The following is a 57671-nucleotide window of genomic DNA, read 5'->3' as shown; positions in this document are numbered from 1 at the left end:
ATACGTTACGTAATATTCAATTGTCTATGTCGCAATCGAACTATCTATTGAACTGTCGGTGCGTTGATTGCAGTGCGAAGGTCAACCACATGTGCGTCCTCCATTACAGGAGCGCCTTTTTCGTCCACAGGTTTCACGCGATTATTACCGTCTTTCATAGCTTCTTTCAAGCTAAAGATAACCATTTCATTCATGTAGAAACGTAATTCATCATCATGTATATTGGCCGTATTGCGATCCAAGATATCGATGATTTGTTGTGCATAATCCAATTTTTCATCGTCAGAAACAGTCACACGATCCATAAAGAACTTTTTGTAATCATTGTACAAACGATCTAATGCCATGCGTGCATAGCTGTCTTTCTTATAACGATGGCTCACAATGTACCAGCTACGACGAACGTTCATGTAGTACAACACATTGTTACGGTAACGCTCTTGACCGGTCATAACGCGGGAATCGTCCATGATACGCTTGCCCTTTTGGTCCAATTGGAATTGTGTGAAAGCATCCACTACGTCGTGAACTTCTTCGCTAGGTACAGGAATAGCCACTTCTGCTTCAATCACGTTTAATGGTTCAGCTGGTTTCTCTGGCATCATCAATCGATCTTGAGCCGCATCCGCTTGACCTACCGCGCATACACAAGCAAGTGCCAATACAGGCATAAATGTTTTGAATTTCATACTTCCTCCTTATGATGAGCCGCCCCGGAAAGGGCGGCTTTCACAATCCTTACATGAGTGGTTAAGAACTCGAATATTCAGATTCGATTATTTTGTAAGACCTGCTTGTTGCATCAACAATGCGATTTGAGCCTTCATTTCTTCATTATCACGTTGTACTTGATCGTATTTAGCAGTTAACTCTAGGTCATGTTGTTTCATACGTTCATTTTCAGCTTTTAAAGCAGTCACTTCATCCTGTAATACATATGCAGAGCTGATAGGGCCGGCTTTGTAACGTGCAGGAACCGCTTTCTTAGCATCGGATGTACCAAATTTGTAGGATACGCCCGCATTAATCATGTTGTCATGACCGCCAAGAGATACGCCCATATGGAACATTGTAGATTCATTAGTATAGTGCGCCACGCCTACAGCTGCAGCTGTACTGCCTTTGTAGTGACCTACAGCAGCCAATACTTGAGTTGGTTCCAATGGATCATATTGTAATGGTTTGAGGCCAGAAATAGCTGCACTAGTAGCACCTACATCAGCGATTTTACCATCCACGCTACGCATAGCACTGCTCAATTGATTTACGTTAACCGCATCAGTGCCATCTACACCAGGGCCTACATTAGTAATTCTATTACCACCGTTATTGAGGCCGTCTTTAGTAAGACTTACAGCATTACCTTGAGCAGGTGTAATTGTCATACCGCCACCGTTCATAACAGTTGTATTACCAGCAGCATCCGTAGTAGTTACGGACTCAAGACCTTTCAAATCTTTAGCCAACTTAATGTTATAACCATCACCAGTGGAATTTTTCACAACACCGATATTATTATCCGCCAAACGGTTCACATCAGCACCACCAGTAAGGTTCATAGTATCTCCCAATCCACGAACCACTTTACCGCTATCGCCAGGTTGGTCACCTTGGAATACACGGCCTGTTCTTGCTTTATTATTGAAGTCGTCATTAACAGCTTTTAATTGATCTTCTGTTGCGGCACGACCTGGAACTGCTACAGGGTTTTCAGGATCCCAAGTTTTGTTATCCAAACCTGTTACGAAGTTGCCTTCTTTACCGTCAGAAGTTTGTTTACCTACAACTACGTCGCCGGCTTTCACGGTATTTGCCGTTACGGAACCATCATTGCCGTCAATCTTAACTTGATTACCACCATTACCAGCTGTAATCGTACCTGCAGAACCGTCGATGTTAACTTGTTTTGCTGGATCTTGACCAAGAGTGATCTTATCATTTAATGCCATTTTGATGGCGCCGTTATCCACGGAAGTTTTGATATTGCCGTCACCTTTCAAGTCGATTGTCTCGCCAAGAGGTTTCTTCACGGAGTTACCGTCTTCCGCTTTAAGACCGAAGCCTGTGGATTTGATGTCTTCAATAGCTGTATGCAATTGACCGCCGTTTACAGCGTCCTTGCTACCAGCGCCAATAGTACCATCAGCCACATTAGTGATCTTCTTATTAGCCGCATCGATACCGTCTTTTGTTACCTTAGGACCGTTTTCGATTGTTAAGCCATCTTTATTGATAGTAACAGCTTTGTTGCCACCATCATTGATTTGCAAGCCATCTTTAGTCAACTTAGTCGCTTCATTAGCGCCGTCCTTGATAGTAACGCCGTTTGTATCCATCTTAGTATTGCCTGTAGTCACAGTGTTAGCTGTTACAGTATCTACAGTGATGTCTTTTTTCAATTCCACCTTAACAGCACCGCCGTCTACGGATGTTTTGATATTCGTGTCATCACCTTTAACTTTAACAGTTTCACCAAGAGCTTTTTTCACGGATTGACCGTCTTCTGCTTCAAGACCAAAGCCTTTAGTTTTGATGTCTTCGATAGCTGTATGCAATTGGCCACCGTTTACAGCGTCTTTGCTATCTTTTGCAACATTACCGTCTTGAACGTTTGTAATTTTATTACCAGCTGCATCGATGCCGTCTTTCGTCATGGAAGGACCATCAGTAATCTTCACGCCGTCTTTTGTAACAGCTGTCAACGGATTACCTGCTGCATCTTTAATAGTCATGCCTTCGCCGTTTACAACGGTTTTACCGTTTGCACCGTTGTTGAAAGTAACGGAATTTAGACCTTTAAGGTCTTTCGCCAAACGAAGCATCAATGTATCTGTACCGTCAGATACAACGCCGATGTTGTCATCGTTGGAAAGTTTAGTTTTATCAGTTACGCCACCCTTAACATTTACTTGAGTGTTAAGTTTTCTCTTAATAACGTCGCCAGAGTCACCACCATATGCCATGCCGTCATCTTTGGTTGCCACTTGATGTGTCTTACCGTTTTCATCAGTGTATTTGATACGAGTGATTTCGTTACCGTTGAGATCCGGATCACCTTTTTCAACAGAAATGTCAGCGCTACGGCCGTCTTTACCGTTAAGACCGATGTGACCTACGCCGTCTTTACCGGAGATGGATACAGCTTCTTTGCCGTCTTTACCAACCTTCACGGATTCAGCTTTAAGGTTTTTATTCATCTTCACGTCAATAGTAGTGTCGCCAGTTTGTGCATCTTGCTTGATGAAAGTCTTGATGTTTTCGCCGCTGTAATCTTCGTCAGCTGCAGTGCCTTCACCTTTAATAGTCACTTTGGAGCCAAGCTTGTTAGTTTTTTCGCCGCCTTGGTTAGCATCGAATTTCAAACCTTTATTAGTTAATGCGTCCGCACTATCTTTAATTTTGTCATTCAAGTAGTCCACATTAACCGCTTCGCTGCCATCGTTGCCTGTAGCATATGCTACATTCGTTACGTGAGTGCCGCCTTGTTTGTTGTTATATGCAGGACCTTCGTAAGTTACCTTGGATTTATCAGGATTACCAGTAGGGTCCAAATCATACTTAACAGCACGGTCATTCAATTTATCAAGTTTGGATTTAGAAGCAACGTCTTTGATGGTAACGGTTTCTGTTTGATCTGGATGATTCTTATCTTGTACAGTCAACGCTACATCGCCGTTTGCATCTACAGTGTAGTCTCCATTAGAGCCTGCCGCTTGATTTTTGATCAAACGATAATCAGTGGAGTTAGCACTTTGAGCATCCAACGCTTTTTTCAATTGATCTTCTGTTGCGGCACGACCGGATACAATCTTATTTGCATCCCAATCTTTATTATCAAGGCCTGTTACATAATTGCCTGTTTCGCTATCACCAGCTGCATTGTTAACAGTTTGACCACCCATAGTAGCACTGCCTGCTTTCACAGTCTTAGCGGCTGTTACGGAATCAAGATTTTTAAGGTCTTTCGCCAATTGAAGTTCCAATTTGTCAGTGCCATCAGCTTTTACGTTGATATTGCCAGATGCGCTCTTGAATGTAGTAGACTCAGCTTCAGTTACGCCTTCACCTTGTACTTTCACCAAGGAGTTCAATTTTTGTTTATTCACGGTACCAGTGTTGTTACCAGTGAATTGTAAACCGTCTTCCATAGTCGCAACTTGGTGCTCGCCGTTGCCGTCAGTGTATACGATACGAGTAAGACCATTTGTACCGTCTACACCTTTTTCGCTTTTAACGCCTGTAGCAGCATCGTTGTAACCAGGTTTCACGGACAAGTCGATACCGTTAGTACCGTTCACGCCGTTCGTTCCTGCAGGGCCTGTCAAGCCGATGTGGCCTACGCCGTCCTTACCGGAAATAGAAACTGCTTCATTACCGTTTTTATCAGTAACAGCTACCTTGCCATCTGTACCGTTCGCTGTGTCAGGACCTGTAATGGATACGCCGTCCTTACCATTTTTGCCAACCTTCACAGATTCAACCTTAAGGTTTTTATTCATCTTCACGTCGATAGTCGTATTGCCTGTCGCCGCATCTTGTTTGATGAAAGTTTTGAGGTTTTCACCGCTATAATCAGCGTCAGCAGCAGTACCTTCACCTTGAATTGTAACAGTGGAGCCTAATTTGTTAGTTTTTACGCCACCTACATTAGCATCGAATTTGAGACCTGTGTTAATCAAGTCATTCTTGGTATTCGTAATTTGATCGCCAAGGTCTTGTTTTACTTGATGTAATTGACCGCCGTTTACAGCATCTTTAGAACCAGCTGCTACGTTACCATCTTTCAAGTTAGTAATTTTTGTACCGTTAGGACCTTCCAAAGTTACTGTGTCATGGCCTGTGTTACCGTCATATTTTACGGAGCGGTCTTTTACTTTATCGAGTTCAGTTTTGGACGCAATATCCTTAATCGTTACAGTTTTAACATCACTGGATTTTTCGTCTTTCACTTGCAAATCAACTTTATTGTTATCAACTTTATAAGAGCCGTCTGCCGCATTGTTCGGATTAGCGATCAAGCGATAGTCAGAAGCACTTGCATTAGCTGCTTTTACAGCATCGCTGACAATTTTAAGTTGATCTTCTGTTGCCGCACGACCGGATACAAAAGTAGGATCAGTTAAAGTCCAAGATTTATTGTCCAAACCGGATACAAAGTTACCGTTCTGAGCAGCACTTTTATTATCTGTTACAGATTGGGTACCCATAGTGGCAGTACCAGCTTTTACAGTTTTTGTAGCAGTTACCGTATTAACATTGATGTCTTGACCCAATGCAACCTTAATTGTTGTATCGTCGCCAGTTTGTGTAATTGTAGTATTGATGTTAGTACCATCACCAGCTACTGTTACCTTGGAGCCTAATTTATTTGTTTTTTCGCCGCCATTATCAGCATCGAATTTCAAACCTTTATTAATAAGCTCTGTTTTTGTAGTATCAAGTTCTGTTTTAGACGCGATATCCTTGATAGTTACAGTTTTCTTATTCGCAGGATTTTTAGCATCTTGTACAGTTAAGTCAACTTTATTGCCAGATACAGTGTAAGCTTTATCTGCAGCACTGCTGTTTTCAACTAATTGATAGTCAGGAGCATCTACGTCAACTTTATATGTTTTATATGTACCGTCCGTACCTTCTGTAACGGTCGTATTTTTACCAGCAACAACTTTAACTGCTTTTTGAGCTTCATCACGGATAACGGATTTACCGCCGTCCGTAATGTTGGACAAGTCTTTATTTGCTGCATTGTCGATTTTATTCTTAGTAGCATCAGTCAACGTCACATCGATTGTTTGGTTGTTAACAGATGTCGTAACATAAGAACCGTCGCCTTTTACAGTCAATGTTTGGTTATCTAATAAAACGTCATTTTTGCCAGTGTTGCCAGCTACTTTCAAATTAACATTGCGCAATTGTGCCACGTTAACAGCGTCAGTATCCGCTGTACCTGCAGCCACATTTGTGATTTGACGAGTTTTTGTACCACCGTCACCTACGGACACCGCCCCCATAGTGGAAGTCAACGCAGCGCCTGTCAATCCGCTATATCCGTTTGTACGGCTGTCTGCAGTTTTAACATTATAGCCTGCTGTGCCTGCTGCAACGGAAGCAACGGAATTCGCACCCAATGCAACGCCGTCATCTACGCTGGATTTAGCTTTATAACCGATAGCAGTGCTGTTCGCATTAGCTGCAGTCGCATCAGCACCGACAGCTGTCGCGAAGTTACCTGCTGCAGAAGCGCGTACACCGGCCGCTGTCGCATTGTTGCCTGTAGCACCTGTGTTATCGTAGTTCGCATCGGCAGATGTACCTTTAGCACTGAAGAAATTCGTTTGCGCCGCTTCAACAGCTTCTTTTACCGTATGGTAAGTACTGTTCTTGATATTGAAATCAGGCGCTTTATATGTAGAACCATTCGCTTCATAGCCCGTATAAGTAGGACCTGCGATGGATTTTGCTAAGTTACTGTTTACAAATTTTAATTGTTTTACATTTGTTGCGTCAGTATCGTTTTCGCCACCCGCTACGTTGATGATACGACGTTCAGAACCTACGTTACCTACCGCAACTACACCGTTTGCAACATTGTTATTTTGTTGGTTAGTAAAAGCAGAGAAACCATTAACCAAGGCACCTCTTACTTCCGTACCAGTGCCCAATGCCAAGGAGTTATTGGATTCTGCAACGGCATTTGTACCAATAGCCATGGAGTTAGTACCTGTAACAGTGGCACCAAGACCGATAGCTGTCGTATTAGTATTGTTTGCTTTTGCTTCTTTACCGATTGCAATGGCACCATCTTTAGAGGCATTCGCCGCACCACCAAGTGCAAGCGCATCAGCACCCAAGGATTTAGCATTACCACCTAATGCGATGGAGTTGGATAATTTTGCTTGGGAAGAACTACCCATAGCAATAGCATCGGCACCAGCAGCATTAGAACTACTACCCATAGCAAAGCTGCTTACACCACTTGCATTTGCACTTTTACCCATTGCCACAGCATTTTGTGCGGATGATTGCGCCGTATTACCGATGGCAAAGGCATTCTCTGCACTAGCATTAGCACTATAACCCATAGCTACCGCATTGGCGCCACCGGTACTGGATGAAGAACCGAATGCCATAGAATCATCTGCACCAACTGCAGTACGAGCTTTTGTACCGAAAGCAAGAGAACGAGCCCCTTCTGTTACGGTATTACCATCGCCATTATATTTAGCACTTGGAGTACCATGTTGTTGACCAGGTAATTTTATAGTTTCTGCCGCACCGATTGCAATGGATTGATCCGCTTTTGCTGTAGCGGAGTAACCCATGGCAAAACTACCATTACCCTTTGCCCAAGATGCAGTACCCAATGCTGTAGAGAACTCACCTTCTGCAGCAGATTGACGCATCATAGCCAAGGAGTTAAATCCGCTCGCCTTTGTAGCTGTACCAAGAGCCATAGCAGATGGTGATAAGGCCTGAGCATAATGACCTAAAGCAAAGGAAATACCACCTGTGGCCTGAGCATAGTTACCGATAGCCAAGCCGGAATAATAAGTAGGATGCGCTGTTTCCTGAATATTTGTATGAGTACCGATAGCAATGCCGGCAAAGCTATTTTCTGTATAGTTACCTCTATCTGTACCATTGTACAAATGACTGTTATCAAATGGTGTCAGGTTCCCAGGGTTTTGATAGTTATATAAATAGCTACCTTCACCATAAACTACATTACCAGTAGCATAACCAGAGCCATTTACTGCATCAATTGTCATAGCAGCATATGTAGCTGCATTAGCTGTAGTAATATTACCGCCCATCAATAACGCCGCTACCGCCATAACTGCACTCATACGTGCCCAAGTTGTACCAGTTTGTACGGATTTTACCTTACCGCCACCTGTTTTTACGATTTCAGATACTACTACATAGCATTTTTTTGTTTTACTCCAAATAACATTATAAATTCGATTCATGATTATCCTTTCTTACCGAAACCTCAGTAAAACACACCACTTGTGTTGCATAATATTGCAAAGATAATAAAAAGAAGAAGTATAAAGATTGATTATCATCTACACTTCTTACATCAAATACTAGTATTCTCAATTACGATACGAATACTATAATTATTCATGATTCTTCATCATATACTCACCCACGGCAATACAATATCAAAAAATTTCTATCTTGTAAACGACTTTTTTCATCTTTTCTTCATTTTTGTGGTTTATTTATTTCATATTTAATACTTTTTAATTTTAAGAAATAGAATCTTCATCTTTCCTATCAAATTTTACGATAAATCCACATATCGAAATATAACGATTATTGTAATTACGTAATCAATTTCATATTTTTAGACTTTTCAGTTTAATGCTTTCATAGATAAGATAATTTTATATACAGAAAATTTATCACCTACAGGTACACGAAAAAGCCGAGGCCCTAGAGCCTCGGCTTTCACAATATAAATCATATATATATTCTATTTTTTATTAACCCTTACACGTTCAATAGTTGGTTGTCCTTCATGATTCTTAGCAATAGTATCCACACGGAATAACGCCATTTCAGGACCAAATTCAGATACGAGTCGATCATCGACGACAACACCGTTTTGAATAGCTCGGTATACAATTTGAGCAAATTCATAACGGGTCAACATACGGTCTCCTCCGAATGTACCATCAGGATAGCCTTCCACAAGACCCCGGCGAGATAGATCGCTAACCGCCGCATATGCCCAGTGATTATTCGGCACATCAGGGAATAATGTGCTGCGGTCTGCTTTCATATTCGTTCCAGCCAATCCATTCAAAAGAGCAGTCAACTTTTGAATCTGCGCATTTTGTACCGCTACAGTTTTCTTAAGTTCCAAAACTTCCTTACCAATGGCTACACGAGAACGGGATACATTACTGTGAGCACCTACTTTCACAGACATACCGGCATTCACAACGGTTTCGCCATTACCGACAGTAGATCCTACACTAAATTGCAAGTCCTCATTTGGTCTGTAAAAAGCCCCCAATGCAGCGGCATTGCCATCATGATAGTGGCCATAACCAGCAGCAAAGTCCCATTTTGCATCAGGGTCAAAATCCAATGGATGCAAGGCGGCAAGTGCGGCCACTCCGGCCACGGATTTGTTAACCTTTTTATCCAGACGAGCTACATTCCGCCCCATATTGGTTACATCCTGCTTGATATTAGTAATGTCACCTTGAATATTGGTTACATTCTGTTTAATGTTGGTCACATCACCTTGTATATTGTTAATATTTGTTGTGTTATTTGTAATCTGATTCGTTATATCGTCAGATAGGCTTACCTTATAATCTTTAGTCGTTCCGTTCGTCGTAGTTGTCACATTAATATGTTTACCTGCACTGACAGTAGTGGAGCCGTTCGCATTCACTTGATTTTGCAACTTTTTGAGCTGTGCCACATTCACCGCATCCGTATCCTTTGTGCCGGCTGCTACAGATGTAATCTGACGCGTAATATTGTTATTTGCATCACCGACAGATACGGCCGATTTAGTCGCCTTCCACGTAGAATCCGTATTCGTGGACTGTGCCTTTGTACTCGGATCATACCCAACGGATCCAGCCGCCACAGTAGCCTTCGATTCACTGCCCAATGCAACACCGCCCTCTACGGTTACATTCGTATTATGTCCAACAGCGACCGCATTATTAACAGATGTCGTAGTCTTGCTGTCTGTAGAACCGATGAGAACCGCATGATTGGCATCTTTTACCTCACGATTATCCCCCATTACAAGACTGTTCTTAGAATTAGTCACCGTATTTTCAGACCCTATTACAGTCGTATTGGACACCTTATCCGCCGTATTGTGAAAGCCCGTCAACATGGTATTCGTACTTTTATTTCTTTGGTCGCCAGTCAATGTATTATTGACACCCATAAGTGCGGAGCGAAGTGTATAATCCGCCTTATTACCGCTACCAAATGCCATAGTAGAACCGCCACCGTTAGAATTTTTGACAGCGGAACGTAATTTCTCAGATAATTCCTTAGCGGAATTACCTCCCGAACTTGGTGCTGAAATATCGGCTACAGAATTCGTTATTTCATTGCCAGCACCAAATACGAGAGACCCATTGGAGTTAAAGGTCCGATTAGCAGTACCTACGATACTATTCGCAACACCCGAATAATAGCTACCCGTTTTTGATTCAATACTATTCAATGTACCATTAATGGTGGCACCGAAATTCTTTGTAGAATTTGCAGCTCGTCCACCATTATAATCACTGGAGATAATATTATATACGCCTGTGCTTGTAGTGAAAGCCCCATTGCTAAAGCTATTAGCACCAATTGTTGTTGTATAAACATTTAATGCATCTTTTCTTGTGGATGCACTATCTACCGTAGTATCTCCAAGGTCCCCTTTATAATTATGAGATCCAATCATGGTACTGCCGGTACGAGCAAATGTATTATCACCGATAGCGACACTGCCTACCACCTTTGTAGGATCCGCAGGGATTCTAGCAGAAGAAAAAAAACCTCCACTGTAGGTCGTTTGCCCTAACGCAAAGCTAGCCTCTCCACCACCGGCCATATTTTCAACCTTTGCATTTTTACCGATAGCTATACTACCGCCTTGGCTAGCATAGTTATTAATACCTGCTCCATTGCCGATAGCTACATCACCTGTAGCCTCACTAGCACCGTTCGAGTAAGAAATGCCGGCACCTTTGCCAACGGCTACGTTTTCCGCCTTCGGTGCACTACTGCCCGTGCCAATAGCTACACCGTTCCCGTTGCCCGGTGTCACATCCACCGCTCCGGCCACATATAGGCTCGATAACAACACACCATTAATCAACACAGATAATATAAGTTTACGCTTGCTCATTTTATCCTCTCCATTCCCTAATGAATTCCACGTGTAACTTATTCTTCATTATAGCTTCATGAATATTGTGCCACTCTTTTTCTATTTTGTAAACAAAATAAATTTTTATGAATTAATGTATAAAAAAGGAACTGTCTTTTCATACCAAATGACAATCATCTGATACTATAAAACAGCTCCTTATGTTGCTTTTATCTAAAAAATAAATATAGATTCTTATGCTACTTTTATCAAAATAATAAATAGATATATATATCTATCAATCAACGTGCACCATATGTTGACGACGCACATTTTCCAACATATTAGCACGAACCGATGTTTTTGTATCCAATCGATGGTTACCACCAAACCAAGCCGTATCGACACCGGCTAGACGGAACATGATTTTACCGTACGGACTGCCGTGCTCATGCTCCGGTTTGTTGTAGCCCATGTCCACGGAAATTCTCGGCGTGAGCTGCAACTCCGTGCCGATGCGCAAGCCATGCTTATCCGCACTGCGCCGCAACTGCCAACGATAGGCTTCCATGTACACGCGCGCCCAACGGGCATTCTTGAAGCTAGTCCCGTACTCCGCAGTATATCCGTTAGACACATTTTCCATACGCGTCGCACCATCAAGGGAACGCTCACCAGACACACCGCGATACCAGTTCATGCGAAACGCACCGATCCCCGACACGTACTCCAGCCCGACACTCATGCGACCGTGATTGCCTCTGAACCGATGGTCATAAAACAGATTGCCACCGTAATAATGGTCATCGTTCTCAGCAATTCGGCGATAGCCGATGCCTACATTCGCCGTCGTTCCTGTATCCGCAGCATTCGCCAACCGCTCCTGTGTAAACCACACATGACGAGATGTCTCATCATAATGACCTAACGGCTGCAATGTTTCCACACCGTACAAGGGTTTCCAGTTTTTCTGAAAGCGCAATGACAAGACGGTTCGCTGCATCCACGGTTTCGCCTTCGATCCGTGCATTGCGGAATGAACACCAGTCATGACCACCGCCTGCAACGCAGAGTTGACCGCATCTGTATCGGAATAACGAGTCGTCTTTTTATCTGTGGAGTCTGGCATCTCCAATCCGCCCTGACCGATAACATGATCTGGAGTATGAGACGAATTAACATGAAAGGTATCTGAGTCGTCAGATAATATGGTCTTACTTTCACTATGAACTTGTTTTACCGTAGTCCCCTGCATAGGCTGCTCTGCTTTATTTACCTGCTCCCCCGATACGGGCATAACGAACATGCAAAGGGCACTCATCAACACGATTATATATTTCATTACACACTCTTACGTACAAACACACTTCTCATTACTTAATACCGTACATACTTAATCATATACATAATACTTAATTACACACGATTACATATACCGATGACTCATGATTTCATCATGAACAACACATGAAATTATTTCTATTTTATATAGATATATAAAGAATTGTCAATGCAAATACAATACAATATGCTACATTCATACAAAATATCCATACAATATAATCGTTACAATCCATAATATTATTTTATATACATAAGTAAATTTCATTTTATCTATATATAAGCTCTTCTTAAATATTTATAATAAGTGTATAATCAAAATATATAAACAACGTTTAATGAATTCTTAAAAGGAGTATTACAATGAAGAACAAATTATTACCGATGGGTATTATAGCTTTAATCATCGCCGTAGTCATCTTGCTGATCATTCCAGATCCATCAGCGAACAACGTAGAAATCGCAAGACATGCGACCAGTGCACAACAAGCGGCACAGGCCATTTCCAAGAATAACCAGACATCCATTCTTATCCACACCATCGGTATGTTCTGTCTCGGCCTCGGCATTGCATCGACCGTAGGCGGTATTATCGTGAAATTTATCAAGAAAGATAACTAAAACCTCTTACAGAACCTAAAAGTAGCTGTAATTGAAATGCAGTTATATCGCATTCAATTACAGCCTTTTCTGTCTATTCTTCCAATGACTATTTTCACACAAACACACTAAAACCAAAACACAAAAAGCTGTACACACAGTCGACTTTTGAACTACCTTTGATGTCACATTGGCTTTGACATCAAAGCCGTTCAATCTAATCTATGTATGTACAGCTTTTATGATTATTTATATGTAGTTATTATAATAATGTATTTCATCTCAATTTGACGATATATATTTTTATCCCTATAATATAGATAGATAGCCAAGCGAGTGGTTCCGTTAGGCTCATCTCAGAACTATAAATAATTGATGAAATGGCCTTTCAGTTATCCAGTTACTGGTAACGAAGGGCTATTTGTCTTTTCCAAGACAAATAAGAGCCACAAGTGCTCCAAAGGCAATAACTACAGTTATTACCTCTAGAATTAGCATGATTAACTCATAATCACTCATAGACACCCCTCCCTTCATTAACAAAGAGAGGCCCAACCTCGTTGACTATCCTAATCCTATTATAAGTCGAACTAATGCTCGATACAATAAGAAACGTTTTAAAGAAATATATGAATGAATCAATAGGCGACTTTACCTGTCATGCAATTATCGATGTACTAAAATCGCTCCTATCTATTAATAATTCGCTTAAAATTTATGTGTAAATCCTGCATTTACAGACCAACCGGCCTTATGATCACCAGATAGACCTGTACTAATATCAGCAAAGATGCTGTTATTTGCATTAAAACCATAGCGACCACCAAAGGCTAAATCTGTCCAAGTGCCTTTAATGTCCTCGGAAGTGTATTTAGTAGTAGCACCACTTGTATACGTAGTTTTTACTGTACCGGAGAATGCATGGTTAACACCAAGACGAGTATATAGATTACCTGCGCCGAAATGTTTACCGATTTCAAGGCCAAGACCGCCTACTGTACTGCTCACACCAGACTGATCTACTTGCATACTGCCAGCATTGAAGCTATCACCACCAAAGTGAGTATAGCTCAATTGTGCTTGTGGCTCGATATATGTACCATTTGAAAGTTTCACGGTTTTACCATAGCGTGCACCAATTGTATACGCATTAGTTTTAGTCTCACCAGAAAGTTTTTCACCAATCTCATTACGAACAGTGAAATCGTTAGATGCACGACCTACTTGGGACTCAATATGGATATATTGGTTGTTACCAAGATCTTTCAAACCATACGTACCGACAGCGAAAGCTTTTTCCTTACCAGAGCCGTTGAAAATGTAATCATCGTTACCACGAAGATAGGAAACTTGACCACCTATAGTCCAACCGCTACCAGTTTTAGCATCGTAACCACCTTGGATACGAGTGTATGTGGTATCTGTATCGATTCCGTTTCCATTAAAGCTATATTTGCCTCCACCAACGCGAGCCCAAATACCTGTTGGTTCGCCTTGTTGTAATACACGTGAACGATACATATTATCTGTCAACGTTCTCCAACCATTAATATTACTCATAATGGCGGAACGAGCGCCGCGCATATGTGGTGTATCAAAGGCACCCATATTCACATGCATCTGAGGATTATGCTCGAGAGCCGGTGCTTGTTTTTCCTCAGCTTTTGGAGTTGCTTGCGGTGCTGGTTTCACCTCCGGTTTAGGCGCTGGCGCTGGTTTTACCTCAGGCTTTGGAGTCGGTTACGGTGTTGGTTTCACTTCCAGCTTAGGTGTTGGAACCGGAGCCGGTTTTACCTCAGGCTTTGGAGTCGGTTGCGGTGCTGGTTTCACTTCCGGCTTGGGTGTTGGAACCGGAGCCGGTTTTACCTCAGGCTTCGGAGTCGGTTGCGGTGCTGGTTTCACTTCCGGTTTAGGCGTTGGAACCGGAGCCGGTTTTACCTCAGGCTTCGGAGTCGGTTGCGGTGCTGGTTTCACTTCCGGTTTAGGCATTGGAGCCGGAGCCGGTTGTACCTCAGGCTTCGGAGTCGGTTGCACCTTACCATACTCATATTTACCTTGACCATTTTTATCAGCCTGCCACGTGATAGCACCTTCCTTAGCATGACCTTCGGTTAATACTTTAAAACGCGCGGATTCAGCACCTTCAGAAGCAATAGCAACCGTGCCTTGAAGATTTCTTTCACCATTTACATAATTGTGATAGTACACCTTATGTGCCAAGTTATCTAAAACTTTATTTACATTATCTTCACTAGACAAGTCTAATCCCTTACGACTCGTATACATATGAGCACCGGAATTAGGTGCCGCACTTGTAATATGGATATCACCACCCCAGAAGGATTCTGGAGTCAACCCATTTACAAGATTTTTACGCTCTTTGTAATCTGGATCTTCTTTGTCATCATACTCACCATTTGGATCATAAATAAAGTTTACATGACCTTCTAACTTATCAATGTGAATTTCATTATGCTCACTTTGAGTTACTATGGATTCAAAATTACGATTTTTTGAACCTACCAAACGATGTACATGGCTTGGAGTTGTCATTGTGCTATATCTAGTGCCATTTAAACCACCTTGATACATATGGTCCCAATAACCACGATCACCAAGAAATACATTGATATGGTTTGGCTGTTTTGCATTCTTATCTGCTAAGTTGAGAGCAAAGCCAGTCCATAGTACTTCATCACTATCTACACCGATATTAATTTCAGATGGATGTGTATCGCTACCATCGATACGCACATCGCCTTCAATGGACATATCATGGCCAGTAAAATTACCCTTATTACCATCTACGCCGAGATTTACAGTACCGCCTTTAGCAATAACAAGTGGATTACTGCCACGACCAACTTGAAGATCGCCATTTTTAATATTCACAGTACTTCCATTTTGACTAGTAATGATAGTCTTTCGTCCATCCATTAGTCTACCAGATACATAATCTGCATTAATAGTGCTCTTATTATCTGCATCAATACCATACAGTGTCCCTTGTACCTTTCCCAAGTTTAAGGTCTCACCCTTAACGGCACTAATAACAGTATCTTCTGCCATTACATTAGGCATTACAGAGCTAGCAATCGTCAGGGCAATCGCTAATGATAAGTTTGCTTTACACACACGTTTCATAAGAACCCTCTCTCATTCATACTATAAATTACCATTAAATCTTTTTAATTATAATTTATAGGGGCTATTATTGTAAACATAAGAAAACTGTTTCATCATCAAAAAAATAATAAATAACAAAAGAAAAAGGCGGCACCTAAGTGCTGCCCATAATTATAAAAAATCTATTGAAAGCTATATTATCGTTCATTCGAATTTGACGATATATATTTTTATCCCTATAATATAAGTAGATAGCCAAGCGAGTAGAACCGTCGGGCTCATCTCAAAAGAATAAAGAATATGATGAAATGGCCTTTCAGTTATCCAGTCACTGGTAACGAAGGGCTATTTGCTTTTTCCAAAGCAAAAGAAAAGGCAGAGATTATATAACATGTCCTCCATTACTATATATTCAGTAATGGAGGACATATCAATAATTTCTGCCTTTTTATCTACGCGCCACGCGCATAGCTGCCATCATGCCTGGAGATTTCCAGACGGATTGGCCATTATCCGATACGAGTTTATTATTATCGTAAAACACGTCTGCATTGTAATAGTTGTCATCACTAGATGTCACTTTATAGCTAAGACCTGCTGTTGTGTACACCGTAAAGTTGAGTATATCCCCCACTCGCTTTACAGAGTCTTGATCTACATACCAGTTATTACCGAGATATGTCGTAGCATACACATCTTGACGAGCTTCTACATCGTTTGTGCTAATGCCAATTAATACAAGCAATACCGCTAACATATACAAGAATTTACGCATTATAATTACCTCCCGTTTTATGGTAAGAATACTTATATATTATACCAAAAAACACCGATAATCGCATTATAATGGCAGTACTTTCTCAACCCTTGACTGAATCCGGTCGAGGCTTGGCGTAATTGCTTTCATCACAGGTTTTTCTATGAAAGCCAACCGCACATAGTCTACAATCATACCGACGACAAAAATGAGCGCCACTACAAGAATTGCATACAGAGGTAATAGTATTGAATCATAGTACTGATATGTTGCCAATACATTATCCCACATGTAATGAAGGAATAGCTTATTATCATGCAATAGATATATACCAAAGGTAGTAGATGCTACCACATTAATCCAAGGGCGATAAGTGATCTTTGCTTTCAAAAAAATAATAAATAAGCCAATACCTAATAGCAATTGAAAGAAGCCATAATCATTTTGCGTAAAGTAGAAAATCTGTTTCATATACGCTGAATTCGTCATGGCTAGTACATCGACAATGATGTCCCCTAGAAAGGCCCCTACAAGGCCTATGGTGCTAAATATAATACCTATTTTCTTTGTTATATGTGAGCCATACAGCTTGATATATGCCCCCATCGAATAGAATATAACAAAGGAAAAGATATGTTTGAATCCAAAGGTAGTATGTGGTACATTAGGCCACAAATTCAATGCCGTCGGTATTAAGAACCAAATTACCGTGGAAATCACTAGAAGCATAACGTAGTATTTATGCTGTAGCCAACGAAGTACTCGATTAATAATAGGCGCTAGTAAATAGAGTACCAAAAAGTTCTGACCAAACCAACTCATGGCGCCAATAGGCAATAAAGCGAGCATCATATTCCTTGACGTCACCGTATCGAGTCCTAAACCCATAGCCACGCCCAACATGGCAATGCTGTAAAACCATATTTGCCCTACTAACTTGGCAAACTTGTGCAGCTTAAAACTACTAGAAACCATAAAATAGCCCGTTATCATAACAAAGGCAACTACACCAGCCTTGCCTCCAAGTCCAAATACTTGGAGAAACACCTTATTAAACGTTAAATCTGGCGTAATGGGGAAACAACCGTGCACGCTAAAATGGTGCATAATAATTAGTATCATCGAAATGATACGCAACAATTCAATATTGCTCGCTCTCATTCTCTATATCTCATATTCTTCCTCTCAAACTATATGAATACTACGCCAACTGATAACTACCAGGATGACTTGTATACATCATAAAATACATGAAATATATGAGAATGTTGTGACGAATTTTACACATAAAAAAAGACAGCTGATATAATCAACTGTCTTTACAAATTATATATTACCAAGTTACTCTAACATACTTGTTTTTAACATATACGATTCGGTACGACTATTCTTTACCCTTATGAGATATTCTTCTCATATTTTATATAATCAATTAAATTTCTATATCCTGTTACCATGTTGATCTTAGGTTTCCACCCTAACGACTGGATTTTTTCACTATTTAAAATAAACTTTACATCATGTGCATATCCATATTGATTGGCATTATCCGGTATATCAAATACCACGTCTATTTTACTCTTAGCGACTTCTTTTGCTACTAAATTCGCAATATCTTTGATACTTCTTGTTTCATTACTATTACATATATTGTATGCTTCTCCACATTCTCCCTTAAACAGTAATAGTACCAAGGCCGAAAGTACATCAGTTATATAACAAAAGTTTGATACAGATTGTCCTTTGGTATGTAAAACAATATTTTCATTATGCATAACACTTTTAGCAAACTGCATAGATACACGATTATCTAAAAGTGAAAGACCTGGACCAAAACATTGTGCAACGCGAGCAATACAAATAGGTACATTATATTCATGAAAGTAAGCACTACAGTAACATTCACAAATACGTTTACCTTCAGAATACGAACTTCTAACATCTAAATGATCAATATAACCTAAATCATCTTCAGTCATATTTTGATAATCTACTTGCTGAATACCATATTGTTCCATAGAGGATAAATATACGATTTTTTTAACTCTATTCTTTGTTGCATATTGCAAGACGTCTAATGTTGTACTAATGCTATCATTTAACGTTTCAACTGGCTGTGTAACAAAAAACTTAGATGTAGTAGGTGCTGCAGTGTGAAATATATAATCAACAGAATCATTACATGCAACAAGGCCATTAGTAATATAGACTAACTGTTCTGAATTCTTAAGGTTAGAGAACAAAGCCTCTGCCTTTTCTATATTTCTCACGGAACAAATAATATTAATATCTGTCCCATATTTCATATTACTAACTAAAAACAATCGGGTGAGCATAGATCCTATGAATCCGGTTGCCCCCGTTATCAAAATAGTTTTCCCTGAAAGTTTAGATAAGAAAATATGAATATCTTCAACAGTGCGTTCCAACTCATAAGATAAAACATCATTCATAAATACTAGCCCTCTACTGTTTTAAAATACTCATATGTTTTTATTAACCCATCGTGTAAATTATATTTTGCTGTAAATAAAAGCTCTTTTTCTGATTTATCAGTTGCCAAAACAGAATCTCTAATATCGCCTAATCTAGGCTTATCATAAACTACGTCTATATCTTTACCGCTAATATTTCTAAACTCATCAACTAACAAATTGACAGAACTTGAGATGCCAGTACTTACATTATAAATACCTGTAACCTGGTGTTGCATACCTAAAATATTAGCTTCAACTACATCATCCACATATATAAAGTCCCTTGTTTGTTTTCCATCACCGTAAATAATAATAGGAGAGCCTTGTACAATCGCTTTAGCAAAAATACTAATAACGCCCCCCTCTCCACCATTACCTTGTCGTGGACCAAACACATTAGAATAGCGATAACATATATATGGTAATCCAAAAGCTTCATGATAAATACGAAGATAATGTTCTGTAGTTAACTTTGTTAATCCATAAAATGAAGATGGATTTCCAATCATTTCCTCATTTAATGGTAATGTATCCAAATTACCATAAACCGCTGCAGAAGATGGCATCAAAAACTTTTTAACATCTAGTTTTACTGCTGTATTAAGTAAATTGATTAACCCCATCAAATTAATATCACAATCTAACATTGGGTCACGCATAGACGTGGAAACTTCAGTTTGTGCAGCCTCATGAAATATATAGTCTGGACGAAATTCTTCTAAGACAGAGTATAACTTTGGGTCTCTAATATCCAATTCTACGAATTGTGCTTTCGAATGAACAAATTCTTTGTTTCCTGTATATAAGTTATCAATAACCTGTACAGTATGACCATCCTCTATTAAACGATCAACTAAATGAGAGCCAATAAATCCAGCCCCACCAGTTACAGTTATTCTCATTATTATCCCCTTCTTATAGCCTACTTTTTATTAAATCAAGATAAAACCTTAATTCTTTGCTTCTAAAAAATAATATTCCCCATGCCGCTATTATAAAGATGCTATTACATACAACCCCCAGTAAAAGCCCAAACCAACCACTATCCAAAGCAATAAACTGTGATAAGAATTTACTGAAATAAACTAATACAAATGTAACTAGAGTATAACGGAAATAAAGTTTAAAATAACTAACCAAAGACCAACGTAATCCATATTTAAACAAAACATATGGTTCAACTATAAAAGGCATACAAATCGTGCTGATAAACATAGCCAATAACACGCCCCAAACATCAAAATATTGAACCAAAATAATGGAAGATCCTAAATTTATTAAGGCCTCTATTAAGGACATATATCGATTTTGCCAAAAGAGCCCCATGGCATCTTTAAATACTAAGACGCCTTTACGCATAAACATTAGATAGAAGTTGATAACCATCCAAAGTACTATACTTTCATCAAAACGATAGCTATTTCCTAGCCAGATGGTAATAAATGGATTTAACAAAAGGTACAAGTTACTACAGATAAAACAAGCCAAATAAGCTGTCATAAATTCTAATCTCTTGAAAATAACTAATTTATGAGCATCATCATGAGACTCATTCAAATTTCCTACAGATGCCTTTAGTGCATTAAATACTTGATCAGACAACTTATCGATACCATTAATAATCAAATAATAATTCGTATATAACGCAACAGCACTTAAACCTACAAATTTTGATAAAATAATATTTGATGTTCCAAAAACAGTAACACCACCAATTTTATGAAGTATTAAAGCCTTTATATTTCTAATAATACTTTGGTATATATCTTTATTTAAGGGCTGAATATTCTTTTCATTTAAGAACGAATATAAATGATCGGCTTTTCTAGCTATTAAAAAATTCTCAGAAAAGGTCATACATATACGTAGAATAATATATACCCAAAAACTATGAGTTAAAATGACTAAGGCAATTTGGAATAAACTCCCTATCAGTTGAGTAATCCCTCTGTAATAGTTAGCTATATATTGTTTTTGGTCAGCTATAAGCAAGCATTTTTTATAAGAGTAAAAATAACTAATACCCGTATCAACAACAAAGAGTAAAAAGAAAATATTTAAATATGCAATATTAGGAGGTACCTTTATAAGATGTTGAACAAAAGGCGATATACATAATCCTAAGAATAGAATAAGTGTACCAATATAAATATATGCTTTTTTAAATATTCTCATGATTGATTTTGCTGTTTCTAAATCATGATTAGCTAAAGGAGCATATAAACTAAATATAATAGCCGGACCAATGCCCAATTCAGTAAGAGATAATACAGTTAAAATATTATCAAATAAGCCATTTAAGCCTAAATATTCAATAGATAAATAATATAGTAATACAAAACGGATAATAAACTGTAATACCATATTAAATCCATATACAATTAACGTGGAATTTATGTTCTTAATTGCACTAACTGTCCGCATAATATCAGCCTATAATCCCATGATATTGAGGCTATTTTTTACTTCTAAATAAGCCTTAAATGTATAAAAATCAATAGGTGTTGTAATCTTAATATTCTCAGCTGGTCCTATTACTGTAAACAGTTCAGCCCCATAAAACTGCATCATAGATGCCGAATCTATGAACTCCAAGTTTTCAGATCTTGCTTTTTCATGTGCCTTATAAATATCTTTTAAATAGAAGCATTGTGGCGCTTTAGCAAGTAAACATTCATCTCGAGAAAGTATTTTCCCTACATGAGAAAGCTCATTATCTTTTAAAACAATAGTTTCTATAGCTTGTGAAACAGTAATGGCATTACCATATGTTTTTGTGGACGATATACACGTATTAATTAGCTCATTAGAGATAATAGGTCTAACCCCATCATGTAATAAAACTATACTATCTTCATCATATAGTCTTGAAGACTCTTGAATTCCAAGATAAATCGACTCCTGTCCTGTTTTTCCACCTGGAATAATCGATTTGACTTTGTCCAAACTATACTTTTGTACTAATTTACTAACCTCTTCAATAATAGACTCTAATACTACTAAAACAATTCCATCAATATTATTATTATTTTGAAAGTGTTCTAGCGTATACACTAATATTGGTTTCCCATTAACTTCTAGCAATTGTTTCGGTGTGCCAGTAGAACTCATGCGTTGTCCAGTTCCTCCAGCAAAAATAATACCTATATTCATGCTATACCCCTATACATTAAATCTCATATGCTCTAATACTTGATATTTTACGTTTACCTTCTGGTGGTATTTCCATATAGTTACGACCATATAAATTACTTAAATATGTATCGTAACATGAAAAAACCTCTAATTTTAAATCTCTAAACTCTATAGGGACACGTTTTTCAAAAGCATCCTTTACCATACATTCAGCTTCACCATAAACGCCACCAGTAATAGCGCCTACATGATCAGAAGTATTATAATCATACTGTTTTGCTAATTGATCTAATTTATGAGCCCAATATTTATATCCCACACATTTAGCAAAAATAATTAATATAGACTTGATAAATGCTCTAGTAAATGATTTACCATGTCCTAATTTAGCATCACACAGTTCAAGCATCTTACTATAAATTTTACGTTTTTTATAGATACTAATAACTTCATTTTTATCATTTGGCAATCCATCAACAGGCATAATATCCATAAATAAAAACTGATTAGCATTACTGTACTCATCTTCAATCCTGATATCAAGCTTTTCTAATCGTGCAAAAGGATATTTTGAGTTATTACGCTCAATGGATCTAAGCAGGTAATCGCTATTTAAAACCATTGGAAATATAGTAATTAATTTTTCATAATCTGGCCGACTTAAACAAATGTCTATATCATCATCCCAAGGAATAAAACCTTTATGCCTAATGGCCCCTAATAATGATCCTCCTGATAACGAATATTTAATATCATTCTCTTTACAAAAGGAATCAAACTCTTTAAGCATTATATATAAATGATCTTGAATTTCAGATATAGTCAACATTATAAAAATCCCCTAATTTTCAAACCATACTAACTTCATTTGTCGTATAAATTCATCTTCTGACCAGTCTTCAATGCCGAATCTAGGTATAGAAAATGGATTAGTATTAGAATGAAGCTGTGCTCTTTTAGTACTAACTGAATATGTGAATCCTAGATCTTGAACAATTTGTTCTGTCACTTGATCAAAACTTTCTTTATGACCAAAAGGATACGCAAAAATATCTATATCCGTGTGTAACAAATTTTCTAAAAAAAGCTTAGAAGATTGTATTTCATGTATTTGTTCTTCTCTACTAATTTGTTTCAACGCTGGATGGTGTATAGTATGCGCTCCTAATGTAATTAACTGACTTTGATATAATTCTATTAACTCCGATGAAGTCATAGTCCTATTATTAGGGTTAACCTTCAATCCATAAGATTCATACCATCTGTCTAATATCATATCTCTTTCATTAGGATGTAGAGAAAAAAGCATATGGTGTAACGTATAAAAACTATGTAATCTCTTTTTATCATCAGATACATCAAATACATGTCTTTGATTTAATATATCTAACTCAATTAATTCTCTTAAATTTTTATTTTCGAATAAAACAGTTTCTAATTGATCCCACCAAAACTCTTTACCAGTATCTACACCGCCAGATGTTATAAAAATCGTCGCTGGAACTTGATATTTTTTTAAAATTGGAAAGGCATATTTGTAATTATCATAATATCCATCGTCAAAGGTAATAATAACAGATGGTTCCTTTATATCATTGCGTTTTAAATCATTAAAAGTTATTACATTGTAGTGATTTTTTAAGACGTGAATATGTCTTTCAAAATTATCAGGAGTTACATTAATATTAAATAAATCACGATTCAAATAATTAACTCTATGATAAAGTAAAACAACTACTGGCTTATTAAAAATATTATGGATTAAATTGATTGGAGCCAACCTTTTTCTATAGATAGATCGAATCCACGGTAGATTTTCTTTTATATAATCTTTAAAACTCATTGTTTTCCCTTGTATATATTTTCAATCTTCTTTATAGCAACACAGGAATCATAACCTAGTTCTTTAATTCTAGATCTATAATCAATATATTTATTCTTACCAAATTTAGACATAATCTCATAAGCCCATTGTTCAGGATTATCAATTGGTAAAGCCATACATAAATCAGTTAACACAACCTCTTGTGTAATCGTATCAGATACTAATATTGGTATGCCTAATGCTTGTGACTCAATAGCAATTAGCGGTAGCCCTTCAAATAATGATGGTAATATCATAATATCTATAGCTTGCATAACCTCAACAGTATTATTTACATACCCCATAAAAATAACCTTGTCAGATATAGCTGCTGATTTTACAAGACTTTCAATCTTATGACGTTCTACACCATCCCCCAATAGAAATAAATAACTATTAGGATTTTGTTTTAATACCTCTTTAAATATATCAATAATAAAAGGGTGATTTTTAACAGGTGTAAAACGACCAATATGTCCTACTACCAATGCATCCTTAGGAATGTTGAATTTTTGTCTAACCTCCAAACCTAGATTTATATTTCTATCATATAAATCCAAATCAATAGCATTATGTAATAAATAATATGAATCACTATCTATACAAGTTCTAGGAAACATCCATTCTGATGCCTTAGTTGAGCAACCTATATACTTATCAACCAAATAAGGTAATAAAAATCTTCCAACCTTATGTAATCCTGTCTTTAGAAAGCGTACGATTTTTCGATTATCATCTATACTAGAGCTATGCGCATGTAGAATAATAGTTTTAAATCCAGCTAATTTAGCAATCAAAATAGGAATAATATTGACATAAGATTGATGAAAATGAATGATATCTTTTCCTTCAGAAAGTAGGCACTTCATTTTTTTATAAAACTGAATAATATAATACGGTCTACTAACCGTCTCTACCTTATAATTTACATCAAAATTTTGAGGATCATCATAACTCAGTAATGTTAATTCAAATTCTTTTTTATCAATCATTCTATATAATTGAAGAACATAAGATGTTAAACCTCCCATATCTTTATCTATAGGAAGTTCTATTACCTTTATCATAGTCAGTATATTATCTCCCAAATAATTTACGTTTTAAAAATAATCCACCTTTTTTAATCCAATTTTGAGGTTCCATAAAAGATACATTTTGTTCTTTATAGCTAATATTATTAGCTTCAATCCATACATCAAGCAAGATTTCGCTAACAAAACCATAGATACGTGCTTCATACGTATCATAATCAGAAATATCAACACGTTTTTCGATTTCTTCTAAGATGGAAAACATCCATTCACAGTATTGATCAAATAAATCTCTACGCATAACGAACATGTTGAACATATGAGCCCAAGTGCGATTGCATACCTTTGTGAAAGCAGTACTATATTCGGGATATTTTTCAGCGATGATTTGCTCTGCCGCATCTAGTCCTGAGCTATGGTGGGCATTATTATAGTGAGAACGATTGGACTCAATATAATATTTACGCTTATCTGCTACTACTACAGGATATTGTGAAAGCAGTTTCTCCCATTCTGCTCCCGTTAAAATTTGATTCTTTTTGCCCTCCACAGAGCGTACCTCTTTACGTGTAAAGTAACGTCTGTAGTGAACGAGACCAATATAATCTGCATCAAGATTTTTCCACGCCCAATAGAGGCCCGTCAATTCACAGTAATTAGCATTCTTTGAAGATATATTATCTCCTGTATGATCCCCTGTATAACCAATATCAACCTTACCTTCTCGCCCTACATGAATCGGCATATAAACAGAATCTTCAGGCATCCAATATTGTTTATGTGTTGCTACTAAAATCTTAATATTCACTAATTTCATCCACCTTATTGCGATATGAATTTCTCGTATATACTAATGCATAACCAAACCCTAATAATATCCAAAAATAATATAGCTCATTTAAAGTCGTTCCTATCCCTGTCAACAAAGACTCTATATAAGCAATTGTAAAAAATATAATATATATATCTTTTGGATTTTTAAATACATAAATAAGCAATCTAACTAGTAAGAATACAATAGGTCCCATAAACAATAAAAAACTTATGATCCCTGTTTCCGATAAACGAGAGGTATATTCTCCCAACATTGGAATAGAAATATTAATAAGGCCTTTATTTTTAATATTTTCAATCCACATTTTTACTTCCGCACCATTTAACGTATCTTCATCTAAATGATTCAAAACATATGGGGTACGTAATCCTTGCCCAATTCCTAATAATGGATTTTCCTTGAAAATATCTAAGTCAGCTTTCATAACACCATATCTTTGATTATTACTTCTCCTGTCTTTTTTAGATAGTGAAGAAATATTATTTTCCCCATAAGATTTAATTTCATTTGCAACCTGCTGAGTTGATATATTTTTAACTATTGTACTAGTTGTACTTTTATTAGAAGTATCTTGTACATAAAGAACATTAGATGTATATACTATATTTCCTATAAAAGCTAAAAGACCTATTAAAGTTACAAGAACTGTATGTACTACAAATTTTTTGTTTCTAAACTGAATACAAAGTGCCACTACAAGCAATATATGATCTATTATCAATAAAACAGTTGCCGTTCTACTATTTGCCAATAAAGTAATCATTTCTAAAAGTAATAAAAGAATGGAGGAAAAGATTAGCAATTTCTTATTCTTAGATGAAAAAATAACATTCCATATAAAAGGAATTGTAATAACAGTATAAATACCTAGAAAGGACGGCTCTGGAAAAAGAGAGCGAATTTGAAATTCAGACCAAAATAATGGTGGCCACCATGTATTATTAATCTCAATAGCATGAACAATAGGTCTTATGTATGTTAATAATGAAAGTGCCCATTGTTGTTTACCAAAATAAAATAGTTCAATAACACCAAAAATAACAACTAGACTAGCAGAAATTAATGAACCCTTACTTACTATTTTTGTAATTGTTTCAGAGCGATTTTTATACCAATAGAAAATCAAATAAGAAAATCCAAATGTAAAAATAAGTTGAGTCAAGGAATTCTTTAGAACTCTAAAGCTAAAATGAATGACTGATAAAGTATATTCACTCGCAGTTTCATTAAATATCAATTGAATTATGGCTTCCAATTTATGATTTATATAATTAGTGCCAGGAACTAAATCATAGTAAGGGAAATTAATCAAACCATAAATTAAAGATCCAGTAATACTTAAACCTAAAAGAGCTATATATAATATTTCTTTCCGATATAAATGATAGTGACGTAGACTATGTCTTTTTAGCCATACACTATACACTAAACAAATAAATAATGTATAAAATGATGCTTTTGCTGAAAACTCGCCACCTAAAAAACCTATTCGTAAAGACATGGGGATTACAGGGAATATTACAAATATAAAACTTAATCCTATTAAACTATCAATATATTTATTACTAGACATATACTCTCATCCTACTACTCTCATCTTATGATTTCAATTATATTAACTTGGAATTACCAAAGAAAGAGGGGCTATAAAAATATGCATTAAATCAACTAAATTAAAATGATTACTCATTTAGATAATCTCATACAATGCTGCATAATATTTAGATAACTAAAATACAATTGCGATTAACATGACCAACAACATCTAAAAATATAGTAGCCTCCTTTAGTGAATCTATCCACTCAATCCTCATTCCTGAAACTCCTTATTACATAATGCTAAAGCACTAGCAATAACCTTATCCATATCGTAATATTTATATTCACCTAAACGACCACCAAATATTACATTGGAAATCGCTTCGGCCTTTTTAACATATCTAGAATATAGCTCTAAATTCTTTACGTCATTTACCGGATAATACGCTTCCTCGCCGATTTTCCAGTCCTTTGGATATTCTTTTGTTACATACGTAACGGGCTGTGTACCAAATTCAAAATGCTTATGTTCAATGGTACGAGTATACGGAATTTCACCTTCCGTATAGTTCACCACCGCAACACCTTGATGATTTTCCTCTTCGAGACGCTCAGTTTCAAAGTGAAGACCACGATACTCTAATATCCCTTCAGAATAACCAAAATATTCATCTATAGGGCCAGTGTAGATAATTCTATCTGCCAAAGCTTCGTATTCATCGCGATGTTTGAGGAAGTCTATGCCAAGACGCACTTCAATACCTTCTAACATGCGTTCAATCATCTTGGTATAGCCACCCATAGGAATACCTTGGAAACGGTCATTAAAGTAATTGTTATCGTATGTGTAACGCACTGGCAAGCGTTTAATGATAAAAGCTGGTAGCTCTGTACATTTACGACCCCATTGTTTTTCCGTATACCCTTTGATAAGCTTTTCGTAAATATCAGTACCTACGAGGCTGATGGCTTGCTCCTCCAAATTCTTAGGTTCCCCTGAGATGGCAGCTCGTTGTTTAGTAATAATATCTTGTGCCTCTTTTGGAGTTCGAATATTCCACATTTTAGAAAACGTGTTCATATTAAACGGTAAATTGTACATCTCTCCCTTATAATTTGCCACAGGGCTATTTACATAGTGATTAAATTCTGCAAATTGATTGACATAATCCCACACATGTTTCAAGGATGTATGGAAGATATGAGCACCATAGACGTGGATATTGATATCATCTTTGCTTTCACAATATAGATTACCTGCTATGTGATTGCGTCGGTCGATGACAAGTACAGATTTACCACGCTTGTGCGCTTCATGGGCAAATACTGCACCAAATGGGCCCGCCCCTACTACTAAATAGTCAAATTTTTTATTCATATATATATCCTTATTTTTTCATTCCAAGACATAGTAATCGTGAATAATGATTTTTTCTTAAGATATAACCTATCAAAATAGATAGAGTTGTAGATGCTAAGAAGCAAACAATAAAGGCTTCATAATACAATCCTAGCTTAGACCAAAGTACAATTCTAAATGGGATTTTAACAATATCACTAAAGATATATATATCCATTGAAACAGTACCTAAAAAGACTAAAAGTGTTTTATATAGACTAACTTTAGATTGAATTTGATCAGCAATATAATGTGTAATATTAATTCCCGAAACCGCTGTTATAAGAGTAACTATTTTAAAAGCATTCATATCATGAAGTAATGCATAGTTACCTACAATAAAAATCACCATAGATATAAGTGCTATTACTGTAGATTTCATATGATCCAATAGCATATATTTCTTTATATATAAGCCTAGGATATAGAAAAACTGATAATACAATATCTTTGATATCATAGATACAGAAAAGATATTTAATACATCAGAAAAGATTCCAACTATAAAAGATATTAATAATAAACCAAAATTTACACGCTTAACAAAAAAGGCAATGAGGATTGAAATAAAGAACAGACAATATAAAAACCAAAGTTCTCCATCCGGATTAATACCAATAAATATTTTCCATATATCCTGCGCATTTATTTGTTGATTTGCAAATTTTGATAAAGCTAATTTGAAAGGAAAATATAGTATTCCAATTGTAAAATATGGAACCATCAAACGTATGCTTTTATCTTTTATAAAATTCTGAAAGCCTTCTTTCAAAGGTATATGCATAAAATAGCCAGCCACAAAGAAAAAAACTGGCATATGGAAACTGTAAATTATCGTTCGCATCAAATATAAAGGATAACTAGCAATTCCACTAGAACTTGCTTGATCCGGTACAGAATGGCCCAAAACAACAAGTAAAATTGCAATTCCCTTCATAATATCAAAACTAGTATCCCTCATAATAACGATTAATAGGCCCCTTTCGATTTAGCAACAGCCAATACAGTTTTCAACAGATATACAATATCGATCCACACAGACCAGTTGTGAACATACCAAGAGTCCATTAACACTCGTTCTTCATAGGTGGTATCACTGCGACCACTTACCTGCCAAACACCAGTAATCCCTGGTGGTACAAGGTAAAAGTCATTTATATAATCGCCGTATTTTACAATTTCATCTCGAACAATAGGTCTTGGACCTACGAGGCTCATGTCTCCAACTAGAACATTCCATAACTGCGGCAATTCATCAAGACTTGTTTTTCGAAGGAATTTTCCGATTTTTGTAACGCGAGGATCTTCTTTCAATTTAAAATCTCGCTCCCATTCTTCACGAGCAGCTGGGTTATCTTTTAGATATTGCTCCAAAGCCTCTTGCGCATTTGGTACCATAGATCGGAATTTGTAACAAGAAAATGATTTCCCTCCTTGACCAACACGTTTATGACCAAATACGATAGGTCCTGGAGAATCCAAGTAAATCAATATAGCAATGATAGCGAGAATTGGTAAGATCAAAATACCGCCACATACGGTAGCTACAATATCAAAAATACGTTTAAAAATACGATTAGACTTGCGCGCTAGGTTATTTTGTACACGCAATATGACGGCTTGTTCTTCCATCATGCCACGAGCACTGATATTACTAGTAGGTAAACCAAATAATTCAGGTACAAATGCTACTCGTTTTACCAATAATTGTAATTGATTAATCAAAGATACTAATCTTTTAGACTCAAGTCCGGGAGCACAAATCAGTACAGTTTGAACGCCTGTATCTTTAATAACGCTTTCTACATCTTTAAAGGCTCCAAGGCATGGATATTCTTTAGCGATGGATGATGATTTAGGATTATCATCTACATAACCAATAATCTTATAGGTAGTAATCGGCATACGCTCTAATGATCTCTGTACAAGTTCCGCTGTCTTTCCCGCCCCAACGAGAAGAATCGGAATTGTTAAATATCCTGTTTTTGAAAGTATTTTTCCTACAATAAAACGCTCGCTAAAGATAAATACGAGCATACATATATAAGCAAAGGCAACAAATAAACGAGACACATCATTAATGACATGTCCTGTGTACATGAGAACAATAGATACAACAACACCGATCGTAATGCTACGGAATAAATTTTTCATCGTATCCCAATAAGGTGTTACCACAGAATAGGCATTATTAAGCAATAATATAGTTAAAAATACGATAGGTACAACACCATATACGTAAATTTCTTCTACCTTAAAATTTGAACTTACCGGTAAAATTGATAAGTTTAAACGCAAATAATAGGCTGCTAATGTTCCCAAAACAATAGCTATATAATCTGCTATAAGCACTATGAGCTTACTAATAAATAACTTTTTATTATTGTTATTACAGATAGAACTATTCATACTAATACCCCAAATTATAAGAAAAGGTTGTTTTCTCAATCTCAAAATATTAAGAAAACAACCTCTCTATCATACGAATACAATGTACCAATATTTACATATATTGTATCATATTTAAATATGTAAAACTATAAAAAAACATAGATTTCACCTATCTTTTATGTAGTTATTTATTCTTTAAGTCTATTTGAATCCTACTTAATTGTCTATTAAATGGTAGTTAAATGCTTTCCAATACAGATATACGATTCTCAATTATCCCGCAATTGAAGCATCGTAGCTAACATAAAATACATAATGCGCATTCCTGATGAATTATCTAAAGTATACTCCACTTGGCCAAATACAAATACATAACAAATAACAGCAATCATAGCACAGAGACTATAAGGATCTCGCTTCTTAAACCAAACCACAAAATTATCAACAATAATAGATCCATAAAAGATAAGAACCCCTAATAGACCTAACAGACCTACTTCACCAAGAAGTTGAATAAAATTATTGTGTGCATGATATAAATGTTGATTTTCCGTTGGTAATCGATAGGATGCTTCATATATAGTACGCCATTGACCTATACCTACACCTGTCACAGGATGGTCTTTAAACATATTAATAGACGATGTCCACACATCAAAGCGGCCTAGGTTGGAACCATCTGTAGTCGTATTCGTAATGGACTCAAACCTAGCTACATATTGTGGTTGTGTACTAAATCCCCATACGACTCCACCTAATGCAGCAAGAACAACGACTACATAAATGAATCGTTTTAGTATATATGGCAAGGATACGATAGGCACCATAATCATACTAAAAAGCCAAGATCCTCTACTTTGATTGCCATACATACCAAAGCCAACACAACCTAATGCCCATAAAGCGGATGCTTTCACATAGTTAGGAAAGGCCGAATCTAATAAAATAACGCAAAAAATAGGCCCTAGCATAACCATGAGGCCTGCTATGGTCAACACGCTGCTACCAAATCCCCATCCTCTATCGGTCATTCCTGAAACATGTTGATAAAAGGCTACTAAATTATCGATACCAAAATCCACAAAAAATACGACAAGCATCGTAAATAATGTTTTCTTATCACGAATACATAGGGCGATAACAAAAAATACAGGAATCCGCCACAACCAAACATTGATAAATTCAGGTAATCCTACAGCTATATTGTTTGTTAATACTGCGGAAGGCAATAACAATAACAACATTAGAGCAAACATTTTACTATATTTTTTAACATAGGACGGAACATATAAGTCATGCCTATGTTTCCAAATATAGAAAATACTTAACAAAATAGCAATAACATAAAATACTTGACCAGCCGCCATGGATAGCCTTGTAAAGCATGCCATCAACGTAATCATAATGGCAATCCATGATTCTAATCTTACACTTGATAATACCCCCATATTAATTCTCCCTTACATATAAACTACAAACCTTACATAGTACCCCTTATACATGTATGATGGATTTAATTAATGCACGGTGACTGTAGTCCTCATTTGCATCTATTAACCCCTGATTATATTGCTCTTTATGATGCTGTAAATTCTCTACAAACTCTTGAATCCCCTGTCTGATGGAATGTACATCATCTAAATTTAAAAATTCCCCAATAGAATACTGTTCTAATACCTCTGGATTGATCTCTGGAGATATAAGAACAGGCTTGTGAAAGCCAATAGCAGTGAACAACATAGCTGCCCAGTGATAGCGATATCGCTCTGCTCCATACGGCAATAATAAAGCATCTACACTCAATAAGGCTGTATCCCAGTCTTTTCCAATCAGACTGGCATGAATGAACTTAATATTATTATACTGGCTATATTTCTTGATAATAGACTCAAATAAAGCCCCATCTTCAGGCTTTACCGTTGCCCCTTGAACGACGAGTTGTACCGAGTCATCATAATTAAGCGATACAAAGGCATCTATAAAGCGCTCAATATTTTTCTCTTTTCTAAACTGACCAAAGAAACCTAATTTTATCGGTTTATTTGCTGATATAGAGGTTTCCAAATTAGCACCTATACAAGTTGTAGAATTCGGAACTTTTTGGTCTTCTATATTAACATTATCTTGCGTATCACTATTCTTCTGTTCTCCACTCAATTCACTAGATGGCAAGAACACAGGAGGCAAGATTTTACGAACTCTCGGTAAATCAGGTCGCAACATATCATCGCGCAAAGAGATAACATCGAGGTACACGTTTCTATACGCATTAGCACGATGAGCTTGCTTAATAAAGCGATCCATTTCTCCCTTGCCAATGCCATGAAAGATAACATGTACTACTGCCTTACTGTCCTTTAACGGCGTGTCTAACAAAGCTTTAATATAGCGATATGTCCCCGTAGGAATGATTAAAGCATCTATATTATATTCTTTAATTTTTTCTGCTGCTGATGTGAACCAACTACGGCGACGGCGTTCTCGTAAAATGGATAAAAACGGCTTCTTCCACTTAGACGCTCCCGCATAGGTCACTACCTCTCCACCTTCCAAGTACACTATATCTACTCCATAATCTACTTTAAATGGAAAGTTTTGCGGTACTAATAGTACTGGCTCATGACCTTGACGCTTTAATTCGTTGATGAGAATACGATCAAATTCCACCTCATGACCAGCAGGCATGACAATACTTTCTAAAATTGCTACGCGCATAGCACACCTCTAGGCCTTTACGTACGGTTTTATGTTTTCTTGAATCATAGCCTCATACTCATCTAAAAGAGCATAACGATTGCGATATTGGCTACGTTTTTGTGATTTAATCTCTTCCATAGGTTTGCGTTCTTCTTCAAGTGGAATAGTAAAGTAATTTGGATCAGATTCCAATACGGTACCGCCGATATCCTCCCACAAGGTATCTAATATAGCCACCTTTGATTTATTGCCGCGCACCATATGTGAATTTGCATAGAAGCCTTCATCAGATACGGCAAGTATGGATTCTACTTGCGCAGCATGAGCGATTTCACGAATCAAGAAGGTAATGAAGTTCTTCGGACGGTAACCATACATCTTTTTCGTAATCTTCTTAGCTCGCTCAAGACCATCTTTATAACCTTGAATAGTACCGATAACAAGAGTTCTCTCTCCGTTATGGCCTTTAGCAAAGCGAATATTTGAATGGTATACGCCCTTATCTTCGAGCAAGAGCATAACCGTCAAGAAGCCTTCCTTACGTTGTCCCGGCTCGTAATATAGATGAGCAGACATATCGAGCTCATCGGAACTCCAAAGGGTAATACCCCGTTTTTTATCGAAATAATCAAACTCCGCTTCGTCTACATACATGAGCTGAATCGCTTCATCCGTAAACACCTCTTGTAATATGGTAAAATGCTGACGAAGTGCCTCCAAACGCCATTGTGGCGTAGAGTTTTTAATCAAAAACATACGACTCATCAATTCATAGAGACTAGGATGTTTTTCCAACAGCTTTGGATCTGGAGTATAAGATTTAAAGAAGTTTTCAAATTCCGTAACCGTTGAGTCATGACGACAAGAGCGCATTGTATGTAAGAAGGTTCGTCTCGTTTCACGCCATGTGCGCTTGCCATATATAGTACGGCCTATATGCCAATGTTTTCCAAAATTGCCTAACATAATGCTCCCTCTATTACAATTTACCCTTGGATTTTAGTAAATAGTAAAACTTTACGTATTTAGTCATCGTGTAAAAGTAGTGATTAACGGACAAAATAAAGCCCATCTTCCCATCGAGAATACCGCCTTGTAAGAAGTACACCTTGATGAAAGCCCAGGTAGGACGCAGAATTATATCCTTGATAAAAGAACAGCTTTTACCATTATCACGATATTTTTCAGCAGATAATGTGGTATAATTGTTGAATTTATTGAAATATTGATGCCAATTATCGTAGGTATAATGGTACATCGGATGTTGTAATTTTTCTGTTGGATATGGCGTAATAATCGCAGGATGCACGTAGCCTTCTACATAACTACCCTCTTTAGGCATGAGGCGAAGCACATAGTCTGGACGCAATACACCATGTGTAGCGTGGTTATGATGGAATTTATTGCGCCGTTGAATCCAATACGCTTTATTAGGTTCGTTTACAACGATAGCTTGAATTTCTTTCGCTAGAGGCTCAGAAATGCGCTCATCCGCATCAAGGAATAAAATCCAATCAGATTTCGCTTGTTCAATGCCAAAGGTTTGTTGTGCACCCCAATCGCCATTCATGGCGTGTTGCACAACACGAGCACCCATTTCTTCAGCAATTTTTGCAGTATCATCGGTACTGAAATCATCGATAACTAAAACTTCATTGGCAAACTGCACAGACTCAATGCAGTCATGAATATTGTGTTCTTCATTTCTCGCTAAGATTATTACAGATACAGTTGCCATAGTTTCACCTTTCAATTACGAACGTACTTGTTTTGCTAAGTACGATAAACGAGCACCTATTTTATGAATCCAATCGGCACGGCCAAAGGACCATAAAAAGAGCTTATATTTAGAATTTAATAGCTTGTAGGATGCATCATTACGATAAGTTTCAATCATTTTTTTGCACTTATCGTAATACACTTGATTACCCGTTGGCTTTGCATAGTAAGCCGTTAAACAGGATAATACGGCTTTCATCAATAAACTATTGCAATCATCAACATATGGTAATTGATGATCTATAGCATATTGCAAGCGTTCCTCGTAACCGAGCACAAAATCCCATCGAGATTTAGCATCAAAAGAAGTTTGAGTAGTTGAATTAGGATTAAGTCGATAATAATACAAACAGCGATTAATATGACCCACCCGTTTTGTATTAGCGATAAATAAATAAGATACAGCAGAATCTTCAAATTTTCGGCCTACAGGGAAACGCACATCGCTGATAACTCTTCGCTTATACAATTGACTCCATACAGCAACAAAACAATCGTACATAGCCATTTTTAGCGCTTCATCTCGATTAAAAATTTCTAATGACCCGTCATTGCACCCTTCGATATTGGTGTCACCATTATTTCTGAAAGCAGTGCATTCTATGATATCTAAATCATGTTCTGCCATGAGCTTTAACATATCTTCATACATAGTAGGTGCAATGTAATCATCTGAGTCTACAAAGCCAATATAGTCACCATTAGCCGATTCTATCCCCGTATTACGAGCAGCACTAACTCCAGCATTCTCTTTGTGAATGACCTGTATTCGCTCATCATAGGCTGCATACTTATCGCAAATATCACCACTAGCATCTGTAGAACCATCATTTACTAAAATGATTTCCAAATTCATATACGTTTGGTTTTGAATGGACTCAATACATTCTGCAACATAAGATTCCACATTATAGACGGGTACAATGACCGAAATTAACTCCATTCCATGCTCCTCTTAAACATGCACTAGCCAAATTAGTTTCTACAAATTCTTAAACTCATATAGCTTGTTCTAACTATATCATTAGATAAATATCCCTTATTTAATGTTATTTCCATGTTTAATACGCCACGCCGCAAGTTCGCGCATGTTTTTAATCATATCGCCATAGGATTGAGGCATGCTCGCACTTTGTTCTAACACTTTGCCATTTTTATCGAGATATAGTCTATGATTAAATACAAATTTCTCTTGTGTAAACAAACTTGGTACCATCGCTTCATAGGTTTGACCTGGTCGGCCTATTAATTCCGCCAAGGTTGGAATGATTTGAATGCTCATGCCGAACGCATTAGGCGCAAGCCAATCTTTATGAATGCCGCGACCATAAAAAATAATAGGAATAGTAGATGCCACATTAGGGCCTACTTCACGAGCAAAGTTAAAGCGTTCGCTATGGTCACCTGTAATGACGAAGAGTGCAGAAGGATCTGCTATTTCTTCGCGAGCGATAAAATCACCCATTACGTGGTCTGCGTACCAAATATGGCCCATTTCGTTCAATTGCTTATCGTTTTCTTCGATAGAATCTGGCAAATGACCTTTTACCTTATTCACATCGTAGCCTTCCTTAGCGACATTGATGCTATACGGTGGATGATTAGAAGTAGTCATGATAACATTGAGAATTTTTTCCCCTCTATGTTGATCCATGTAGGCAGAAATAGCTTTAAATAAATATTTATCGCCTACACCCCAAGCGTTGCCGTCTTCGCTTGGCATTTCTGAAGCATCGTGGAATTCATCGAAGCCTTGAGATAAAGCAAAGTTCTTAACGTTTTGCCAAGTACTAAAGCCACCATACCAAAATACAGTCTTGTAGCCTAGCTTTTTCATAACAGGACCAATACCTAAACCATAAGGCTCTTTGAAACTTTCACCTTCATAGTTAGGATATAACCCTGTGTCAGGCATCCCCGTCAACAAACCATTGATGGCCGGCATCGTGCCTGTACCTTGGGCGAGGGCTAGCTGTGTGCTCATCGCTTGAGGGCTGGCAGCGTATTTACGACCTTGTTCAACGAGGTACGCACCAGGCTCGTTATATTCAGCGAGAAACGGCCACAAGCCATAGGATTCTCCAAGAACGAGGTTTATGGACTGCGGTTGATCCGCTAATCGTTGTGTCGTAATGGTTCTCGTAAAAGAGCCGTCAAAATTTGTACCGTTAAACTTACCACCAACGGCAGTGATTTTTTCGTTTAGTTCTTGAGGCGTTAAGTTAATAACCTCAAGCTCAGCCGTCCGTTTAGCAATGCTTTTAACACGATAGAGAGCCTGCACATCGTCGAGGATATTTTCATTCAACAGATTGGAGCTGAGGCGAGCCGCACTTTCCCAGTTGATGGAGTTCGTATAGCTGAAAGCACCGCCAAATCTAAAGAATAGACCTAGTACGCCAATAGCGACAGTCAACCCAATGCCCGTCATCCATTGTGTTTTCTTTGTCTTAGGATACCAAGTAGTACAAAGTCGTTGATTATCTGCATAGTCACTATTTCTTAGACTATCCGCATCATCACCATTCCTTAGATCATCAGCATAGTCACTATATTTCTTTGCACCCCATCCTAAGAAACGAACGAGGAACCAACAAAGAGCTGCGCTCAATACAACGGCCCCAATGATGTACATGAGGGCATTATATTCGTTGATTGCTGTATTTACAATGGCGCCGATATCATCGTTTTTGCCATTGATGAGCATCGCATTATAAGAGGAATTGAAGATTTTATAGAACGGAATGCGTCCCAGAAATAGGAATGTCAACAGTATAGTCGCAATGGAATAGAGGACCTGTTTAATGCGCAATGACGGCCATTTGGGTACAAAGGTATGCACCAACGTACCCCCTAAAAAGCCCAGTAAACACAAAGAACCGACGGTCTTGAGACTCAATCTAAAGCCTAGCCATAAGGACGTGAGGATATTCTCCATCGTCACGGAAGCTAGTTGTGATTGAAATACTGCAAGAAACACGATTCTAAATGCAGTCAACAAAGCAGAGAAAAAGATAAATACCTTAATCTCTGTTCGTATACCTTCAAATAATCGCTGCCATCGATTCATCATTAACCCCTAACTGTTGTATCCTATAACTCTAATTATTAACCTAACACTAAACTTAACTATCAGCCTAACTGATAACCTAACTAGTATGTTAGAAAAATAACTATATTGTTACATGCATAACAAAACTACCTAACTATACTGCCTAAATGATTAATAAAATATCATAAACTACATATATATGGTACACATATTCTACGTAATATGTTACGTAATATTCTAGTAATTACATAACTATCAATTATCTTGGATATTTCTTACATTTAGGCCCTTTACATCGTTTGCATTTACCGCATCCACGGTCGATAGTCTCAGCACCTGCTGATTTTTTCGCACTAGCACTCTCCTTGGCCATCTTTTCAGAGACCTTACTATTCCATACGGAAACTATCGATTCTGCTTTTTTGCGGATTCATCTTTTTTGGATTTTTGATCCTTTTTCTTGTCTTTCTTCTTATCTTTTTTCTTGAAAGTATCCGCTAAGAAGACTGTTTTTAACTTATCGTTTAAGATTTTAAGCTTCTTTTCAGCCTTGTCTTTCTTTTTCTTTAACTTTTCTTCGGCTTTATAAAGCTTATCTTCTTTATGCTTCTTGTGTTTTTTATCTTTCTTATCTTCTTTAGACTTCTTATCTTTCTTAGATTTCTTCTCTTCCTTGGATTTTTTATCGTCCTTAGATTTCTTGTCCTCAGAACCGTTGATACGCGCCCATTCATCGTCAACGCGTTTTAATTTCTTTTTAAGAAGCTTTTCCATCTTCTTATTTGTTTTATCAGATTCTAAACCGGCTTTACCAAATAACAAAGCATTCACCGCCGTGTATGGATCGATAGACGACATATCCTCATCATCCACTTTAGCTTCCTCTGATTTCTTATCTTTCGAAAATTCATCAAGACTATCTACATTTAACTCTTCATTTTCATCTAAATGATGAATTGCTAAGCTTTCAACGCCTTCTAATGGTTTTACATCAAGGTGCTCAATCGCAGTATCTTCAAAATCTGCCATTTCCTTACCGGAGCTTTCACCAAAACCAGTAAAGAGACCACCTATAGATTTTAATTCATTCAATTTAATATGATTCATACCCACCGTAGAATCATGATGCACAGGAACGTCAGATAATTGTATCTGTTCCATAGCATATGCATCATCACTGTGACTAGCACCCTTGCCAAGTCCAGATGTATTAGAAATGACAATATCTTCCTTATCGTCACCTAGCACATCGCCAAATAAATCTTCTTCTAAAGATTCGTAAGAATGCAATAAGGCCATACGTTTTTGAACATCTTCAATTTGATTCCACAAATCAACGAGAGAAGATGTATAATACACCCGTTCCTTTACCTCTAAATAAGCTTGGTAAACGATAGCCAATTCGGACTCATTAAGGCCTTCCTCTGCACCAATTTCTTCAATCATTTGTTGAATCTGTTGATCTCGGTCATATCGTTTAATTAAAGCTTTACGAATGCGTTCAATCAACATTGTATCGATGAGTTCCATATGCACCTCCTGTATTCAATACACTCAGTCCTATCCGCTACATTAGCGTATACGAATCAATGTATAGAACCATAAAAATAAATTAATTTTATAATCTCTAATATATTATTATAGCAGAATTTATCTGCTTTTTCCTTAATAATATGTGTAAAAGTTCCTTAAAAATAGAATAAAACCTCAATTTGAATACGTTCCAAATAGTATGCATTTCATACTACTAAAGCACTATTCAAACCGAGGTTATTTAATCAAGTTTATATACATTATATTCATATATAAACTTACTATATTAAAGTCTTATATTTATTTGTTACATCAATCCAATATTTATTGATTAGTTTAATATTTATCGCATCAGTCTAATATTTATTGCATCCATCGGATTTTTAACTGTTACATCAAAATATATCAAATTGTTACATAAAGGTCTTAAATTACTGCACTAAAACAAGTTAACTGAATAGACGAGAATTCGTTCTTTTGCATCGCTTGCTTCAAAGAGATCACTACAATCAATAGGTTCCTCTTGTTCCAAGCGCACATGGTTATTTAAAAAGTTCTCCACCTCTTCATTAACATAGTAGAAAAATAACTTAATCTCCCGAGGGTTATAATATAGCGAATCAAATACATTCCCTAATACCCGCTTAATCGTATGGAGGGCAAAGGGATTAAAGAAAAAACATCGATCAGCCTGCTCAGGTAACTCGTAGAGAGCCGCATCACCGTGCACAAAAGACACGCGATGGCGCGCTGCTGGACTTTCACCATTAATCAAAGCCTTTTCATATAGCCGTTCATCATATTCGATGCCTATAGAATGACAGCCCGTTTGGTAAGCCATGAAAATACTAACTCTACCCTTGCCACTGCCATAGTCAATAAGGGTATGTTTCTTGCGAATATGACCACTATTTGCCAAACGCTCCAACACGCAATAATCCGTCGGCTCATACGGATGATGCTCCGTATCGGAACGACTATCGTCGCGGCCTGCTGTTTTAATTTGTAATACATTTTCCCATTCTTGCTCTATTGCCATCTATGTAATCCTATCATGAAGCCCCAATTATATGACCTAAAATTTAATACTAATCTTAATTTCTATACATACTATACCCTTATTAGGGTACTAGTTACAAATTAAAATCAATCATATTATAGTAGACAACAAAGGAAATACATATTTTTGTAGCATTTAATGAGTACAAAAAGAAAAATGAAAGCAGCACCCCCCCTTTTTCTGTGCTAAAAACACTTATTAATGCCGATATGGTATACTAGGAGTAATATTTCTATTATTCTCATGTGCAGAATTATATGTCATTAAAAAGGAGTATCTACTTACATGGACAGTGATCTGACCTTAGATTTTATAATTATCATCGTATTAATCATCGCGAATGGTTTATTCTCTATGACGGAGTTAGCCATCGTAAACGCTAAAAAACGTAAGCTTGAAGAATTAGCTGAAGCAGGCAATGAACGCGCGAAAAAGGCCTTTGAATTGGCAGAGAACCCAAATGATATGTTCTCCACGATTCAAATTGGCATTACCCTCGTTGGTATTTTAACTGGCTTGTATTCTGGTGCCACCTTCTCTGGTCCTTTAGAAGAAATATTAACTGCTAATATTCCAAGCATTGAGCCGTACGCAGCCTCAGTGAGCTCCTTCCTCATCGTTGCGATCATCACTTATTTATCCCTCGTTATAGGGGAGCTCGTGCCAAAACGATTAGCCTTAAATAGCCCTGAGGGCATCGCTGTGGTGGTAGCAAAACCGATTTATTGGCTCTCTGTAGCCCTAAAACCAATCGTTAGCTTCCTCGGCATTTCCACAGAATTCCTCTTAAAAATATTAGGCGTTACTGTAAAAGAAGAAGCCCCTGTTACAGAATCTGAAATTAATAAAATGCTTACCGAAGGCGTTGCCATGGGTGCTTACGAAGAGGAAGAACCTATCCTCGTAGAAAATATCTTCCATCTTGCAGATATGAACGCAGGTGATATAATGACGCCTCGTACACAGCTCAAATGGATTGATCTTAACGGTACGGAAGATGAAATCATGGAGGTTCTCAAGAATGCCAACCATTACCGCATTCCTGTAGGTACCGATTCCTTGGATGAATTAAAGGGTCTCATTACCGTATCCGACGTATTAGTTCAAATTATGCAACGTCCTAGTGAAAGTTCTATTCACGATATCATTAAATCTTGTTTGAAAGAACCTGTCCTCGTTCCTGAATCCATTTCACTTATGAAATTATTGAACGTTCTACGTACAGAAGGCGTTCATGAAGCAATTATCCTCGACGAATATGGTGGTTTTACTGGTCTTGTCACCTTACATGACATCATGGAGGAAATCGTAGGCCTTATGCCTTCCGGTGAAGAAGAAATCAAGGAAGAAGAAAACAAGATCATCGAACGCGATGGTGCATGGCTCGTAGATGGCCTTCTCAACGTAGATGAATTTAAAGAATTCTTTCACATCGATCAAGAATTACCAGGTGAAGAAGATGATTTGTACAAAACTATGGGCGGTCTCTTAAACGTCCTCTTCGGTCGCATTCCAAAAGAATTAGACAAGGCAAAATGGGATGGCTATACCTTTGAAGTCATCGATATGGATCATACTCGTATTGATAAAATTCTTGTAACCTATGAAGAACCTATTGTAGAACAAGAAGAAGAAAAATAAAGTTCAAACTATACATAGACAAAAGCTGACAAAAGCTAAAGAAGTGAGTTCTCTTCCTATGAACTGTACCCCAGAAATTATACATATTTTTGGATACAGCTCAATCAATAGAGGACTCACTTTTTTGATACATTTTTGTATCCATAAAATAAGTAATACATATACTATCAAAATATATAGATTACTTTAAAAAATTATCACCAATTATATACATTAAGTATATAATTCTTTTATTTTCTGCATAAAGGCTAGAACTTTCAACATAAATATAGTATTATTAAATTGTATAAAATATATAATTAAACCTAATATAGAAATAATAGCTAATTTAGAAATAATTGCTATCCTAAAATAAGTTCAATAAAATATAAAGTCCTATGATCATTTTGTATAGTGTATTTCATAGGACTTATATATGGTAGTAAAAGGAGAGATTCTATGAATCAACGAATCATAGCAACCATAGGCGCCCTATTAATAGGGACCGCCATCATAAGTGGTTGTGGATCAGAAAAGCCCCCTGAAGATACAAGTCTCAAGGTGCGCACCATCACTATAGGTGAAGAGTCTGGAACTACTGATGCTGGCTATGCAGGCACCATTCATAATAAAACTGAAACAAACTTAGCCTTTCAAATTGGAGGGCGTGTCATCAACAAATTTGTAAATGTTGGTGATGTAGTGCAAGCAGGCCAAGTCATTGCTCAAGTCAATGGTTCAGACACATCAGCTCAGGTACAAAATGCTGAAGGTGCTGTAAAAGCTGCTCAATCAGCCTACGAATTGGCAGAAACCAACGCTAAACGATACCGCGAGCTCTATGCACAACAAGCGATTAGTAAATTGCAATTAGACCAAGCTGAAAACCAATTGAATGCCACATCTGCTCAATTACAACAAGCACAAGCAAGCCTTAATTTGAGCAGCAATCAAAATAGCTATACTAATTTAACGGCCCCTGATACAGGTATTATTACAGCTTTCAATATTGAAGCAGGACAAGTCGTAGCAGCCGGTCAAAGCGTTGGTACCTTAGCGGCCGGCCACGACCCAGAAGCAGTTATTGCCCTTCCTGAACAAGAATTGAGTAAAATTCATGTAGGGAGCCCTGCTACTATTACCTTCTGGGCTCTACCTAATGTAACCGTGCAAGGTGTAATACGTGAAATTTCACCAGTTCCTGACCCTGTAGCCAGAACGTATACCATAAAAATTACCTTACAAAATGCGCCTAAAGAGGTACAACTAGGCATGACAGTCAATGCTAATCTATCTACCACAGATAGTACCAATATTTCTATTCCATTGACGGCTCTTGTGAAAGACTCTAACGGTAATAATGCGGTCTATATCATCCGCGATAAGAAGGCTCATCTCGTGCCTATCAAGACTGGTGAATTCGGTAAGAACTCCGTCATCGTCACATCTGGTTTAGCTAAGGGCGACATTGTCATCACCGCAGGCACCCAACAGTTACAAGAAGGGACGGCGGTTAGTCAATGAAACAATTTAACTTAGCCGAATGGGCTCTTAAACACAAGTCCATTATCTACTACTTCATGGCTGTGCTCCTCACCTTCGGTATTTTCTCATTTACCCATATGGGACGCATGGAAGATCCTGATTTTACGATGCGCACCATGGTGGTCGGTGTTGCTTGGCCGGGGGCTTCTCCACAAGAAATGTCGAATCAGGTAACGGATAAACTCGAAGAAAAACTACGCGACCTTCCTGGTGTAGATTATACAAAATCTTTCACAGATGGCAGCAAATCCGTTATTTATATCAATCTAAGAGAGGATTTGCCATCCGATAAGATTCGTCCCGCTTGGGAAGAAGCGCGGAATATGATCAACGACGAATGGAAATCATTGCCTGCAGGCGTTCAAGGACCGACCATCAACGACAGGTTCGACGATGTATATGGCATTATCTATGCCATTAGTGGTGATGAATTTTCTTATGAAGAAAAGCGTCAACAAGCAGAAGACTTAAAGCGTCAGCTTTTATCTGTTCCTAATGTTAAAAAAATCAGCCTCATTGGGGTTCAACAGCAAACCCTCAATGTAACCATAAACAAGGATAAACTCGCATCCTATAAAGTCAGTACACAACAGCTGTTAACAGCGCTTAAACAGCAAAGTATGATGGTTCCAGCTGGTGTGATTACAACGGATACAAACAATGTATATCTTCGCGTCAACGGTCTATTCGATAGCCCTCAAGCGGTGCGAGATATGCCAATCCGCATCAATAACCAAACGTTGCGCCTCGGTGACATGGCCGATGTAACCATGACCTACCAAGACCCTAGTAGTCCTCAGTTCTACTACGAAGGCAAGCCGGCTATAGGTATTGCTATCTCCATGGATGCAGGTGGAAATAATATAGAATTTGGTGAAGCCATCGATAAAAAGCTAGCAGAATTGAATAAAACGATTCCTGCCGGCCTCGAACTCAAGCAAGTATCGAATCAGCCCCATATCGTTAAGGAATCTATTGGCGATTTCTCTCAATCCTTATTTGAAGCAATCGCCATCGTATTGCTCGTAAGCTTTGCATCCCTTGGTTTACGAACAGGTGTTGTGGTAGCCCTTACCATTCCAGTCGTTGTGTCTACGACGTTCATCTTGATGTATGAAAGCGGCATTTATCTACATAAGGTGAGCTTAGGTGCCTTAATTCTAGCTTTAGGCCTCCTCGTAGACGATGCCATCATCGTTGTAGAAATGATGAGTGTTAAACTCGAAGAAGGGTGGGGCCACTTTAAATCGGCTACCTTTGCTTATCAATCTACAGCATTTCCTATGCTATCTGGTACGCTCATTACCTGTGCAGGCTTCTTGCCATTAGCATTGGCACAAGGTATGGTAGCAGAGTTTACAAAATCTTTATCCATTGTTGTATTTATGGCACTCATCCTATCTTGGTTCGCCTCTGTTCTCGTCAGCCCTGTATTGGGTTATAAAATCATTGAAAACAAGGCTCCAAAGCCGGAATCGGAATGGACTAAACGAGACCGTATCATGCACAAGCTCAATGTGACCTTCTATGATAAGTTTGAAAAACTATTACATTGGGCACTAGGACATCACAAGGTAGTCTTATTGGCTACTCTAGGTGCCTTCGCTTTATCCTTGCTTTCACTACCGTTGATTAAACAGGAATTTTTCCCATCATCAACGCGTAATGAAATTATTGTATCCATGCAATTCCCTCAAAGTTCGTCCATCGAGTATACTGCTAACCAAGCAAAAATCATTGATGAACATTTGCAAGGTGACGAACGTATTTCAACCTTTACCTCGTACATTGGACAAGGTTCTCCGCGTTTCGTTCTCACCTTAGAGCCAGAATTGCAACGAGATAATTTCTTACAATATGTGATTGTCACAAAATCCTTAGAGGATCGGGATAAACTATATGGTGAATTAACATCTTATTTAAATGAAGAATTTCCTTCAGCTCTCGTAAATGCTCAATTTGTACAAATTGGCCCACCATCTAAATATCCAGTTATGCTTCGCATTGCTGGCCCTGATCAAAAAGTGGTAAAAGAAATTGCCAACCAAGTAAAAGCAAAAATGCAAGACGATAAAGACTTACAAAATATCGCCTTTGACTGGCCAGATACAGAACCTGTAGCCAATATTCACATCGATCCAAACAAGGCACGTTTACTCGGCATCGATAGCTACGCTGTATCCTTGCACTTACAAAGTCTATTGTCTGGTACTAAGTCTGGTGAATACTACGAAGGGAACCAAACCATTCCTGTTACCTTCCGTTTAGGTGACAACGAGCAACATAACTTAAGTGCTCTTTCATCCTTGCCAATTCAAACAGGCAATGGTTCCTACGTACCTCTTAGCCAAATTGCAACTATTACCATGGCTCAAGAGGATGGTATTATCTGGCATCGCAACATGATGCCAACTATTAGTGTTCATGCGAATGTAAAAGCCGGTGTCTTAGGCAATGCAAAAACAAAAGAGGTCTATAAATCATTACAAGACATTCGAGATTCCTTGCCTACAGGCTATTCTATTGACCTAGACGGCGCCGCTGAAAAAAGCGAAACAGCCGTTCAAAAGCTATTAACACCAATCCCAATTATGCTCTTTGTAATCATGACAATCCTCATGTTCCAATTAAAGCGTATCGCCCTCATGTTAATGGCTCTACTCACTGCTCCATTGGGGCTAATCGGTGTTGTATTAGCACTTAATATTACGAGAACACCGTTAGGCTTTATGGCTATTCTAGGAATCATCGCCCTCTCGGGTATGATCATCCGTAACTCCATTATCTTGTTAGACCAAATCGAAATCCACAAGGCAGAAGGCCAAGAACCTCGTGAAGCAATTATCAACTCCGCTACACTTCGTTTCCGCCCTATCATGCTCACCGCTATCGCAGCGATTTTAGGCATGATTCCTCTCATGGGATCTGTATTCTGGAGCCCATTGGCTATCGCCTTTAGCGGAGGCCTACTAGTGGCAACTATTCTAACACTCATCGTATTACCTGTCATGTATGCAAGCTGGTATAAGGTAAAATAGGATACCATAAGACAAGACAAGATAAGATAAAACACAATACAAAAACCCCCTATAAAAATTTCTAATACTTTTTATAGGGGGTTTTTTGTATTAAACTACTACAGCTGTACCATTGCATGTAATCATAAGCATGCCATTTTGTGCACCTACTGTGCTATATTGGAAGGATACGCCAATAATAGCATTAGCACCCAATTTAGAAGCTCGTTGAGACATTTCGTCGAGAGCTGCTTTGCGCGCATTCATCAAAGAATCTTCATAGCTACCGCTACGACCACCAACAATGTCTCGAATACCAGACATGAAATCTTTCACAAAATTACGGCCTTCTACGACTTCACCAAATACAATACCTTTGTACTCTTGTACAGGTTTATTTTCAATATGCATAGTTGTAGTAATAATCATAATTGTATCCTCTCTAATTGACTACAATATATTTTATATGTTATCTATCGAAGTCACGATCAAGGTTAACTTCTTTCAACGGCACAACTTTAGTTTTGTTGATATATTTGTAACCAAGGTACACTGCGAAGAAGATTGGCAAGCCAATATAGGCAACGGATACGCCGTACCAGTCGATGGTATCACCTGTGAAAGCGGAGTAGTTTTGACCACAGATAATGATGACGCAAAGAATGAACGCCAAGATTGGTCCCACTGGGAATAACCACGCTTTGTATGGCAATTCACTAAGATTTCTTCCTTGAGCAATGAAAGCACGGCGGAAACGATAATGAGATACTGCGATACCAACCCATGCGATGAAACCGCATAAACCAGAGATATTAACAATCCATGTATAAGCTGTACCTTCGCCAATAAAGCTTGTAAGGAATGCAAATAAACCGATTGCTGTCGTTAAGATTAACGCAGGCACTGGAACGCCGCGTTTATTTAACTTAGCAAAAATTTGAGGTGCTTGACCTTCCTTAGCGAGTGCATACAGCATACGCGTAGAAGAGTACAAACCAGAGTTACCAGCACTCAATACAGCCGTTAAGATAATAGCATTGATAAAGCTAGCAGCAAAGGCAAAACCAAAGCGGTCAAATACGAGTGTAAATGGAGAAATAGATACGTTCTCTACACTAGAGTTCAACAAATTTGGATCTGTATACGGAATCAAGAAACCGATAACCGTGAAAGCACCGATATAGAACAATAGAATACGCCAGAAGATTGTATTAATCGCTTTTGGCACGTTCTTTTCAGGGTCTTCCGCTTCACCAGCTGCTACGCCGATCAGTTCAGTACCTTGGAAGGAGAATCCTGCCACCATAAAGATAGCGAGAATAGATTCCCAACCACCTACAAATGGAGCTTCTCCTACGGTCCAGTTCGCAAATCCTGGAGATGTGCCACCTATGCCAAAGATAAGCATAAAGCCACAGAATAGGAATACAAATACGGTAATCACCTTGATGCTAGAGAACACATATTCACTTTCACCAAAGGAACGAGTAGATAAATAGTTCAAACCGAATAAAATGAGCAAAAACAGAGCAGACCATACGATGGCAGGCACATCAGGAAACCAATATTTCATGATGAGCGCCCCTGCTAATACTTCAGCAGCCAAGGTAATAGCCCAGTTAAACCAGTAGTTCCAACCTAAGGCAAACCCAAAGGCAGGATCTACATAGCGTTTTGCATAAGTCCCAAAGGAACCTGGAATTGGTAAATATGTGGCCATTTCCCCAAGAGATGTCATAAGGAAATAAACCATGATACCGATGAGGCCGTAAGCTACAAGAGCACCACCAGGGCCAGCTGTACTTACGACTTCACCACCAGCAACGAATAAACCTGTACCGATAGCACCACCCAAAGCGATCATATTCATATGACGCGCCTTTAGGGAACGTTTTAGGTGTTGATCTTTGTTAGACGTAAACTCTACGTTATTATTATGATTATCAGACATGGGTCACCTCTTACAAATCTAGATTACGCACGTATTTTGCGTTATCTTCAATAAATTTACGACGAGGCTCTACCTTATCACCCATGAGGACCGTAAAGATTTTATCGGCTTCGATAGAATCTTCTAAGCTAACTTGTAGAATCGTACGATTTTCAGGGTTCATCGTAGTTTCCCATAATTGTTCAGGATTCATTTCACCTAAACCTTTGTAACGTTGGATTGTAGTACCATCGCGGCCTACTTCATCAAGTTTAGCAGTCAACTCTGCATCAGAGTATACATACCAATGAGATTTACCCTTCTTGATTTGATACAAAGGTGGTTGAGCAATATAGATATGACCTTCCTCTACCAATGGTTTCATATAGCGGTAGAAGAATGTTAACAACAAGGTACGGATGTGAGCGCCGTCAACGTCCGCATCTGTCATGATGATAATCTTGTTATAACGGGATTTTGTAATATCGAATTCATCGCCAATACCTGTACCAAAAGCGGTAATCATGGAGCGAATTTCGTTATTCGCCAAAATCTTATCGAGGCGTGCTTTTTCTACGTTAAGGATTTTACCACGCAATGGTAAAATTGCTTGGTAACGACGATCGCGACCTTGTTTTGCAGAACCGCCTGCAGAATCACCTTCGACTAAATAAATTTCAGTCATAGATGTATCTTTTTCGGAACAGTCCGCCAATTTACCAGGAAGGCTAGATACTTCCAAAGCATTTTTACGGCGTGTTAAGTCGCGGGCTTTACGAGCGGCCTCTCGAGCACGGCTTGCCATCGTTGCTTTTTCGATGATTTTCTTCGCATCTTGAGGATGTTCTTCAAAGAATGTTTTAAGACCTTCTGTAACGATAACATCTGTAATACCTTTAACTTCGCTATTGCCAAGTTTAGTTTTTGTTTGGCCTTCAAATTGAGGTTCCAACACTTTCACAGATACGACAGCCGTCAAACCTTCACGCACGTCCTCACCTGAAAGATTGGACTCATTTTCCTTGATCAAACCAGATTTACGGCCATAATCATTGAGGGTACGAGTTAAAGCAGCACGGAAACCAGATAGATGTGTACCACCATCAATAGTATTGATGTTATTTACAAAGGACAACAAGTTTTCGCTATAGCTATCGTTATATTGCAATGCCACATCTACCACAACGTCATCTTTTGTATTTTCAATGTTGATAACAGTTGGATTAATTGCTTCTTTATTTTCGTTCAAGAAGGTAATGAAAGAAATCAAACCACCTTCATAGTGGAAACTTTCAACACGAGGTTCCTCTAGGCGCAAATCGCTCAATGTAATGCGAAGGCCTTTGTTAAGAAATGCCAATTCTTGTAAACGCATTTTCAATGTATCAAAGCTGAATACGGTAGTTTCAAAGATTTCTGCATCTGGCTTGAAAATAACTGTAGTACCAGTTCCTGAAGCCTTGCCGATTTCGTGCAACTCGGAAGTTTTATGACCACGAGCAAAGGAAATCTCTTGAACAATGCCATTTTGAGATACTTGAACCTTAGTCCATTCACTCAACGCATTAACTACGGAAATACCTACGCCATGAAGACCACCAGATACCTTGTAGCCGCCACCGCCGAATTTACCACCTGCATGCAATTTCGTTAATACTAGCTCTACCGCAGACATACCAGATTCATGCATTCCTGTTGGAATACCACGACCATCATCGACAACGGTAACACTGTTATCTGGATTGATGGATACTTCGATATGTGTAGCGTAACCAGCAAGCGCTTCGTCTACAGAGTTATCTACAACTTCGTATACGAGGTGATGCAAACCACGAGCAGACGTACTACCAATATACATCCCTGGGCGTTTACGCACCGCGTCTAAACCCTCAAGAACCTGAATATTCTGAGCGCCATAATTTTGTTCAGGCATGAAACAAACTCCTCCTAACAATCTATCATACTGTACTTGATTGAAATAAAGTGACAAAACATGTACAGGATTAAACTTTATCTCTTTATTATACTATAAAACTCATCAATCCGTCTCATTAAAGTCTTAATACTGATACCAGATCCATACACACAAGCATCAGTGACCACATATGTCTTGATTTGCTCCTCTGGCACCATAGCCATATATTCTAGCGTTTCATAGTGATGAATAGGACTTTTATGGGACTTTCCACCCTTGGCATGCACCATCGTAATGATGGATTCTATGGGCACAGAAATGGTATCTCCAATATGAACGTACATAAGAATGCCCCCCTCTACTTTTCTAATGTCCCATTAAGAGCATCAATTTTGCGCTGTTCCTCTTCAGCAAGGAACTTTGATCGATATTTATTACACAAATTGATAACATGCTGATCCGTCAACTCATCAGGCTTCTTATGGGTGATGAGCATGGCCACCATAAACATATGACGGCGATTGATGGACCCTTTATAAATCTTATCTAAGTAAAAGTATATAGATTCCCGCATCGCTTCTGCAAAGTCTGGGAAAGTACACTGTATAAATTGCTGACAGTCACTGTATTTAAAGTATGGATACTTTCTAATAACAGACTTAATGTCCTTAATATGTTTTCGATGCAATTCATATTCACAAGTCGGACAGATTTCTTTTTTAGATTCCATGTGCATGCCACATCGCTTACAACGATGATACCCATGCTGCTCTAAATATATTTCACGCTTTCGAGCCGTAATTTGTACTTTTCTGAAAGCAGCTCGTAATTCTTCGTTATCCGTTTGTTCTAAGGATTTATCGATGGCATCTACATCTTCTTTTGAAAGCACGATATTAGCAAAATTAATACGTTTTGTAATAATCTGTTCATCAGGAATCGTGAGAGACGTATTAATTTCTACTTTCACATAGCTCTGGCGTTTCATGATGAATCGAATATCGGTGATTACCTCTTGGCGGTAATACTTGTTGATAGCCTCGATGATACGTCGTTTTTGCATCTGTAATTCCTGCATCCACATGGAATTATCTGCACTGATAACCATGTCTGGAGGCTTGATAGACACAATTTTCGTATGATCAGCAATAACATCGCCTACTACATCACGCCACTTGTGAACGAGGGTATTCAATTTATATTGTTCCAGTAAATTCAGTTCTGCTAAGGCCTTTGGTAAACAAAGATCAAGGCTGTCCATACTGAACATTTCCCCCTTCACAAGAAATAAATTGAACGGATTTCAAATCTTTAAAATCGTGAATATCTGTAGTGGTAATAAATGTTTGAATTCGTTTATGAATAAACTGCAATAAATTCACTCGTCTCGACTCATCAAGTTCGCTCAATACATCATCCAAAAGAAGAACTGGATATTCTCCTACCTCTGACTTGATAAACTCAAGTTCACTCAACTTTAAAGACAATACAGCGGTTCGTTGCTGACCTTGCGATCCAAATTTCTTTAAATCCATAGCATCGGAAAAGAATCTTAAATCATCGCGATGAGGACCTACACTAGTGCTCAATCGATGACGATCTTGCGGCAACGCTGCTTTGATGCGTTCGTAAAAGCCTTCCTTTGTATATTCTAATGAACCATTGTCCATATAGGGCTGTTCATAACCGATGGTTAAATTCTCGAGTCCACCCGTCAATTTACGATTCATCAAATCGATGAGCAGATTGATTTTTTTCAAGCTTTCTAATCGTTTCTTTACGATAAAGCTCGCCATATCTGCTAGCTGCAAATCCCATTCTTCAAGAGGAATAGTATTCTTTCCCCTATATTCTTTTAGGACTGCATTTCGTTGCTGTAACAACCGATTATACTGCATCAATTGATGATAGTAAGTAGCGCTGGTCTGAGATATTTCCATATCTAGAAAACGCCTACGACCAGACGGAGTCCCCTTAATGAGCTGTAAGTCTTCAGGACAAAAGATAACTGTATTTAATGTACCAATCAGTTCTTTTTGAGATATTTTTGTATCGTTTAAACGAATATCCTTGGCCCCTTGGCGGAATAATTTAATATTTACCTTTTGAGGCGTATCTTTTTTCTCGAATTTTACAACTATGCCTGCTTCTTCAGCATTAAACATGAGCATATCCGATGTATCGTTAGTACGATGGCTTTTACCAATCGTACCAACATAAATCGATTCGAGGATATTCGTCTTACCAGCCCCATTGGTGCCGTGCAGAACGATAATCTCAGGGTTAAACTGTATCTGTACATCCTTATAATTACGAAACTGGAATAATTGCAGTGAGTCAATTCTCACCGATTATGCCTCCTCTTGTGTAATTATGAGGTCTACATCGAGACCTTCACAAGAAATTACATCACCAACGCGGCATTTCTTGCGTTTTTCCGTTACGACCTGACCATTCAAGGTAAGGATGCCTTCATCGATGAAAGATTTAATTTGACCACCTGTTTCAATGATGCCTTCTAACTTCAACAACTGATCAATTTGAATGTACTCCGTATGAATGGGTACCTGCTGTTTCTCTTTCATAAAGTTCTCCTAAAGTAGACAATTAACATAAGCATATATATCATACTGAGTCCAGGTCGCTCGCTGAGCATTTTTCTTCGAAAAATTGCACGTTCCGACCAAAGTTATATTTGGTTGGAGCCCAAAGCACAGTTCTTCACTGTGGATTTTCTTAGATAACTTTGTTATCTAGAAAATCTTACGTTCAGAACAAAGCGATGCAGTGTCTCTGTCGTCGCAAGCTCCTCCATTGACTACTGCCCTGCTTTTACTTTTATGCATTCGTGCGAACTGGTGTTACTACGTATGTATAGTTCGGATTATTGTCTTGGCGAATGACAACAGGACCATTTTGTTTTAAGAACAAGTGGATATTGTCGCCTGTGCTGTGACGCAAAATATCAGAGATGTAACGACCATTGAAGGAGATTGTAAAAGGTGTACCTTTAAATTCAACAGCTACGTCTTCTTTAGCCATACCGATTTCAGTATTTTGAGTAGACAATGTGACATTGCTTTCAGACCAATCATAACGAATTACGTTATAGCTGATGTCTTTAGCCAATAAGGATACGCGATCAACAGCACCAGCGAATTCGCGGCGGTCGATTACAGCGCTAGAATCGAATTGGGAAGGAATTACCTTTTCATATTCAGGATACGTGCCTTCGATTAAGCGAGAAATAATATAAATAGATTCAAAATTAAATACGATTTGTGTGCGATTCCAAATGATATTGATCATGGCTGGATTATCTGTTGGTAATAAACGAGATACTTCAGCTAACGTTTTTGTAGGAATGATAGCGCGCATTGGAGTAGTTGCTGGCTCATCGATAGTGATTTTTTTAACAGCCATACGGTGTGTATCGGTAGCAACCATAGTGACTTCGTTTTCATTGATTTCAAGAAGAGCACCGGTAAAAACAGGACGATCTTCATCAGTAGCTGCTGCGTAGTTTGTTAAATCGATGAGTTCTTTCATAGCAAAGCTATCGATGTTTACATGATCTTGGTCGTGAATTTGTTCAACCAATGAGAAATCATCTGGGTGTAATGTAACAAGATTAAATTCGGAAGATCCAGATGTGATTGTCAAAGAATTTCCGTCTTCTGGTTTGTAAAGTTCGATAGTATCGCCAGGTAATTTACGAATTAATTCTTGGAAATAACGGGAACCTACTACTAAAGTACCAGGTTCTTTGATATCTCCGTCAATTGTTAAACGGATACCAAGTTCAAAGTCGTTACCTTGCAATTCTACTTGACCATTTTTTGTAGTTATGTAAATAGCACCTGGTAAGTTGGAACTTGTTTTATTTTGAGATACCTTTTGCAATACGTTGATTGCTTTTTGAAGATTTGCTTTTGGGAATGTAATATGCATATGTTACTCCTTTTTGAAAGTTTTATATTAATTTGTATAATTGGATTTTATTATTAACTACTATATTATTTCTAATATATATGTTGCTTGTGATTACGATTTATATATTGTAGAAGCACTAATAATTACTTGTTTTGTTTGTAATATTCTATATTTACTATTGTAGATGCTCTATATATATTCTACGATAGATCTGTTTCTACTGTTTTTCTAATTGTTTCTTAGTTTTAGTAGTAGTAATAGTAGGGGTCTGTTTATATGTGTAAAAGTGAATCGGCGCCAATAATTGTGTGAATTATGAGCTGTGCATAACTATGTTAATAGTTTGTACCCACTTATCCACATATTCACACCAAAGTGCGAGTTTTGTGATATCCACAAAGTTATTCACTATATATCCACAGAGTTATCCACAGGTTGTTAATTTCTGTTTAATTTCTGCAACCATTCGTTTAGTTTCTTCGTTTTTTTCAATTTCCTTCGTTATTTTATCGTACGCATGGAGAATTGTCGTATGGTCACGAGAGAAAGCTGCTGCGATTTGTGGATAGCTTTCATTGATCATATCGCGGCATAGATACATGGCGATTTGCCGTGGGAATGCGAATTGGGCTTTCCTTTTTTTGCCGAGCAAGTCTTGCTTTTTTATATTGAAATAAGAACTTACAAAATTCTGGATGCTTTCAATATTAACTATGTTCACCTCTTCTGTGTGAACGAGACCCGCCAAGGCGTGTTTTGTGTATTCTAGGTCAATAGATTCTAGACGTTGATCGATGGACGCTGTACCGATGAGTTTAGTGAAAGCACCTTGCAACACGCGGACGTTTTCGCTAAATTGCAATGCTACGTAGTTAATAGAATCATTATCGATGCGAATAATGCGGTTCTTTTTATATTCACGTTCAAGCAGTGATCTGAAGATGGCGATGCGCGTTTCCAAATCTGGATTTTCCATTGTGGCAATGTAGCCAGCTTGGAAACGAGAGCGAAGACGATCTTCAAACTGCTCCATATCATTTGGCATAGTATCAGAGGTAAGCACGATTTGTTTGTTGTTATTTAATAGTTCATTAAATGTATTAAATAGCTCAGTTTTCGTACTTTCACGGCTTTCAAGGAACTGAATATCGTCAATCATGAGAACATCGATATTGCGGAATGTGTTGCGGAATAATTTACCTTGGTTGCGCTGCAATGTTTCGACGAAAATATTCATAAAGTTTTCGCTCGTAATGGACATGACCTTCATATGTGGATGATTTTCCTTGATAGCATTGCCAATGGCATGCATCAAGTGTGTTTTTCCGAGGCCAGATGGACCGTAGATAAAGAGCGGATTGTAGTCGCCGCCTGGAAATTCAGCTACATTTTGAGCAGCTCCAAAAGGAATGCGGTTGGCGTTGCCCGTTACGTAGTTATCAAAACGGTACGCCGGATTGAGATTAGATAATGACAAGTCTACAGGAACATTATCAGACTGCAATGTTGACATTGTTTCTGTCGGTTTCTTTGGTGTCGCTATCATTGGTTCGTCTGGAATATCCACAGGCGCTGGCGCGCGGTCGATATAGACAGGATCTTGATAGACTGGTGTGTAAAATTCCTCTTGATGAGCCTTTTCCTCTACTATAGGTGGTAAAGGCATTGGCGGTGCTACAACTGGCGTATCGATGAGACTTTCATCAACAAAATTAGTATCTATACTCTCTTGATTAAAATCGAATAACACCATATCTCGATGGGAACCGATGACCGTGGTAATCGCATCTTGTAAAGCCTTGCTAATCTGCGGCTGCTGGTCGATTAAGTTTTTTACAAATGTTTGCATGACCCCAATATGGATCGAATGACTTTCGAGAGACATGGGAATCAACGATGACGTGACGCGCAAATACAATGCATCAGGTAAATGTTGCATATTCTTTTTCGCCTCAAGCAATATATGTTCCCATATATTATTTAAATCAAATGACTGCATAACGTGCCTCTTGTGAATAACTATTGCGATAAATGTGTATAACTTTAGGAATAATGTGTATAACCACTGTAAAAGCTGTGGAAAAATCTATTATTCCTGTGAATAACTTGTGTATAACCTGTGAATAAGTGAAAATAAAAGTCTATTCCAACCAGATAAATACTGACTTTTTAGTTTTTATAGGATAAAAGAGAAAAAATGTGGATAACCTCGAAAGTTATCCATCAAAAACCTATAAAAATATATA

Annotated in this window: 39 protein-coding genes and 1 pseudogene; 4 read left to right on the top strand and 36 right to left on the bottom strand. The window is 37.8% G+C overall.

The features are described from left to right. Positions 1 to 44: 44 nt before the first annotated feature. The 4 genes from VPAR_RS00205 to VPAR_RS00190 form a co-directional block, all read right to left on the bottom strand. Complete coding sequence (locus tag VPAR_RS00205; RefSeq protein WP_012863653.1) at positions 45 to 689, bottom strand: hypothetical protein; 645 nt, start codon at positions 687 to 689, stop codon at positions 45 to 47. An 87-nt stretch (positions 690 to 776) separates the two neighbouring features. Continuing rightward, positions 777 to 7970 (bottom strand): YadA-like family protein, encoded by a 7194-nt coding sequence (locus VPAR_RS00200; RefSeq protein WP_012863652.1) that lies wholly within the window; start codon positions 7968 to 7970, stop codon positions 777 to 779. Positions 7971 to 8482: 512 nt separating this feature from the next. Next, on the bottom strand, positions 8483 to 10888 hold the full coding sequence (locus VPAR_RS00195) for an S-layer homology domain-containing protein (RefSeq protein ID WP_012863651.1): 2406 nt from the start codon (positions 10886 to 10888) through the stop codon (positions 8483 to 8485). 259 nt (positions 10889 to 11147) lie between these two features. After that, positions 11148 to 12191 carry an inverse autotransporter beta domain-containing protein gene (locus VPAR_RS00190; RefSeq protein WP_012863650.1) on the bottom strand — a complete coding sequence of 348 codons (1044 nt, stop codon included), beginning with the start codon at positions 12189 to 12191 and terminating at the stop codon, positions 11148 to 11150. A gap of 362 nt (positions 12192 to 12553) precedes the next feature. Between VPAR_RS00190 and VPAR_RS00185 the strand changes: the two genes are divergently transcribed. Next, positions 12554 to 12811, top strand: a complete 258-nt coding sequence (locus tag VPAR_RS00185) for a hypothetical protein (RefSeq protein ID WP_012863649.1) — start codon at positions 12554 to 12556, stop codon at positions 12809 to 12811. 687 nt (positions 12812 to 13498) lie between these two features. Here the strand turns inward: VPAR_RS00185 and VPAR_RS00180 are convergent. The 23 genes and pseudogenes from VPAR_RS00180 to VPAR_RS00070 all read right to left on the bottom strand — a co-directional run bounded on the left by VPAR_RS00180 (position 13499) and on the right by VPAR_RS00070 (position 41444). Next, positions 13499 to 15934: pseudogene (locus tag VPAR_RS00180) on the bottom strand (autotransporter outer membrane beta-barrel domain-containing protein). A 430-nt stretch (positions 15935 to 16364) separates the two neighbouring features. After that, positions 16365 to 16691, bottom strand: a complete 327-nt coding sequence (locus VPAR_RS00175) for a hypothetical protein (RefSeq protein ID WP_004698031.1) — start codon at positions 16689 to 16691, stop codon at positions 16365 to 16367. Between the two features lie 66 nt (positions 16692 to 16757). Then, the gene (locus VPAR_RS00170; RefSeq protein WP_012863645.1) at positions 16758 to 17834 is read right to left on the bottom strand and encodes an acyltransferase; all 1077 of its coding nucleotides are present in this window, start codon (positions 17832 to 17834) and stop codon (positions 16758 to 16760) included. Between the two features lie 236 nt (positions 17835 to 18070). Beyond that, positions 18071 to 19126: an NAD-dependent epimerase/dehydratase family protein gene (locus VPAR_RS00165; protein ID WP_012863644.1), complete on the bottom strand. Its 1056-nt coding sequence runs from the start codon at positions 19124 to 19126 to the stop codon at positions 18071 to 18073. 5 nt (positions 19127 to 19131) lie between these two features. Next, positions 19132 to 20052 (bottom strand): NAD-dependent epimerase/dehydratase family protein, encoded by a 921-nt coding sequence (locus VPAR_RS00160; protein ID WP_012863643.1) that lies wholly within the window; start codon positions 20050 to 20052, stop codon positions 19132 to 19134. 13 nt (positions 20053 to 20065) lie between these two features. Next, positions 20066 to 21514 carry a lipopolysaccharide biosynthesis protein gene (locus VPAR_RS00155; protein WP_231968134.1) on the bottom strand — a complete coding sequence of 483 codons (1449 nt, stop codon included), beginning with the start codon at positions 21512 to 21514 and terminating at the stop codon, positions 20066 to 20068. 69 nt (positions 21515 to 21583) lie between these two features. Beyond that, the gene (locus tag VPAR_RS00150) at positions 21584 to 22303 is read right to left on the bottom strand and encodes an IspD/TarI family cytidylyltransferase (RefSeq protein WP_012863641.1); all 720 of its coding nucleotides are present in this window, start codon (positions 22301 to 22303) and stop codon (positions 21584 to 21586) included. A gap of 16 nt (positions 22304 to 22319) precedes the next feature. Beyond that, positions 22320 to 23114, bottom strand: coding sequence for a LicD family protein (locus tag VPAR_RS00145; protein ID WP_012863640.1), 795 nt, complete (start codon positions 23112 to 23114; stop codon positions 22320 to 22322). A gap of 12 nt (positions 23115 to 23126) precedes the next feature. After that, complete coding sequence (locus VPAR_RS00140; protein ID WP_012863639.1) at positions 23127 to 24128, bottom strand: polysaccharide deacetylase family protein; 1002 nt, start codon at positions 24126 to 24128, stop codon at positions 23127 to 23129. After that, positions 24125 to 25216 carry a glycosyltransferase gene (locus VPAR_RS00135; protein WP_012863638.1) on the bottom strand — a complete coding sequence of 364 codons (1092 nt, stop codon included), beginning with the start codon at positions 25214 to 25216 and terminating at the stop codon, positions 24125 to 24127. The genes VPAR_RS00140 and VPAR_RS00135 overlap by 4 nt, the downstream gene beginning before the upstream one ends. A gap of 10 nt (positions 25217 to 25226) precedes the next feature. Beyond that, on the bottom strand, positions 25227 to 25988 hold the full coding sequence (locus VPAR_RS00130; protein WP_012863637.1) for a DUF4422 domain-containing protein: 762 nt from the start codon (positions 25986 to 25988) through the stop codon (positions 25227 to 25229). Continuing rightward, positions 25978 to 27588 (bottom strand): O-antigen ligase family protein, encoded by a 1611-nt coding sequence (locus tag VPAR_RS00125; protein ID WP_012863636.1) that lies wholly within the window; start codon positions 27586 to 27588, stop codon positions 25978 to 25980. Before VPAR_RS00125 ends, VPAR_RS00130 begins: the two co-directional genes overlap by 11 nt. A 237-nt stretch (positions 27589 to 27825) precedes the next feature. Further along, positions 27826 to 28932 carry a UDP-galactopyranose mutase gene (gene glf / locus VPAR_RS00120; RefSeq protein WP_012863634.1) on the bottom strand — a complete coding sequence of 369 codons (1107 nt, stop codon included), beginning with the start codon at positions 28930 to 28932 and terminating at the stop codon, positions 27826 to 27828. Between the two features lie 10 nt (positions 28933 to 28942). Beyond that, positions 28943 to 29890, bottom strand: coding sequence for an acyltransferase family protein (locus VPAR_RS00115; protein ID WP_148207742.1), 948 nt, complete (start codon positions 29888 to 29890; stop codon positions 28943 to 28945). Between the two features lie 32 nt (positions 29891 to 29922). Next, positions 29923 to 31362, bottom strand: coding sequence for an undecaprenyl-phosphate galactose phosphotransferase WbaP (gene wbaP / locus VPAR_RS00110; protein ID WP_012863632.1), 1440 nt, complete (start codon positions 31360 to 31362; stop codon positions 29923 to 29925). A 251-nt stretch (positions 31363 to 31613) separates the two neighbouring features. Then, positions 31614 to 32792, bottom strand: coding sequence for an O-antigen ligase family protein (locus tag VPAR_RS00105; protein ID WP_012863631.1), 1179 nt, complete (start codon positions 32790 to 32792; stop codon positions 31614 to 31616). 46 nt (positions 32793 to 32838) lie between these two features. Next, positions 32839 to 34059, bottom strand: a complete 1221-nt coding sequence (locus VPAR_RS00100; RefSeq protein ID WP_012863630.1) for a glycosyltransferase — start codon at positions 34057 to 34059, stop codon at positions 32839 to 32841. A 9-nt stretch (positions 34060 to 34068) separates the two neighbouring features. Continuing rightward, complete coding sequence (locus VPAR_RS00095) at positions 34069 to 35007, bottom strand: VirK/YbjX family protein (protein WP_012863629.1); 939 nt, start codon at positions 35005 to 35007, stop codon at positions 34069 to 34071. 13 nt (positions 35008 to 35020) lie between these two features. Beyond that, on the bottom strand, positions 35021 to 35779 hold the full coding sequence (locus tag VPAR_RS00090; RefSeq protein ID WP_012863628.1) for a glycosyltransferase family 2 protein: 759 nt from the start codon (positions 35777 to 35779) through the stop codon (positions 35021 to 35023). 15 nt (positions 35780 to 35794) lie between these two features. After that, positions 35795 to 36763 carry a glycosyltransferase gene (locus VPAR_RS00085; protein ID WP_012863627.1) on the bottom strand — a complete coding sequence of 323 codons (969 nt, stop codon included), beginning with the start codon at positions 36761 to 36763 and terminating at the stop codon, positions 35795 to 35797. 96 nt (positions 36764 to 36859) lie between these two features. Further along, on the bottom strand, positions 36860 to 38893 hold the full coding sequence (locus tag VPAR_RS00080) for an LTA synthase family protein (protein ID WP_012863626.1): 2034 nt from the start codon (positions 38891 to 38893) through the stop codon (positions 36860 to 36862). A 384-nt stretch (positions 38894 to 39277) separates the two neighbouring features. Then, a complete protein-coding gene (locus tag VPAR_RS00075) occupies positions 39278 to 40402 on the bottom strand; it encodes a hypothetical protein (protein WP_012863625.1) in 1125 nt (374 codons plus the stop codon). Between the two features lie 442 nt (positions 40403 to 40844). Next, the gene (locus VPAR_RS00070) at positions 40845 to 41444 is read right to left on the bottom strand and encodes a class I SAM-dependent methyltransferase (RefSeq protein ID WP_012863624.1); all 600 of its coding nucleotides are present in this window, start codon (positions 41442 to 41444) and stop codon (positions 40845 to 40847) included. Between the two features lie 306 nt (positions 41445 to 41750). Here VPAR_RS00070 and VPAR_RS00065 point away from each other — a divergent pair, with 306 nt between their 5' ends. From VPAR_RS00065 to VPAR_RS00055, 3 genes are all read left to right on the top strand, one after another. Continuing rightward, positions 41751 to 43106 carry a hemolysin family protein gene (locus VPAR_RS00065; RefSeq protein WP_012863623.1) on the top strand — a complete coding sequence of 452 codons (1356 nt, stop codon included), beginning with the start codon at positions 41751 to 41753 and terminating at the stop codon, positions 43104 to 43106. Between the two features lie 438 nt (positions 43107 to 43544). After that, positions 43545 to 44609, top strand: coding sequence for an efflux RND transporter periplasmic adaptor subunit (locus VPAR_RS00060; RefSeq protein WP_012863622.1), 1065 nt, complete (start codon positions 43545 to 43547; stop codon positions 44607 to 44609). Beyond that, on the top strand, positions 44606 to 47668 hold the full coding sequence (locus tag VPAR_RS00055) for an efflux RND transporter permease subunit (protein WP_012863621.1): 3063 nt from the start codon (positions 44606 to 44608) through the stop codon (positions 47666 to 47668). Before VPAR_RS00060 ends, VPAR_RS00055 begins: the two co-directional genes overlap by 4 nt. A 90-nt stretch (positions 47669 to 47758) precedes the next feature. On the opposite strand, the gene VPAR_RS00050 is transcribed toward VPAR_RS00055, so the two are convergent. The 9 genes from VPAR_RS00050 to dnaA form a co-directional block, all read right to left on the bottom strand. After that, entirely contained in the window at positions 47759 to 48076 is a 318-nt protein-coding gene (locus tag VPAR_RS00050) for a YbjQ family protein (RefSeq protein WP_004692937.1), read from the bottom strand. Between the two features lie 40 nt (positions 48077 to 48116). After that, a complete protein-coding gene (locus VPAR_RS00045) occupies positions 48117 to 49598 on the bottom strand; it encodes an amino acid permease (protein ID WP_012863620.1) in 1482 nt (493 codons plus the stop codon). 10 nt (positions 49599 to 49608) lie between these two features. Then, entirely contained in the window at positions 49609 to 51510 is a 1902-nt protein-coding gene (gene gyrB, locus VPAR_RS00040; protein WP_012863619.1) for a DNA topoisomerase (ATP-hydrolyzing) subunit B, read from the bottom strand. Between the two features lie 77 nt (positions 51511 to 51587). Then, positions 51588 to 51836, bottom strand: coding sequence for a hypothetical protein (locus VPAR_RS00035; RefSeq protein WP_012863618.1), 249 nt, complete (start codon positions 51834 to 51836; stop codon positions 51588 to 51590). A gap of 14 nt (positions 51837 to 51850) precedes the next feature. Further along, positions 51851 to 52753 carry a DciA family protein gene (locus VPAR_RS00030; RefSeq protein WP_012863617.1) on the bottom strand — a complete coding sequence of 301 codons (903 nt, stop codon included), beginning with the start codon at positions 52751 to 52753 and terminating at the stop codon, positions 51851 to 51853. Next, positions 52740 to 53840, bottom strand: a complete 1101-nt coding sequence (gene recF / locus VPAR_RS00025) for a DNA replication/repair protein RecF (RefSeq protein WP_012863616.1) — start codon at positions 53838 to 53840, stop codon at positions 52740 to 52742. The genes VPAR_RS00030 and recF overlap by 14 nt, the downstream gene beginning before the upstream one ends. A 3-nt stretch (positions 53841 to 53843) precedes the next feature. Continuing rightward, positions 53844 to 54077, bottom strand: coding sequence for an RNA-binding S4 domain-containing protein (locus VPAR_RS00020; protein ID WP_012863615.1), 234 nt, complete (start codon positions 54075 to 54077; stop codon positions 53844 to 53846). Between the two features lie 253 nt (positions 54078 to 54330). Continuing rightward, on the bottom strand, positions 54331 to 55443 hold the full coding sequence (dnaN, locus tag VPAR_RS00015) for a DNA polymerase III subunit beta (RefSeq protein ID WP_012863614.1): 1113 nt from the start codon (positions 55441 to 55443) through the stop codon (positions 54331 to 54333). Between the two features lie 406 nt (positions 55444 to 55849). After that, a complete protein-coding gene (dnaA, locus tag VPAR_RS00010; protein ID WP_012863613.1) occupies positions 55850 to 57424 on the bottom strand; it encodes a chromosomal replication initiator protein DnaA in 1575 nt (524 codons plus the stop codon). Positions 57425 to 57671: the final 247 nt, after the last annotated feature.

The organism is Veillonella parvula DSM 2008 (genome assembly GCF_000024945.1).
GTDB lineage: Bacteria > Bacillota > Negativicutes > Veillonellales > Veillonellaceae > Veillonella > Veillonella parvula.
This window is presented reverse-complemented; position numbering and strand designations above follow the sequence as displayed.

Excerpts from the sequence above, each read along its gene's own strand:
- VPAR_RS00175 (WP_004698031.1), bottom strand. The coding sequence starts at position 16,691 with ATGCGTAAATTCTTGTATATGTTAGCGGTATTGCTTGTATTAATTGGC.
- dnaN (WP_012863614.1), bottom strand. The coding sequence starts at position 55,443 with ATGCATATTACATTCCCAAAAGCAAATCTTCAAAAAGCAATCAACGTA.
- VPAR_RS00155 (WP_231968134.1), bottom strand. The coding sequence starts at position 21,514 with ATGGTATTACAGTTTATTATCCGTTTTGTATTACTATATTATTTATCT.
- VPAR_RS00080 (WP_012863626.1), bottom strand. The coding sequence starts at position 38,893 with ATGATGAATCGATGGCAGCGATTATTTGAAGGTATACGAACAGAGATT.
- VPAR_RS00145 (WP_012863640.1), bottom strand. The coding sequence starts at position 23,114 with ATGTTGACTATATCTGAAATTCAAGATCATTTATATATAATGCTTAAA.
- VPAR_RS00160 (WP_012863643.1), bottom strand. The coding sequence starts at position 20,052 with ATGAGAATAACTGTAACTGGTGGGGCTGGATTTATTGGCTCTCATTTA.
- VPAR_RS00020 (WP_012863615.1), bottom strand. The coding sequence starts at position 54,077 with ATGAAAGAGAAACAGCAGGTACCCATTCATACGGAGTACATTCAAATT.
- VPAR_RS00095 (WP_012863629.1), bottom strand. The coding sequence starts at position 35,007 with ATGTTAGGCAATTTTGGAAAACATTGGCATATAGGCCGTACTATATAT.
- VPAR_RS00060 (WP_012863622.1), top strand. The coding sequence starts at position 43,545 with ATGAATCAACGAATCATAGCAACCATAGGCGCCCTATTAATAGGGACC.
- VPAR_RS00200 (WP_012863652.1), bottom strand. The coding sequence starts at position 7,970 with ATGAATCGAATTTATAATGTTATTTGGAGTAAAACAAAAAAATGCTAT.
- VPAR_RS00165 (WP_012863644.1), bottom strand. The coding sequence starts at position 19,126 with ATGAATGATGTTTTATCTTATGAGTTGGAACGCACTGTTGAAGATATT.
- VPAR_RS00070 (WP_012863624.1), bottom strand. The coding sequence starts at position 41,444 with ATGGCAATAGAGCAAGAATGGGAAAATGTATTACAAATTAAAACAGCA.
- VPAR_RS00055 (WP_012863621.1), top strand. The coding sequence starts at position 44,606 with ATGAAACAATTTAACTTAGCCGAATGGGCTCTTAAACACAAGTCCATT.
- VPAR_RS00125 (WP_012863636.1), bottom strand. The coding sequence starts at position 27,588 with ATGTCTAGTAATAAATATATTGATAGTTTAATAGGATTAAGTTTTATA.
- VPAR_RS00140 (WP_012863639.1), bottom strand. The coding sequence starts at position 24,128 with ATGAGTTTTAAAGATTATATAAAAGAAAATCTACCGTGGATTCGATCT.
- wbaP (WP_012863632.1), bottom strand. The coding sequence starts at position 31,362 with ATGAATAGTTCTATCTGTAATAACAATAATAAAAAGTTATTTATTAGT.
- VPAR_RS00030 (WP_012863617.1), bottom strand. The coding sequence starts at position 52,753 with ATGGACAGCCTTGATCTTTGTTTACCAAAGGCCTTAGCAGAACTGAAT.
- VPAR_RS00075 (WP_012863625.1), bottom strand. The coding sequence starts at position 40,402 with ATGGAACTCATCGATACAATGTTGATTGAACGCATTCGTAAAGCTTTA.
- VPAR_RS00035 (WP_012863618.1), bottom strand. The coding sequence starts at position 51,836 with ATGTACGTTCATATTGGAGATACCATTTCTGTGCCCATAGAATCCATC.
- VPAR_RS00065 (WP_012863623.1), top strand. The coding sequence starts at position 41,751 with ATGGACAGTGATCTGACCTTAGATTTTATAATTATCATCGTATTAATC.
- VPAR_RS00100 (WP_012863630.1), bottom strand. The coding sequence starts at position 34,059 with ATGCGCGTAGCAATTTTAGAAAGTATTGTCATGCCTGCTGGTCATGAG.
- VPAR_RS00105 (WP_012863631.1), bottom strand. The coding sequence starts at position 32,792 with ATGGGGGTATTATCAAGTGTAAGATTAGAATCATGGATTGCCATTATG.
- gyrB (WP_012863619.1), bottom strand. The coding sequence starts at position 51,510 with ATGCCTGAACAAAATTATGGCGCTCAGAATATTCAGGTTCTTGAGGGT.
- VPAR_RS00205 (WP_012863653.1), bottom strand. The coding sequence starts at position 689 with ATGAAATTCAAAACATTTATGCCTGTATTGGCACTTGCTTGTGTATGC.
- glf (WP_012863634.1), bottom strand. The coding sequence starts at position 28,932 with ATGAATAAAAAATTTGACTATTTAGTAGTAGGGGCGGGCCCATTTGGT.
- VPAR_RS00085 (WP_012863627.1), bottom strand. The coding sequence starts at position 36,763 with ATGGAGTTAATTTCGGTCATTGTACCCGTCTATAATGTGGAATCTTAT.
- VPAR_RS00090 (WP_012863628.1), bottom strand. The coding sequence starts at position 35,779 with ATGGCAACTGTATCTGTAATAATCTTAGCGAGAAATGAAGAACACAAT.
- VPAR_RS00150 (WP_012863641.1), bottom strand. The coding sequence starts at position 22,303 with ATGAATATAGGTATTATTTTTGCTGGAGGAACTGGACAACGCATGAGT.
- VPAR_RS00045 (WP_012863620.1), bottom strand. The coding sequence starts at position 49,598 with ATGTCTGATAATCATAATAATAACGTAGAGTTTACGTCTAACAAAGAT.
- VPAR_RS00195 (WP_012863651.1), bottom strand. The coding sequence starts at position 10,888 with ATGAGCAAGCGTAAACTTATATTATCTGTGTTGATTAATGGTGTGTTG.
- VPAR_RS00115 (WP_148207742.1), bottom strand. The coding sequence starts at position 29,890 with ATGAAGGGAATTGCAATTTTACTTGTTGTTTTGGGCCATTCTGTACCG.
- VPAR_RS00135 (WP_012863638.1), bottom strand. The coding sequence starts at position 25,216 with ATGATAAAGGTAATAGAACTTCCTATAGATAAAGATATGGGAGGTTTA.
- VPAR_RS00050 (WP_004692937.1), bottom strand. The coding sequence starts at position 48,076 with ATGATTATTACTACAACTATGCATATTGAAAATAAACCTGTACAAGAG.
- dnaA (WP_012863613.1), bottom strand. The coding sequence starts at position 57,424 with ATGCAGTCATTTGATTTAAATAATATATGGGAACATATATTGCTTGAG.
- VPAR_RS00185 (WP_012863649.1), top strand. The coding sequence starts at position 12,554 with ATGAAGAACAAATTATTACCGATGGGTATTATAGCTTTAATCATCGCC.
- VPAR_RS00170 (WP_012863645.1), bottom strand. The coding sequence starts at position 17,834 with ATGAGAGCGAGCAATATTGAATTGTTGCGTATCATTTCGATGATACTA.
- VPAR_RS00190 (WP_012863650.1), bottom strand. The coding sequence starts at position 12,191 with ATGAAATATATAATCGTGTTGATGAGTGCCCTTTGCATGTTCGTTATG.